This window comes from Mesotoga sp. Brook.08.105.5.1 (assembly GCF_002752635.1).
GTDB lineage: Bacteria > Thermotogota > Thermotogae > Petrotogales > Kosmotogaceae > Mesotoga.
The window spans coordinates 13,892-71,562 of the sequence record NZ_AYTW01000027.1 but is presented as its reverse complement, the minus strand read 5'-3'; the positions used below and the strand labels follow the sequence as shown (position 1 = coordinate 71,562).

The 57,671-nt window shown below is 46.2% G+C and carries 47 protein-coding genes, 1 other RNA gene, 3 pseudogenes and 1 riboswitch; of the genes and pseudogenes, 19 read left to right on the top strand and 32 right to left on the bottom strand.

The features are described 5' to 3' along the window. Positions 1-67 precede the first annotated feature (67 nt). The gene (locus V512_RS09645; RefSeq protein ID WP_099830263.1) at positions 68-1,537 is read left to right on the top strand and encodes a catalase; all 1,470 of its coding nucleotides are present in this window, start codon (positions 68-70) and stop codon (positions 1,535-1,537) included. A 30-nt stretch (positions 1,538-1,567) separates the two neighbouring features. Then, positions 1,568-2,017: pseudogene (locus tag V512_RS09635) on the top strand (YbaN family protein). A gap of 120 nt (positions 2,018-2,137) precedes the next feature. On the opposite strand, the gene V512_RS09630 reads toward V512_RS09635, so the two are convergent. The 6 genes from V512_RS09630 to V512_RS09600 form a co-directional block, all read right to left on the bottom strand. Continuing rightward, positions 2,138-2,740 (bottom strand): DNA polymerase ligase N-terminal domain-containing protein, encoded by a 603-nt coding sequence (locus V512_RS09630; protein ID WP_099830260.1) that lies wholly within the window; start codon positions 2,738-2,740, stop codon positions 2,138-2,140. 163 nt (positions 2,741-2,903) lie between these two features. Continuing rightward, the gene (locus V512_RS09625; protein WP_099830259.1) at positions 2,904-3,599 is read right to left on the bottom strand and encodes a queuosine precursor transporter; all 696 of its coding nucleotides are present in this window, start codon (positions 3,597-3,599) and stop codon (positions 2,904-2,906) included. Positions 3,600-4,297: 698 nt separating this feature from the next. After that, complete coding sequence (rmuC, locus tag V512_RS09615) at positions 4,298-5,542, bottom strand: DNA recombination protein RmuC (RefSeq protein WP_099830257.1); 1,245 nt, start codon at positions 5,540-5,542, stop codon at positions 4,298-4,300. Positions 5,543-5,778: 236 nt separating this feature from the next. Beyond that, the gene (locus tag V512_RS09610) at positions 5,779-6,414 is read right to left on the bottom strand and encodes a corrinoid protein (protein WP_099830256.1); all 636 of its coding nucleotides are present in this window, start codon (positions 6,412-6,414) and stop codon (positions 5,779-5,781) included. 68 nt (positions 6,415-6,482) lie between these two features. After that, complete coding sequence (locus tag V512_RS09605; protein ID WP_258001712.1) at positions 6,483-7,529, bottom strand: nitronate monooxygenase family protein; 1,047 nt, start codon at positions 7,527-7,529, stop codon at positions 6,483-6,485. A gap of 147 nt (positions 7,530-7,676) precedes the next feature. After that, positions 7,677-9,158, bottom strand: a complete 1,482-nt coding sequence (locus V512_RS09600; RefSeq protein WP_099830254.1) for a DUF2779 domain-containing protein — start codon at positions 9,156-9,158, stop codon at positions 7,677-7,679. Positions 9,159-9,419: 261 nt separating this feature from the next. On the opposite strand from V512_RS09600, the gene V512_RS09595 reads away from it, so the two are divergent. The 4 genes from V512_RS09595 (at position 9,420) to V512_RS09580 (ending at position 14,150) form a co-directional block, all read left to right on the top strand. After that, positions 9,420-10,478, top strand: a complete 1,059-nt coding sequence (locus V512_RS09595) for a uroporphyrinogen decarboxylase family protein (RefSeq protein ID WP_099830253.1) — start codon at positions 9,420-9,422, stop codon at positions 10,476-10,478. 33 nt (positions 10,479-10,511) lie between these two features. After that, the gene (locus V512_RS09590) at positions 10,512-11,210 is read left to right on the top strand and encodes a vitamin B12 dependent-methionine synthase activation domain-containing protein (RefSeq protein ID WP_099830252.1); all 699 of its coding nucleotides are present in this window, start codon (positions 10,512-10,514) and stop codon (positions 11,208-11,210) included. Between the two features lie 201 nt (positions 11,211-11,411). Continuing rightward, positions 11,412-13,190 carry an ASKHA domain-containing protein gene (locus V512_RS09585; RefSeq protein WP_099830251.1) on the top strand — a complete coding sequence of 593 codons (1,779 nt, stop codon included), beginning with the start codon at positions 11,412-11,414 and terminating at the stop codon, positions 13,188-13,190. Between the two features lie 3 nt (positions 13,191-13,193). After that, the gene (locus V512_RS09580; RefSeq protein ID WP_099830250.1) at positions 13,194-14,150 is read left to right on the top strand and encodes a uroporphyrinogen decarboxylase family protein; all 957 of its coding nucleotides are present in this window, start codon (positions 13,194-13,196) and stop codon (positions 14,148-14,150) included. Positions 14,151-14,195: 45 nt separating this feature from the next. Here V512_RS09580 and V512_RS09575 read toward each other — a convergent pair whose 3' ends face one another. Next, the gene (locus V512_RS09575; RefSeq protein WP_099830249.1) at positions 14,196-15,407 is read right to left on the bottom strand and encodes a uroporphyrinogen decarboxylase family protein; all 1,212 of its coding nucleotides are present in this window, start codon (positions 15,405-15,407) and stop codon (positions 14,196-14,198) included. Positions 15,408-16,505: 1,098 nt separating this feature from the next. Here V512_RS09575 and V512_RS09570 point away from each other — a divergent pair. Next, the gene (locus tag V512_RS09570) at positions 16,506-18,323 is read left to right on the top strand and encodes an Ig-like domain-containing protein (RefSeq protein WP_099830248.1); all 1,818 of its coding nucleotides are present in this window, start codon (positions 16,506-16,508) and stop codon (positions 18,321-18,323) included. Between the two features lie 49 nt (positions 18,324-18,372). Here the strand turns inward: V512_RS09570 and V512_RS09565 are convergent, their stop codons facing one another. The 6 genes from V512_RS09565 to V512_RS09545 form a co-directional block, all read right to left on the bottom strand. Further along, positions 18,373-19,086, bottom strand: a complete 714-nt coding sequence (locus V512_RS09565; protein WP_099830247.1) for a hypothetical protein — start codon at positions 19,084-19,086, stop codon at positions 18,373-18,375. Between the two features lie 66 nt (positions 19,087-19,152). Then, positions 19,153-19,932 (bottom strand): amidohydrolase family protein, encoded by a 780-nt coding sequence (locus V512_RS15110; protein WP_243392366.1) that lies wholly within the window; start codon positions 19,930-19,932, stop codon positions 19,153-19,155. A 45-nt stretch (positions 19,933-19,977) separates the two neighbouring features. Further along, positions 19,978-20,442 (bottom strand): hypothetical protein, encoded by a 465-nt coding sequence (locus V512_RS15105; protein WP_243392365.1) that lies wholly within the window; start codon positions 20,440-20,442, stop codon positions 19,978-19,980. Beyond that, the gene (locus V512_RS09555; protein ID WP_099830246.1) at positions 20,426-21,358 is read right to left on the bottom strand and encodes an ATP-grasp domain-containing protein; all 933 of its coding nucleotides are present in this window, start codon (positions 21,356-21,358) and stop codon (positions 20,426-20,428) included. Before V512_RS09555 ends, V512_RS15105 begins: the two co-directional genes overlap by 17 nt. Before the next feature lie 154 nt (positions 21,359-21,512). Next, a complete protein-coding gene (locus V512_RS09550; protein ID WP_099830245.1) occupies positions 21,513-22,412 on the bottom strand; it encodes a carbon-nitrogen hydrolase family protein in 900 nt (299 codons plus the stop codon). After that, on the bottom strand, positions 22,409-22,609 hold the full coding sequence (locus tag V512_RS09545) for a hypothetical protein (protein ID WP_099830244.1): 201 nt from the start codon (positions 22,607-22,609) through the stop codon (positions 22,409-22,411). The genes V512_RS09550 and V512_RS09545 overlap by 4 nt, the downstream gene beginning before the upstream one ends. A gap of 50 nt (positions 22,610-22,659) precedes the next feature. After that, positions 22,660-22,737, top strand: a riboswitch (Fluoride riboswitch). Between V512_RS09545 and V512_RS15100 the strand changes: the two genes are divergently transcribed. From V512_RS15100 to V512_RS15085, 4 genes are all read left to right on the top strand, one after another. Then, positions 22,718-23,005, top strand: a complete 288-nt coding sequence (locus V512_RS15100; RefSeq protein WP_308410404.1) for a cation:proton antiporter — start codon at positions 22,718-22,720, stop codon at positions 23,003-23,005. Its footprint overlaps the riboswitch before it by 20 nt. A 99-nt stretch (positions 23,006-23,104) precedes the next feature. Then, a complete protein-coding gene (locus V512_RS15095; RefSeq protein WP_243392363.1) occupies positions 23,105-23,359 on the top strand; it encodes a hypothetical protein in 255 nt (84 codons plus the stop codon). Next, positions 23,314-23,661, top strand: coding sequence for a cation:proton antiporter (locus tag V512_RS15090; RefSeq protein ID WP_243392362.1), 348 nt, complete (start codon positions 23,314-23,316; stop codon positions 23,659-23,661). The genes V512_RS15095 and V512_RS15090 overlap by 46 nt, the downstream gene beginning before the upstream one ends. 85 nt (positions 23,662-23,746) lie before the next feature. After that, a complete protein-coding gene (locus V512_RS15085; RefSeq protein ID WP_243392361.1) occupies positions 23,747-23,926 on the top strand; it encodes a hypothetical protein in 180 nt (59 codons plus the stop codon). A 290-nt stretch (positions 23,927-24,216) separates the two neighbouring features. On the opposite strand, the gene V512_RS09535 is transcribed toward V512_RS15085, so the two are convergent. From V512_RS09535 to V512_RS09515, 4 genes and pseudogenes are all read right to left on the bottom strand, one after another. Next, a complete protein-coding gene (locus V512_RS09535) occupies positions 24,217-25,158 on the bottom strand; it encodes a DMT family transporter (RefSeq protein ID WP_099830243.1) in 942 nt (313 codons plus the stop codon). Between the two features lie 772 nt (positions 25,159-25,930). After that, positions 25,931-26,929, bottom strand: a pseudogene (locus tag V512_RS15385) (glycerophosphodiester phosphodiesterase family protein). A gap of 332 nt (positions 26,930-27,261) precedes the next feature. Then, entirely contained in the window at positions 27,262-27,564 is a 303-nt protein-coding gene (locus V512_RS09520) for a hypothetical protein (RefSeq protein WP_099830240.1), read from the bottom strand. Beyond that, entirely contained in the window at positions 27,561-27,866 is a 306-nt protein-coding gene (locus V512_RS09515) for a hypothetical protein (protein WP_099830239.1), read from the bottom strand. The genes V512_RS09520 and V512_RS09515 overlap by 4 nt, the downstream gene beginning before the upstream one ends. Before the next feature lie 196 nt (positions 27,867-28,062). Between V512_RS09515 and V512_RS09510 the strand changes: the two genes are divergently transcribed. Further along, positions 28,063-29,049: a coenzyme F420-0:L-glutamate ligase gene (locus tag V512_RS09510; protein ID WP_099830238.1), complete on the top strand. Its 987-nt coding sequence runs from the start codon at positions 28,063-28,065 to the stop codon at positions 29,047-29,049. 257 nt (positions 29,050-29,306) lie between these two features. Then, complete coding sequence (locus tag V512_RS09505) at positions 29,307-29,780, top strand: hypothetical protein (RefSeq protein ID WP_099830237.1); 474 nt, start codon at positions 29,307-29,309, stop codon at positions 29,778-29,780. On the opposite strand, the gene V512_RS09500 is transcribed toward V512_RS09505, so the two are convergent. From V512_RS09500 to V512_RS09485, 4 genes are all read right to left on the bottom strand, one after another. Then, on the bottom strand, positions 29,763-30,266 hold the full coding sequence (locus tag V512_RS09500) for a flavin reductase family protein (protein WP_099830236.1): 504 nt from the start codon (positions 30,264-30,266) through the stop codon (positions 29,763-29,765). The genes V512_RS09505 and V512_RS09500 overlap by 18 nt on opposite strands. A gap of 43 nt (positions 30,267-30,309) precedes the next feature. Beyond that, positions 30,310-30,777, bottom strand: a complete 468-nt coding sequence (locus V512_RS09495) for a peroxiredoxin (protein WP_099830235.1) — start codon at positions 30,775-30,777, stop codon at positions 30,310-30,312. 78 nt (positions 30,778-30,855) lie between these two features. Next, an RNA gene (ffs, locus tag V512_RS09490) (signal recognition particle sRNA large type) lies at positions 30,856-31,117 on the bottom strand. Positions 31,118-31,162: 45 nt separating this feature from the next. After that, positions 31,163-32,587 (bottom strand): phosphoribosylaminoimidazolecarboxamide formyltransferase, encoded by a 1,425-nt coding sequence (locus V512_RS09485; RefSeq protein ID WP_099830234.1) that lies wholly within the window; start codon positions 32,585-32,587, stop codon positions 31,163-31,165. A 135-nt stretch (positions 32,588-32,722) separates the two neighbouring features. On the opposite strand from V512_RS09485, the pseudogene glnA reads away from it, so the two are divergent. Continuing rightward, positions 32,723-34,046, top strand: a pseudogene (gene glnA, locus V512_RS09480) (type I glutamate--ammonia ligase). Between the two features lie 542 nt (positions 34,047-34,588). Here the strand turns inward: glnA and V512_RS09470 are convergent. The 4 genes from V512_RS09470 to V512_RS15075 all read right to left on the bottom strand — a co-directional run bounded on the left by V512_RS09470 (position 34,589) and on the right by V512_RS15075 (position 38,193). Beyond that, entirely contained in the window at positions 34,589-35,932 is a 1,344-nt protein-coding gene (locus V512_RS09470; RefSeq protein WP_099830232.1) for a TldD/PmbA family protein, read from the bottom strand. Then, a complete protein-coding gene (locus V512_RS09465; protein WP_099830231.1) occupies positions 35,932-37,317 on the bottom strand; it encodes a TldD/PmbA family protein in 1,386 nt (461 codons plus the stop codon). The genes V512_RS09470 and V512_RS09465 overlap by 1 nt, the downstream gene beginning before the upstream one ends. A gap of 88 nt (positions 37,318-37,405) precedes the next feature. After that, the gene (locus V512_RS15080; RefSeq protein ID WP_243392360.1) at positions 37,406-37,789 is read right to left on the bottom strand and encodes an EamA family transporter; all 384 of its coding nucleotides are present in this window, start codon (positions 37,787-37,789) and stop codon (positions 37,406-37,408) included. Positions 37,790-37,812: 23 nt separating this feature from the next. Continuing rightward, positions 37,813-38,193, bottom strand: coding sequence for an EamA family transporter (locus V512_RS15075; RefSeq protein WP_243392359.1), 381 nt, complete (start codon positions 38,191-38,193; stop codon positions 37,813-37,815). A gap of 1,509 nt (positions 38,194-39,702) precedes the next feature. On the opposite strand from V512_RS15075, the gene V512_RS09445 reads away from it, so the two are divergent. Next, positions 39,703-41,082 carry an MATE family efflux transporter gene (locus V512_RS09445; protein ID WP_099830228.1) on the top strand — a complete coding sequence of 460 codons (1,380 nt, stop codon included), beginning with the start codon at positions 39,703-39,705 and terminating at the stop codon, positions 41,080-41,082. A gap of 93 nt (positions 41,083-41,175) precedes the next feature. Next, positions 41,176-41,520: a MarR family winged helix-turn-helix transcriptional regulator gene (locus tag V512_RS09440; RefSeq protein ID WP_243392358.1), complete on the top strand. Its 345-nt coding sequence runs from the start codon at positions 41,176-41,178 to the stop codon at positions 41,518-41,520. 105 nt (positions 41,521-41,625) lie between these two features. On the opposite strand, the gene V512_RS09435 is transcribed toward V512_RS09440, so the two are convergent. The 3 genes from V512_RS09435 to V512_RS09425 all read right to left on the bottom strand — a co-directional run bounded on the left by V512_RS09435 (position 41,626) and on the right by V512_RS09425 (position 45,335). Further along, positions 41,626-43,173, bottom strand: coding sequence for an ankyrin repeat domain-containing protein (locus V512_RS09435; protein ID WP_099830227.1), 1,548 nt, complete (start codon positions 43,171-43,173; stop codon positions 41,626-41,628). A gap of 246 nt (positions 43,174-43,419) precedes the next feature. Continuing rightward, a complete protein-coding gene (locus tag V512_RS09430) occupies positions 43,420-44,109 on the bottom strand; it encodes an aspartate/glutamate racemase family protein (RefSeq protein WP_099830226.1) in 690 nt (229 codons plus the stop codon). Next, entirely contained in the window at positions 44,106-45,335 is a 1,230-nt protein-coding gene (locus V512_RS09425) for an alpha/beta fold hydrolase (protein ID WP_099830225.1), read from the bottom strand. Before V512_RS09425 ends, V512_RS09430 begins: the two co-directional genes overlap by 4 nt. A gap of 128 nt (positions 45,336-45,463) precedes the next feature. Here V512_RS09425 and V512_RS09420 point away from each other — a divergent pair, with 128 nt between their 5' ends. Then, positions 45,464-46,474 (top strand): phospholipase, encoded by a 1,011-nt coding sequence (locus tag V512_RS09420; protein WP_099830224.1) that lies wholly within the window; start codon positions 45,464-45,466, stop codon positions 46,472-46,474. Positions 46,475-46,583: 109 nt separating this feature from the next. Here the strand turns inward: V512_RS09420 and V512_RS09415 are convergent, their stop codons facing one another. From V512_RS09415 to V512_RS09405, 3 genes are all read right to left on the bottom strand, one after another. Continuing rightward, positions 46,584-48,932: an ATP-binding protein gene (locus V512_RS09415; protein ID WP_099830223.1), complete on the bottom strand. Its 2,349-nt coding sequence runs from the start codon at positions 48,930-48,932 to the stop codon at positions 46,584-46,586. 109 nt (positions 48,933-49,041) lie between these two features. Then, positions 49,042-49,551, bottom strand: coding sequence for a 2'-5' RNA ligase family protein (locus V512_RS09410; RefSeq protein WP_099830222.1), 510 nt, complete (start codon positions 49,549-49,551; stop codon positions 49,042-49,044). 68 nt (positions 49,552-49,619) lie between these two features. Continuing rightward, positions 49,620-51,743 (bottom strand): MMPL family transporter, encoded by a 2,124-nt coding sequence (locus tag V512_RS09405; protein ID WP_099830221.1) that lies wholly within the window; start codon positions 51,741-51,743, stop codon positions 49,620-49,622. 187 nt (positions 51,744-51,930) lie between these two features. Between V512_RS09405 and V512_RS09400 the strand changes: the two genes are divergently transcribed. Continuing rightward, a complete protein-coding gene (locus V512_RS09400) occupies positions 51,931-52,686 on the top strand; it encodes an ABC transporter ATP-binding protein (RefSeq protein WP_099830220.1) in 756 nt (251 codons plus the stop codon). Positions 52,687-52,695: 9 nt separating this feature from the next. Further along, positions 52,696-54,198 (top strand): hypothetical protein, encoded by a 1,503-nt coding sequence (locus V512_RS09395; RefSeq protein WP_099830219.1) that lies wholly within the window; start codon positions 52,696-52,698, stop codon positions 54,196-54,198. On the opposite strand, the gene V512_RS09390 is transcribed toward V512_RS09395, so the two are convergent. Then, positions 54,195-57,134, bottom strand: a complete 2,940-nt coding sequence (locus V512_RS09390) for an HD domain-containing phosphohydrolase (RefSeq protein WP_243392356.1) — start codon at positions 57,132-57,134, stop codon at positions 54,195-54,197. The genes V512_RS09395 and V512_RS09390 overlap by 4 nt on opposite strands. Positions 57,135-57,671: the final 537 nt, after the last annotated feature.

The window sequence follows — 57,671 nt, the reverse complement described above, 5'->3', positions numbered from 1 at the left end:
GAACCCCAACCCCTTAAATAAACCCTACGATGTCCGCTTTTGCCGGACGATAAGATTGGAGGAGAATATGGAAAAAGATCCAAAAAAAGAGAAAATGACCACGGCAGCTGGAGCGCCCGTAGTCGACAATCAGAACTCAATGACTGCCGGTCCGAGAGGCCCGATGTTGCTGCAAGATGTCTGGTATCTTGAGAAGTTGGCCCATTTCGACAGAGAGGTTATTCCGGAAAGAAGAATGCATGCGAAAGGCTCTGGAGGCTTTGGAACGTTTACCGTGACCCACGACATTACAAAGTATACCAAAGCCAAGCTCTTCTCAGAGATGGGCAAGAAGACTGATATGTTTGTCAGGTTCTCCACGGTAGCCGGAGAGAGAGGCGCTGCCGATGCCGAAAGGGATATAAGAGGTTTCGCAATGAAGTTTTATACAGAGGAAGGCAACTGGGATTTAGTCGGCAATAACACGCCAGTCTTCTTCTTGAGGGACCCTCTCAAGTTCCCCGATCTGAATCATGCTATTAAACGTGATCCGAAGACCAACATGAGGAGCGCGAAGAATAACTGGGATTTCTGGTCTTCACTTCCCGAGGCTCTTCATCAGGTAACAATAACAATGAGCGATCGCGGGATTCCCTTTTCGTATAGACACATGAACGGTTACGGAAGCCATACTTACAGCATGATAAACGCCAACAATGAAAGGATATGGGTGAAGTTCCACTTAAAGACGCAACAAGGAATAAAGAATCTCACCGATGCCGAAGCTGAAGTCATAGTCGCAAAAGATCGGGAGAGCCACCAGCGCGATCTCTTCGAGAGCATAGAGAGAGGCGACTTTCCAAGATGGACCATGTATATTCAGGTTATGACGCTGGAACAGGCCGATAAAATGCCCTACAATCCCTTCGACTTGACAAAGGTCTGGTACAAAGGAGAGTTCCCGCTCACCGAGGTTGGGTACTTCGAGCTGAACAAGAACCCTGAAAACTACTATCTTGATGTTGAACAGGCTGCCTTTAATCCGGCAAGTATTGTTCCCGGAATAGGTTTCTCTCCAGACAAGATGCTTCAGGGAAGGCTCTTCTCCTACGGTGACGCCCAGCGTTACAGGCTCGGGGTTAACCATCATCAGATTCCAGTTAACAGACCACGGTTCCCATTCAATAGTTATCATCGTGACGGACAGATGAGAGTAGATGATAATGCAGGAAGCACGATAGGCTATGAACCCAATAGTTATGGAGCATGGGCTGAACAACCTGAATTCAAAGAACCCCCTCTAGAGCTAAAGGGTGCCGCCGATAACTGGAACTTCAGAGAAGATGACGATGATTACTACACCCAGCCTGGAAAGCTTTTCAATCTTATGACTCCAGAGCAGCAGCAAGTTCTATTTGAGAACACAGCAAGGAACATGGGAGACTCGACAAAGGAAATCAAGATCAGACATATTGGAAACTGCCTGAAAGCCGATCCCGCTTATGGAGCGGGGGTTGCGAAGGCTCTGGGGATTTCGCTGGACGAAGTTTGGAAGTAGCCAAATATTGAGCGATAAGAAAGGTAACTTGTGAGGCTTAAACAAGTTTTGCTGGTAATCGCAGGATCGGGTTCCCTTTTTCTTGGCGTAACCGGAATAGTTCTTCCATTGCTGCCAACAACTCCTTTTCTGTTGTTGGCGGCATTTTGATACCTAAGAAGCTCAGAGAAGCTGTGCCGATGGTTGATCGGCCATAAGCTATTCGGTGCGTATATCTACAGTTATCTACATTTCCGAGCAGTAAGGAGGAGAGCAAGAAATCTTGCACTTGCTTTGCTGTGGTCCACTCTTACCTTGACAATGATACTGATATCGAATGCTGTTGTCACGGCAATTCTTGTCGGAGTTGGCACTGCCGTTTCTATTCATCTATTGAAGTTGAAAACATTGACAAGTGAAATGCTTGAAGAAGTCAGGAAGGGTCTGAAGAATCCTGATAGGATCAATAAAGACACTACCTCGAATAGCGGCAATACTTAATCACGATCACAATAGTCCCGATCTCTCGCCATCAAGATGAACTCTCGCAGCTCCAAAAAGCGAAAAGATAATATCCGGCTTACTCATCTCCTGATCTTGAAGGCTCGCTGTATAAGTTGTCTAATCTCTGGAGTCGCGAATTTCTTCAAGGCTTCTTCCTGTCTTGACTGAATTGGGCTCGGTCGACGTTGGGTTTCTTCTTGCATCGGCTTCTTTATCGTTCATCTTGATCAGAAGCCACCGCGCATTCTCCGCTTTTCCCGTTCGGACGAGCGCGTAGCCACCCTTAAGCTTCTCTCCTTCGAGCCAAATTGTGATATGACCATCTTCGATTTGTTTTGTGAGTGGGTTCGATTCAGGGTCTTCCTTCAGATTTCTGTAGCTTCCCCGGTCCCAAAGAAGAACCGTGCCTCTGCCGTACTCTCCTTCGGGGATATTTCCCTCGAAATCGCCATACTCGAGGGGATGGTCTTCCGTGGGAACGGCCAGCCTTTTTTCAGAGGGGTCGGTTGACGGACCTTTGGGAACGGCCCACGACTTCAGAACTCCGTCTACTTCGATTCGAAAGTCATAATGAAGAGTCGATGCGGCGTGTTTCTGAACAACAAACACCGGTCTATCTTTTGCCCATTCAAGAGAGGCCTCTTTACCGTCGGGCTCCGGCGTTTTGTTGAAGTCTCTCTTCATTTCGTACTTATTCAGTTTCCTTTCACTCTCGTCCACAGTTTACCTCCTGATCTGTTTGTCAGCCGGGGAGTTGAACAATCCATTCCTTCATAAATATTTCTCTTTCATATGAATTATATCAACCGACGGCCGAGAGCTTTCGGAAGCACAAGAGAACACAGCATGAAGCTATCTCGAGGAGGATTTCTCATAAAGAATCTCAGGGAACAAGATCCTTGATTTTACCCTCGTCTTTCAGTTTTCGGGCTAGATAGATGAATGGAGTGTCTAGAACTGCAACGACCCACTTTAGAATGTAAGTGGACCAGAATATCTGCCACCACACATCGGTCGAAAAAACTCCTAGAAAGGCTAACGAAGTAAAAACCGCCGTATCGATCAGCTGCGATACCATCGTGCTTGCGTTATTTCTGAGCCAGATGTGCTTCCTGTCAGGAAACCTCTTCTTCCAGAAATCATATGCCCAGACGTCATGTAACTGAGAACACCAGTAGGCTGCCAGACTAGCCAGAGCAATTCTGGGGAGAAGGCCGAATATTGCTGAGAGATGCTCCTGAGAGAAATCAGAGTGATGAGGCTCGAAGGCAAGAGCGATTTGCATTATCACGGTAGTCGATATCAGAGAGAAAAAGCCGATGTAGACTGCTCTCTTGGCCTCCTTCTTTCCATGATTCTCAGAAAGAATATCCGTAGCCAAGAACGACGTCGCATAAACGATATTTCCCAAAGTCGCGGCCATCCAGAAAAGTGAAACCGTCTTTATTACCTGAACATTGGCAATTATCGTAGCTATGGCTACCCAGACGTACAATCCTGTCTTTCCCCACAACCTGTAAGCAACTATGATCAAACTGAAGTTCACTACAAGCATCAAAAACCATAATAGTTCGTTCATCTATACCTCCATTCCGAATCCTTCACAATCAGCATCAAGAGACCGGCAAATTTCTGTCATCGGAAGACCGGACATTGCATCCCCTCTCGCATTTTATCGCATAAAGACTTTCAGAACCACTCTCGCGTATCATAATATTGTCTTACTGATGGAACAGGCAGCCGGGAGCGAAATCACATGGATTTTACCTTAAAGGGAAGAAGAGATTGTTATTTTCTATAAAGCGGTGAGATAGTCGAAAAAACTGCAAGAACGACGAAAATATCTTCGGTTACGACATCCGGGCACATCAAATACTGACGGTGGTCTAACTCAACTCGCTTATCCTTGCCGAAAAACTTAATGCAGATCGCTCTGTAGTAGAAATTACAGCGTTACTTCACGACTACGCAAGTATCAAAGACAGCAACCTTTACAGGGACCAGCATATACACGGTGCAGTCGAAGCGGATTGAGTTGCAAGTGCCGATGCGAGTGCCCATATTGTTGGTCTGCCCTCTTTATTCCGTCTAGCATATGTCAGCTACTTTCGATTAGGCTGGCGGATGGATTTCGGGAAAGACCGAAAGAAGCTGGCAGAAGCTCTGCTCCGAAGCAAAAAGACTGATCTTTGATGACCACATCGCGGCGAAAAAAGTTCTCAACCGCCTCTGAAGCGATCTTTCCCAAGTCCAGTCTCTGTATTTTGGCGCAGGAGATCAATCATAGTTCATATTTTCCGAAGATCTCGGTTCCTCGGCAATCCCTTCAATTTCGGGAAGCCTTTCGCGTGTCTCGGTAAGAGTTTCGATCTCCCTGACTTTCGGAAGCAGCCTGCTTTCAAAGGAACCCACTCCATCATTGTAGGCACTGACGGCGTTCTTTAGGTGGCCCTGCAGTCTGTTGTAATGAGCGAAGAAAACACCGAATCTATTATAGAGTTCTTTCGAGGCTTGAACAAGCCTCTCAGCGTTTTCGGTAAGGCTGTACTGCTGCCACCCATAGGCTACAGACTTCAACAGCGCAACGAGATTCACCGGAGAAGCAATAAGGACCTTCTTCGCAATAGCATATTCAAAGAGGTCCGGGTCTGTTAGAAAAGCCGCATTTATTGCAGACTCCACCGGGACAAACATTACCACAAAATCGGCATTTCTGCTGAACGATTCAGAGTAGTTCTTGCTGGCGAGTCTATTCACTGTCTCTCGAACATTCCTTGCGTAGACGTTCATGAACTGGCTTCTCGACGACTCGTCATCTTCTTCCAATGCGGCCAGATAACTGTCGAGCGGAACTTTGGCATCTACCGGTATGTAAGCTTCATTAGGTAGTTTTACAATAAGATCTGGCCTGCCACTGTCAATCGATTCCTGTTCCACAAAATCAACATGTTCGGTCATGCCGCTGAGCTCAACTATTCTACGAAGCTCAATCTCACCCCATCTTCCACGAGTTGATCTATTTCTCAAGGCGCCCTTCAAATCCGTAACGCCCTGCCTAAGATCGGTGTTTGCTGTCGCAAGAGTCCTCAGTTGTTCTTCAAGAGCTTTGTATGCTCCTTCTCTCTTAGATTCCAATTCCCTCACATTTCTTTCCAGCTTTTCCAGGTTGTCTTTCACCGGACTCACGAGACTCTCGAAATCCCTTTTCTGACTGCCCCAATCTTCTTTCTGCAGCTTGAGCAATCCCGAGAACTTGTCATTTGCCTGTCGAATGAAGTTTTCGGTACTGGAATTGAGAACATCAGAAGATATCGCTTTGAAGGTCTCTTCAAGCTCCTCTTTGGCAGAAGTTAGCCAGTCCAGTTTTTCATCCCTCTCTGCGACATCTCTCTCCAGGTCCTTTTCTTTGAGCTGGAGTTCCTGATTCCTCCTGATACTCTGAGAAAGTCTTCTGACAGATGCAATTGCGAAGAGAAAGGAAATCAGAGTGACGACCGACATTATTATTAACGCTGTCAACATCTTGAACCCTCCATCCGTAAATAGACAGCTTTACAGCCGTCAAAATGAAAAACCGGAATAAATGAATACCATCGGTATTATATCAACTTGTCTTTGAAATTGCACTTTGTAAAGGTTCCCTGAGCACATTTAGTCGTGTATTGAGTACCTATTCTATTCTTTGATTTTCGCGTTGAGCAAACGGTCTTCTCGACGATTCCGGATCGCCACCGGACACTCTTCAAAAATCAATGAGCTTACCCAGATACGAACATCCTTGCCAGTTCGACGGCTCCGGCACTGTCGGGAGAATAACCGTCCGCTCCAATTTCCTCAGCATAAGTTTGACTCACGGGCGCCCCACCTATGAGCACCTTTACTTCTTCTCGAATGCCGGCCTTTTTCAGTTCTTCTATCACTCTGGGCATATTAAGCATTGTGGTCGTTAACAGGGCGGAAATAACAAGAATATCCGGCTTCGCACCTTCGGCTGCCTCAACGAACTCTTCGGGCTTCACATCGACGCCAAGGTCGATTATTTCGAAGCCCGCTCCCTTAAGCATCATACACACCAGGTTTTTTCCAATGTCATGGAGGTCACCCTCGATAGTCCCGGCAATCACTTTGCCGATCTTCTTGACCCCTCCGCTGACAAGAAGAGGTTCAATAAGGTCCATACATTGGTTCATCGCCTTTGCAGCAACAAGAACTTCGGGAACGAAATACTCGCCCTCTCTGAATAACCTGCCAACTTCATCCATCCCCGGGATAAGTGCGCTATCCAGAATTTCCTTTGCGCTGAGGCCTTCCGCTAGAGCCTCTTCAGTGGCAGCTTTTGCCTGAGCAGGCATTGTTTCGATGATCGCGTTCGTTATCTTCTCCAGGGTTCCCATCTTCAACCTCCCCCACATTTATTTGCGGTGCAGACAGACCACTGACTTCTTAAGATACATCAAGAGAGCTAGCGCCTGTTTTCACCGAATAGTCTATCTATAACCTTCTTCACTGTTGTAATGCCTTCTATCCTGTATCCTTCGCTTCCCGTAAAGGCAAAGCCATTTTCCAGATCTCCCTTGCAGGCATTCATGAGCGCCTCTGCAATGCAGTATGGCGCCTCTCTGTAATTGCATGTCTTTATGCACTGAAATGAGCATTTAAACGGCTTTTTCTTTCCCTGCTCAACATCGTCCAGAAACTTGTTTTTTATTGCTCTGCCCGGCATTCCCACAGGACTCTTGATAATGGTTATATCCTCCCGACAAGCATTCACGAATGCCTGCTTGAACCTGTAGTCTGCATCGCATTCTTCCGTGGCCACAAAGGCCGTCCCTACTTGAACTGCTGAGGCCCCGAGCTTGAAGGCTTTTTCGACATCATCTCTATCGAATATCCCTCCGGCCGCTATCAACGGAATATTTTTTCCAGTATCACGTTTCACCTGATCTACAAACCTTCTGATCTCAGGTACGGTCTTTTCGAGAGAACTCTCTTCAGAAAAGATCTCCTCGACTCTGTATCCGAGGTGGCCGCCCGCCTTAGGTCCCTCCACAACGAAGCCGTCGGGGACGTAGCTGTACCTGCGAAACCATCTCTTGAATATTACGGTCGCAGACTTCAGAGATGAGACCACTGGAATTATAGCCGTTTCCGATCCATCATCGAGATAAGAGGGGAGATCAAGAGGCAGTCCCGCGCCGGAGATGATCACGTCTATCTTCTCCTTCACGGCCGTTTCCACCATCTCTGCGTAGTTTGTGAGGGCTACCATAATGTTTACTCCCAAAACCCCTTTTGTCTTCTCCCTTGCCCTTCTTATGGTATTCTTGAGGCCATCTATGCTTGCCTGCCTGAAGTTCTTTCTGTAACCGTCAACCGTCATACCAATACCTGCCGTTCCAATAACCCCTATTCCACCTTCAGAAGCGACGGTAGCGGCCAGATTGTCCAGAGAAATCCCTACGGCCATTCCTCCTTGAATAAGGGGAAGCGATGTCTCATGATTCTTTATCTTGAAGATTTCTATGTCGTCACATCCTCTCGATGCCTAAAGTATGCATGATTCATAATAACCTAATTTGATGACCAGATTATTCTACTTCGAAAATAATTCGATTAAGTCGTATGCTGACGATTCACATTTGTATCAACAGTATCCTCATTCCGATAATAGATCGCAGAGAAATTTGTGAATCTCTACCATCGCCAGTGTATCCATCTTGCAGTACTCCAGCATATCTCTTCTTATTCTCTCTACCTCGGGCTCTCTGTAATTTCCCAGAGCCATATTCACGAAAACATACCTGGCATCGTCACCGTTATGGATGAACAGTCCCTCATAACCAACCCCTTCTACAAGTGCAGGAAGAAGCCTTTTGATTGAGAAGCTTCCCCCGAAGTCGGGATGATATATGTGGTCTTTCACAAGCAGTTCCGAATCTACAAATATCTCCGAGAAGGATATGAGCTGTTCTGAAAGTTCTGGATAGTCTTTGTATCTGTTAGACAGCCATCTCAGAATATTCCTCTCAACGGAAGCATGGTGCGCCATAAGTGTTCTGCAGTCCTTGAGGTCCTCAACCAGCCTTTCGGCGAGCAGGAGGCTTTCATCTCTCGAAGGATTGCCGAAGAGAAACTCCCTGTGTTCAAGGACTTCCGGGTCTTTTCTTCGAATGTGCAGTGAATACTGATACGGGATCCCCTCGTAGGGAGCCAGACCATCATACAGGGGAATAACTGAAGCTGCAGTCTCGAAATCGAGATAACCTATCGGATACTCCATACTATTCAGCTTTTCTCGAAGTTCTTCGGGCTTGTCAATCACTATCCCTCCTGTTTTTGCTCCACGAAAGACTCTTTGCAGAAGAGGTTTGTCACCAAGTATCTCTCGCGGAAGCTCTTCCAGATAGAAGTATCCCTTTTCGATCAAAGCATCTGTCTTATCGGCACCCAATCTGGGAAGCTCAAAGATACTGAGTCTCCTGTCCAGACCGAAGCATCTTCGAAGATGCTCGCAGTCTCTGCATTTGTACCCCAATGAGCCGGAAGGAATCAATGTTGAAGTCAAGATAACTGATGCAAGTTCGAGTTTGGCCGTTATCTCTGTTTTCTGCTTCGAAACCTCGTCCGTTACGTCTATGATCTCAAAGAGCTTCCGGTCATCGTCACCCTTGCGATACATTCTTGAGACCATAATTAAACATGCTTTCTTGACTCTGTAACCCGAGCTTTCTATAACTGAGATTGTGTAAGAGAGATCTCTTATGTAGTCCTTTGTGTTCGATGAACCTGCTAGGCTCGCTTTGACCTCGAAGACATCCAGTCCATCTGCCCCTTTTCTCAAAACGTCCGCCCTTGAGACGAAATCGCCGCTAATGAAAGCGGGTTCAAACAGTGTTACGGACTGCCTGTCTCCGATAATCCGCTCGGTTACGAAGGAGGCCTCAAAGGGATCCAGTTCCTCTATCAGAATACCTTCAGGAAAGAGACTCCTCGCCCTTCTGCCGACATCTAGACCCTCTTTCATCCTGAAATCTTCTGCGATTGTCGGCGTGAAATCCCGAGGTTCATTCCTCTCGATCCATCCCCTGACAGGGCAGTAATCGTACTCGAGAAACATCTTATTAGTAATAAGTCTCAACTAGCTTCACCTCGAGTCTTGAAGAGTGTTGAATGCCTGAACTCAGATAACGTCTCATGATGATTATAACAGTACCGACAGGTCCGATTTTCAGGCCTTGTTTCGAGCCTTTATTTCTTCCGCAACTGCAGGTACGCATTCGTCGAGCTTTATTTGAGATATGGATTGATGCTAGAATGCTTTTGATGAGTACCCGATATACTTAAACACGATCGGAGTCTCCGGAGACTTGACTCTTTGGAAAAAATGGGGGGGATTCAGTTGAAACCGGCACCCGATTTCTCAGTGATTCTGGACGTCTTCAGGCGCAATGAAGAACCTTGCAGAGTTCCGTTCTTTGAGCTCTTTGCGGACGATAAAATAATGGAAGAAGTGATGGGCTACAAACTTGCCGTATTAGAAGAAGATCCCGACAGGTACTTCGACCAGCTGGTCGGTTTTTATGAGGAACTGGGATATGACTACGTTCCCTTCTATCAGGCTCCCCGCTTTCCCACTCCCGATTACATTCATGGTGAAGACACGGCAACATACCGCAGAGAAAGCAGGAAGTGGATGAATGAAAAGGGCGGCCCCATTAAGACCCTAAAAGACATCCAGGAAGCGGACTGGCCGAAGGCAGATGAAGCTGTCGATTTCGACCTTTTCCGTAAGCTGGGTGAGCACCTTCCCGAAGGAATGAAAGTAGTTGGAGGGGCTTCCGGCGGGCCATTTGAGCACTCCAGCTTCCTGATGGGTGTTGAGAATCTCTCCATGGCCGTTTACGAGGATCCCGAGCTGGTCAACACTCTTAACGAAAAGATCGGCCATGTTCTCGTTGGAGCCGCAAAGATCATCTCTTCAATGGATTGCGTAGGCGCCTACTGCTTTGGAGACGATCTCGGATACAAGACATCGACCATCTTCTCTCCGAGACATCTCAGAAGACTGGTCTTCCCGTGGTACAAAGAGATAGCCAGCGTGGTACATGCAAACGGTAAACCCTTTGTCCTTCACAGTTGCGGCAACTTAACCACTGTAATGGACGATATAATAGAAGCCGGAGTCGATGCAAAACACTCCTTTGAAGACCAGATAATGCCTGTTCCAGAAGTGAAAAGAAGATGGGGCAAGAGAATCTCGATCCTCGGAGGAATAGATGTTGATTTTCTATGTCACGCCTCCGTCGAGCAAGTTAGGAATCGAACACTCGAGACTCTCGAACAATGCGCTCCGGGAGGCGGGTATGCTTTAGGCACGGGCAACACCGTCGCCAACTACATCCCGGTGAGAAACTACCTTGCAATGCTGGAGGCTGGAAATGAATTCAACTCTCGCTAGATACGTCGAATCGGCTTTCGATTCGGTCGGTTCATGGTAGAGCGCGAGAAAAACATCTCAGTCCTGAAAGGCATACCTTTCAAGATAGAGGCGGCTTCGCTTGTAGAAAGCCTGCGGATCAGAGCCGGTTCTGAGGAAGAGACGACTTTCAGAGAGCTCGTAGAGAATGCCCGTGAGACTGCAAACCCAAAAGCGATCTACAGGACCTGCTTTGTCGACTGCGTTAACAACGACGAAGTTACAATAGAAGGTGTTCGCTTCGAGAGCCGTCTCCTGTCGAAAAAACTCCATTCGGTCGGCAGAGTCTTCCCGTTCGTCATAACTTCCGGACGAGAACTTTACGAGTTCCCGCTCGATCGTACAGACTTTCTCAAGATCTTTCTCTGGGATAGTGTGCTGGAGCACATACTACATGAGGCAGCCGGGTTCCTAAGAAGCGAGATTTCCAGGAATAACCTGATCGAAAACCTCGTATGGATGTCTCCAGGCTCGGGAGATGCGGAGATCTGGGCTCTGCAGCAGCAGAAGGAATTGTTTTCCTTGATTGGAAATGTGAAGGAAGAGATTGGGGTCGAACTGAATGAATCTCTACTCATGATTCCGACGAAGTCAATTTCGGGAATTGCATTTCAGTCCGAGAAGGATTACAGGAGCTGCATGGTTTGCAGAAGGGTTAACTGTCATTACAGAAGCGCACCGTATGATCGGAAGCTGAGGAACTCCCTTGAATAGAGTGGCTCAGTCTTCAAAATCAGTCTGGTTGGCGAGGTTAGGAGTTGCTGGCAAGAGGTTGGAGCAGAAAAAATTAGTTCTTAGTTTGCCATTGTCCATTCGGAAAGACCGTTGCCCAAAAGGAGCCGCTGCGGTGTCGCTCTCGAGTGAATGCATAGGTTAAATGAGATCGGGGATACCGATGAGGAGAGAGGTTAAGTAATGAAAGAAGCTGTGTATAAGGTCACATTCCTGCCTTCGCAAAGAACAGTAACGGCAAAGAGAGGCGATTTGCTGCTCGATGTTTTAAGAAGGGAATCGCAGCAGGTGAATGCCGTATGCGGAGGGAGGGGAAACTGTGGAAAGTGCAAAGCGCTCGTGGCTGAAGGAAGCAAGGCCTTCCCGCTCACCCTTACCGAGTCAAGACTCCTGACACGAGACGAAATTGCGGCCGGATACAGGCTGAGCTGCCAGTACAAAGTCATGACCGATGTCAGAGTCAAAACAGAGGACCCGGCTCTGAATTCCGCAGTTTCCAAACCGCCTCTTCCGAAGGCCTCGATAAGAGAGATATCTCCACAGGTTAGAGTCGAAGAGTTTTCTCTTTGTAGGCCGGATATTGATGACCAGACTTCAGACTATTCAAGACTGATGAGTGCTCTCGTTACCGAAAGACCGGGGATTGACAGACTTAGTCTTCTGAGAAGGCTTCCCCATGTCATAAGGGAGCTGGATTACAGAGGCAGGGCCGTCTTGTACGGAAGCGAAGTAATCGACATACTACCTTTCTCGGACGAAAGCGGTATCTTCGGCGTCGCAATCGATATAGGCACGACAACCCTCGCAGTTTACCTGGCAGATCTTAAGTCGGGAGAGATCGTTGCGGTTCGATCTGCTTCCAATCCCCAGTCTGCATATGGCCAGGATGTCATTTCCAGGATTGACTACGCAATCAAGAGAGACGAAGGAATCGATGAGCTGAGAACTGCAGTTTTGACAACACTGAATAGGCTGATTGACGATCTTTGCAAAGGAGGAGCAGTATCGAAGGAAAGGATCTACGATACTTCGATAGTGGGAAACACGACGATGATCCACATCCTTCTCGGAATAAGCCCGGAGAGAATCGCCTCCTCACCTTTCATACCGGCATTCACTGGAGGAAAGGTCTTCGAGTCGCGGGAACTGGATTTAGAAGGGTCCATTCCAAATTCGAAAATCTACATAATGCCCGGAATCTCAGCTTATGTAGGCTCGGATATCACGGCCGGTATTCTCTCGTCTGGATTTGTCGAAGATTCCGGCAACGTTCTCCTTGTGGATATCGGAACCAACGGGGAGATGGCCCTCAAGAGCGGCGGCAGAATCTTCACTTGCTCCACCGCGGCAGGTCCGGCATTCGAAGGAGGCAACATAAGCCAGGGAACTATTGCCAGACCGGGAGCGGTCGATCATGTGTGGTTCAATGGAGAAGGTATCGGATTCAGTACAGTGGATGGTTCTGATGTTTCTGGAATATGTGGTTCGGGATTGATAGACGCGATTGCCGTAATGATAGATGCAGGAGTAGTCAACGAATCGGGAAGAATCAAGGGAGAACACTTCGAACTTGATGGCCGGTCGGGAAAAGTGCGGATAAACAAGAGAGACATTCGTGAAGTGCAGCTTGCAAAAGCTGCCATTCGAGCAGGAGTATCCGTTTTGATGGACCGGGCCGGCATCGATACGCGAGATATAGACCGGATTCTGCTTGCCGGAGCCTTCGGAAACTACATCGATCCCGAAAATGCCCTGCGAATAGGCATGCTTCCCAAAGTACCGGTCGAAAGAGTTTCACCAGTCGGCAATGCGGCCGGTCTGGGTGCAGTTCTGGCAGTTCTCGATAGCGGGATTCGAGAGAGAGCGGAAAGTCTCAGCAGTGAGGTACATTATGTAGAACTATCTGGGAGAAAGGATTTCAACGAGATCTTCGTTGAGAATCTTGCCTTGAGGGAGGGATAAAGAATGGCTTTCACTAGATCAATCATACCTTTGCTCGGCGCGCCGGGAGCAAGACTGACGGGAACAAAGCTTAAAGAGAATCTCACAAACGTGGAAATCCAGTTCAAGTCTTTGTCGAAGCTTATGGAAGAGTTTCAGCCCGACGGGATCTTCTTCATGATGGACCTGACAGTCGAAGCCGAGGCGTTGGGAATGGAGATCGGTTTCCCTGAGGATGACAATCCCTTCGTTAAGGAACATCCAATAAAGGGACGCGACGAGCTGGCCTCTGTCGAAAACTCCTGGAGCGGAGTATCCGGCAGAATGAGGATCTTCACAGAAGTTGCAGATAAGATGGCGAGAGAACTGCCGGGAATGAAGGGCAGCTACGTTATCGGTCCACTTAGCCTTGCAGGAGAACTGGTTGGGGTTACAGATCTCTGTATGAAGCTGATAGAAGAGCCGGATTTTGCAGAGAGCGTAGTAGACTTTTGCGCAAGGGTTGTAGGTGAATACTCCAGAGCGCTAATCGACCACGGTACGGACACGATAGCCGTGCTTGAACCGACTGCGGTGCTCTTATCCAAGAGACAGTTCAAACGTTTCGCGCTTCCATATTTTGAAAAGCTCAGATCGGAACTTTCAAAACCTTTAATTTATCACATCTGCGGAGACACGGAACACATAGTAGAACCTATGGGTGCAAGCGGCGCCTACGGACTGAGCCTTGACAGCATGGTGGACCTGAAGGATACGGCGGAGAGAATTCCCGAAGATGTTTTTCTTATAGGCAACATAGATCCGGTTAAGGTCTTCCTTCAGTCAAACGGAGAGGAGGTCGAGAGAGAAACTACAGAACTTCTCGAGAAAATGAAGGACGTTCCCAACTTCATTTTGAGTTCCGGCTGTGATATTCCACTGGAGACTCCTCATGAGAACATCGCCGCCTTCTTCAGGGCCGGCAGGAATTTTCGGTCATAATACAATACATCAGGTTCAGAAGAAGAGCAGCTTCTTCAGCGAGTATTATCGAGAACCATATTCGTAAGCGCATTCAAAAAGTCTGAAGATCTTCTCGGGTGATACTTCGGCCTGAATGTTGTGGATAGGAGCAAAGACAAAGCCTCCGCCCGGAGAGAAAATGTCGATGCGCCAGCGAATATCGTCCTCCAATTCCTTGAGCGTTCCGAAAGGCAGGACGTGCTGTGTGTCACATCCTCCTCCCCAGAAGACGATATCTCTTCCAAATTCCTTCTTCAGCCTTTCCGGCTCCATATTCTTCGCGTTAGTCTGAACCGGGTTCAGGATCTGAACCCCGGCTTCTATGAAATCTGGTATGAAGGGATAGACGGACCCGCAGGAGTGAAGAAAGATGAACAGATCGGGTTTCTTAATGTGAATGAAGTCGCACAGGTTTTTCAGTCTGGGTTTGAAGACAGATCTGAAAATCCGGGGCGATATCGCCGTATTTTCCTGGGTGCCGTAATCGTCGCCAATCTGAATAATATCTATATCGTCTCCCACGTTAGAGAGATACTTTTCCAGATCTACAATATAGGTTTCGAGGAGCCGGTCGAGAAAGAACTCCATAAGAGACCGGTCGGTAATCAGCCTCTCCATGAACTCCTGGTACCCGAACATTGAATGGCCCGCCTCGAGGAAGTTTCCCCCGAAAGCCCCGATTACGGCGCAGTCTGTTGACTCACGTATTCCCGAGAGCTGTCCTTTCAGGAACTCTATTTCCTCGTCAGTCAGTTTTGGCAGAACAAGAGCCGAGATCTCCTCTTTGCTCTCGGCCTGGGCAAGGGGAAAGTAACTCCTGTCGAAGTAATGGCCGCCTCGGGGCATTCTCGCGACTTCGACACCGTTCCTCTCGACTGCTAGCGAACCGTCCTCTTTCACTTTGAAGTCGAAACCATCTGGAAAGAGGTATCTCGACCCATCTCCAAAGATGTCTCTCCTTATCCAGGAATCGATTCTAGTTTCAAAGCCTCCGTTCAGTCTCTTGAGTTCGATCACATCGGAATGTACTTCTCTCCTGATCTCCTCATCGATAAAGGCAAGCATCTGATGAATATCGAAAACCCTTACTGAAAGATCACAATAACCGAGATAATCTACAAGCTTCTTGTAAGCTTTAGCATGAATGCCGGTCGACCTCATTCCTCCCAGATCGATAGGAATACGGTCAGGTTCGCGGTGTTTCAACGTTTTCAACACTCTATCTCGCGAAGTCATGCAGTTTCTCTCCTTTCAGATCCTTCTCTCCTGAGATTCTACGAAACAATTATGCCTGAGACAGATTCTATTGCTTCGCTACTGTAAGATTTAGAAATAGGATCAACCTCTCTTTAAGCTCTTAATTACCCATAAGTTACGGAGCTAAATAGAAATCATATTGTGCTTCTTCTCCCTTGACAGTATATGCTGTATTTGGCTCCTGATGATCCTGATCTTAAGTCCTCCCTTGAGGGAGGAGGACCACGAATTGGCGGAGGGTGTGCACGCTCGTCTTTGAGAACTGCAAAGGCCGCTGCCTTGAAATAATCCCAAGAGAGCGGATGTTGGTTCCTGGTAAGAACATATTGCACAGACCTACTAAAGACGTGAAGAGCGAATACATCCAATAAAGCTCGGCCAGGCTGATCGATGCGGGACGCGCTTCAAAGACGTGCACACACCCCACCGCAAGCGGTCCCCCCGCTCGAGCGGGGATTTAAGATCAAGAGCAGAAGAGCGGTTCATCGTTGACACTCCGCGTCCGGGGTCGGTCTTAGTTAAAAACCACGAGATGATGAGATGGGTTCCAGAGAACATCATGTGGGTAATGATGAGCTCTTTAAGGACAGCAATAAAGTGAAACGTACGCGTGCCCCAAGTTCTTTGAAGGAATGACCGCTGTAACTTTCAAAACTATCTTCTGAAAGTGTTTAGCAACTTTTCAATTATTGCAGATTTACACTTTCTCTTCAAACCAAAATCAAAACGCAATATCATAATTCTGAGTGATTTGTCTAGACTTATTTATCATTCCTGGTAAGGGCTTCAGGTAACCGCTTGAACCGTTAAGCCAGATGAGTCTGTATCTGTCGAATCTTAGTCTCCCTTAGATGATGTCTTTATGATTAGTCTTTAGTTTCGCACTTAGCAAGTTAACCATATTGGCGTAATTAAGGAAACTTACATGCTCTTTTCGAAACAAATCCGATTGGCATTCTTATTATTTGGAATCTTCGTATCGAAAGATAATGTCGAGCAGCCGTGAAATATACTGAAACTACAGGAACAGTTGACTTCAAAAACCGCTGAAATTGTTAAGTATGGGGGGTGTTTAGAATGCTTCTGAAAAAGAACCGTCTTGTCTTGCTACCTGTAGTTTTCCTTATCCTTTTGCTGTCTGCATGTCCATTCAACCCGCCAAACAAGATTCCGGTCTGGTTTCTTCCAATAGGAGATCAGACTGTGGAAGAAACCAAAACCCTAGAAATCCTTCTGAGCGATCACGTCTCAGATGAAGACGGCGATGCCTTGAGCTTCTCGGTAACAGGAAAGGGAAGCGTAGTTAGCGGTCTATATTCCTACACTCCGGGCATCGGTGAATCTGCAATTGAATTCGAGGAAGAAGCGGTATATGCAGTTACGATAACCGCAGACGACGGAAAGGGCGGAACGGCAAGCGAAAGTTTCAACGTCACGGTTATGCCCACGAACAGGCCTCCAGTCTGGATAACGATTCCAAATAAAACTGTTCTGGAGGGTTCCACTCTTACAGTTCTTCTTACAACCTACGCTAGCGACCCGGATGGAGATGCTCTTACATTCGATATTCTTGAAGGTCCCGGTGAGATTGACGGAAACAACTATGAGTACTCTCCCTCCTATGAGGATGCAGCAATTTACTTTGAAGAATCGGCAGTCTACAGTGTTGTTTTGAGAGCTATTGACACAAAAGGGGCCGAGGCGACGACAAGTTTCTCAGTGACCGTTACTAATAAGAACAGAGTTCCCGAATTGTCGATACCTTCCCCGCAATATGTTACAGCCGGAACGACATTAACACTGGACATCGCCACATTCGCGAATGATCCCGATGGGGATTCTCTTACATTCTCAAGAGTAGCCGGGGTTGGAGCAGTCGCAGGTAGCACCTTCACTTATTCTCCGTTATTGAGTGACTCAGGAACAAGAAACGCAACGATCAGAGCAAACGATGGAAATGGAGGCCAAACCGACCAGACATTCGATATAACAATCAATCCAAGTGGAATAAACAACCCACCGAATACCCCTTCGAATCCTACTCCTGTCAGTGGGGCACTTACACAGCCAGCCAATCTTACACTCTCTTGGATCGGGGGAGATCCAGACGGCGATGTAGTTACATATGATGTGTATTTAGGTACCTCTCCAACGGCTCTTGTGTTCAAAACAAACAGGAGTACGACTACTTACCCTACCGGCACTTTGAGTAGTTCGACTAATTACTACTGGCGGATTGTCGCGATAGACAGTAAAGGAGCCACTAAGACCGGCCCCATCTGGAGTTTCCGCACTGCGCCAACAAAAGCCTTTGGAGAGAATTTTGAGACATATTCTACAGGCACCATCACAGGTTCATTCGGGAAGTGGTACTACACTGAGTCTGGCAGTGTGCCTAATCCAGTCATTACAACGATCACCGGTCACGGTAAAGTCATCGCCTTCTACGGTGGAACTGGAGGTTACTCCACGGTCTACACTTCATCGGTGAAACCTATAAAGCTTGGCTATCTAGAGTACGACGTTAGGCTGAGCTCCTCCACAACAAACAAATGGGGCTGGATTGGGCCGAACAACACTAATGCATACACAGGAATAGGATACCTAGGAGGAAGTCAGGCGATAATCTGCTGGACAAATTCCGGTGGTTCCTACCATTCCGAGAAAGTGATGGATATCTCACCTGGAGTCTGGTACAAAGTGAAGGTGATCTTTAATCACACAACGGGAAACGCGGCAGTATACGTAAACGATTTATTCAAGAAGAGTTTTACCTATAGTCCTGTGTCAGCGGGCACAAATGGAGTTAGGATGACTACGAGCAATGGCGTTTTGTCTTACGTCATGTTCGACAACATAAGCTTGTGGGCCACGGATGTCAATTACGTGCCATAAAAAGTGGGGGGGTCAGAGAATCTAGCGTCAAGTTCGTAGATAGACTCCGTCATGTTTGAAGAATTTGCTCTTCTCTCAAAAGAGAGAGATAGTTCTTGAAGAGATCTCTGGAGTCATTTGCAATGCTGAACGGACTTCTGCCCTTCCACAATCTCGTTGCCAGAACGGGGTACCGTTCTGGCAGCTTCTTGAACTTGAAACTCTCTTGAATGCCGTCGAAGTAGTCATAATTCACGTGCGTACAGTTCAGAAGACAGAGAGCGGTTCTCATTTCTAGCAGGGTCTCTATTGAGGCGCAGTAGATGTCCTCGTATCTCTTCCTTGCAATGCAGGAGAAGATTCTCCCGCAAGACTCGAATACGAGCTCCGAAAGATTGTCCTTCAAAGCCCTCCTGAACTTCTCTTCAGGAACACGGCAAGCGAGAGCGTAATACTGCCCCGGCTTCGACGCATCGCCTTCCAGTACGACAAGGTTTTTCACCAATCCAGCGTAAAATGGCCATTCAACTCCCGGTTCCTCGAGTAATCTGCAGAGTCTGTTTTCGGTTATCGAATTTATAGTGACCGGGACTAAGCCATCGAGAAAGGCTTTCTTGGGAACCTCTTCTCTGGTTATCATAAGCATTTCTAGATCGGACCAGTGAGTATCGGTCCCTCTCGATGTAGAACCATACAGGCAGAAGCAAATCAGATTGTCCTTCACCTCTCTCGAAACCTTTCGAGAAATCTCCAGAGCCAAGTTGTACCTCTCCTCATGTGTCAATTGATCTCCACCTTCTCGTTTTCCAAAACCGCCTTTGCTGAGATTGCTTTGCAGATCATAGATTGTTCAGGAGGATTTTTTCGGATTGTTATGGAGAATTCGTTCGGCAATCATCATCGCCTGTAAGAGCTTTACAGTCTTCTCACTAATCTTCTCCTCCAGAACTCTCGCGATATTTTCTCTTGCCATCTTAAGGTGCCCGTAGATCGCTTCGACGATTGCATAGTCCCCGCCAAAGCCGGATATCTTGTTGAACGGCACTGCATCCAGGAATTCGCTCAAGGCGTTCCGCGAAGAAATTGGCGAGATGATGTGAGACCAGCACATGTCGATGAAGACGTTTGGATAGGTCCTGGCAAGGGCCGCAGTCACTCCCCAGTAAGGATATCCAATGTGAAAGAGATCGAATTTCACTCCCGGATACTTGAGAAACAGGTTCTCGAGAAGCTCGGGGTTCAAGTTGCTTAACATTCCACGATTTCCTTCCAGCAAACCGGTGTGAAACTGAACGAAAACTCCACGTTCATTCGCTGCAGACATTATAAGATGCATCACATAATCCTGCACTACTTTGGGTAGAACTAGACTCTTGTCTCCATACACACACTTCTCGGTTCTCTCTTTCAGAGCCTTTTGAAACACGATTGCAGCGTCTTTAAAACTCACTTCTTCAAATCTAATCGGCCTCTGATAAGCAATAACACTCTTCAGACCAATGATGCCATTTGCCAGATTCTCATCCAGCTCCCTTTCGAAAACCTCTAGCCAGTCGCTGAGCGATCTTATTTCTACGGCGTAGGTCTCCTCCAGCCATCCTACTATATCGAATTCAGGTGGCATTGGCATTATGTAGTTTTGTGGCTGCCAGACCCTCCTGAAATGGCTCCTGTCTCATTCGAATCGGCTGGTCCAGGGATCTATTATCGCAAGTTCTATGTTACAGAGATCCTTCAGGATTTCTTTCAAGTGTCCCGGTCTGTTTGCCTCCCTGAACTTCTCTCCGAGCTCCTCTATGGTCGAACCTTTTATTCCGTCGATCCCGTATATCTCTCTAACCGAATCATCGAGAACCCTGCCGTAACCGGTATGTCGGCAAAACTCCCAGTGTGGTTCTATCAGTTCCCAGCGTCCAAGTATATCTCTCTTCTTATCTCTGGCAGTTCCTAGAGTCTCGGCTTTAAGTCCAGTAGAAATCATATCAGAGCTCATAAAGTGAAGAAGGAACTCCTGAAGAACGTCGTCTCTCCCCAGGAGCAAATCTTCAGAGTGGACCAGGTGTTCATGTGTGTCGATCACAGGGATCTGTCTTATGTAATCAAGTATCTCTTCATAGACTTCCTTATTCTCCGATTCCATATCTACTTATTGCTGAAGCGACAATCCTGTTAATGAGATCACCGTAGCTCCACCCTCTCGCCTCGGCCATTTTGACGATATCTGAGTAATCAGGTACGAGAAGAGGAAGGGAATTGACCTCTAGGAAGTAGATCTTTCCTTCGTCGTCAATCTTCAAATCGATACGGCAATAGTCCTTCAAGTCGAGCACCTGGACGACTCTCATCGAAAGCTCGCTTATAGCTGTTTCCTCTCTCTGTGAGATCTTCGCAGGACAAATGTAATTCGTCTCGTCACCGTGGAACTGTTTCACCCTGTAGGAATAGAAAGTTTCAAGGTGATCTGGCAGCGACGAGAAATCTATTTCCATGATCGGGAGTACTTCACTTCCAACAATCCCAACGGTGAACTCCCTTCCTTCAATGAACCTCTCAACCAGAGCGGGCTGTTCAAATCTCTCGTGAATACGTGAAACAGCTTTCTGCATGTCATCAACTCTCTCTACGACCGAGTCCTCCCAGATACCCTTTGCTCCGCCTTCCTTAACGGGTTTGACGATTGCCGGACTGAACGGCAGGTTGTCGGCGGTATCTCCGGGACGTACCGAAAAGAATTCGGGAGTGGATATTCCATAGGCTTTCATGATCAACTTTGTGAGCGCCTTGTTTATACAGAGAGCGTTCGCCGTAGCACCGGAGCCGGTAAAGGGTACTCCCAGAAGATCCAGCACGGCCGGAAGATGGACCTGCCTCTCTGCACTGCCCCTGCCGGTAGTGAGATTGAACACGAGATCAGTGCCTCTAAGTCCGCTAACAGCATCGATCTCGAATGGTCTGGAATCGACTTCAAAACTATTCTCGAGTGAACTAACAACACTCCTGACCATCTCTTCATGATGAAAATCGATTGTCGTGTCGTGAACGACAGTGATTCTCATAACATTCCTCCCTTGGGCATCTTCAAAGTATCACTACAAAGAAATTATACATATTCCTCGTTTTCGATTTTCCGATTTAGTATCAATGAAGGAGAACCCCGGTCTCAAAAGATAGAGTGGACTTCGACTAGTGCTGCTGATGAAGCTCACCGCTTTATGTCGTGACGTTGAGAATCTCTTCCCCATCGAATTTTCTGGCAACGGCAAGCGCTCTTCCTCTGGACCAGATGGAAGATCTTCCCTGCGCTTTGTCTCTGCCAACAATCCCAGTCGCCATCGGATTTACGAGATAGCGAATCTTCTCTCTACACGATGATGCCCTGATCGGTCCATCGCGAAACCAGACCCTCTCCTGCGTCGAACCGCGCATCGATCCTTTCCACTCAGCAAAATTGCAGGAGGGAACCAGTATCAATTCGCAACCGGCTGCATCCAGTCTCTCGATTTCGCTTTGAAAGAACATATCGTAACAAATCGCTATACCTATTATGCCAATCTTCGTATGAACCACATTATCGACCGGCTCTCCTCTGGAAAACAACACGGAGCTCTCGGCTTTGGTAAGATTGTGCTTCAAGGCTCTTGTCAACAACTTTCCCTCAGGATTGAATAAGTAGGCCATGTTATAGAGCCTTCCATCCCTAATGAATCTCCCTCTCTCAGATTCTTCATCGATTATGGGAAGCAATATCGACGGGGCAAGAAGATAAGTTTCGAACTCCCTGGCAATGGTACTGAAAACTCCGTGATAGTAGGCTTCTATCCCAAGGGCATCTCTTAGAAAAGCCTTCTTCAAAGGATTAAGAGAGAACCCCATATTCTTAATTGCATACTTTGCAAGAGTCTTTGTTGTCGTCTCCTCGAAGCTGAGTTTCCTGAAGGAAGGGTATAGAAATGTTGCAAAAAACTCCGGGAAGGCAATGATATGGTTACTCCCCTTCCACAGAAGTGAAGTCTCACTCGCATAGTCTCTCATCTTTCTGCGAAATGTCTCTTCGCCATAAGACTCCTGATCGAACCAGACCTGTATTGCAGTAAGATCGGTGTCTTTCATGACGCAAGCTTAACAATAATCAATATTAGACCGACAACCAATAAGATCGGCAGGAAGACAACAAAAAGACCTGCTATGGCAAATATCACTATCATTATCACTCCTACGCCGGCTACTACAATAATCAACGCAGGGAAGAACCTAATTGCAAGATATAGCAGGAACAATGCACCGACAATGGCTAGAAAAGTGCTCAATAGATCACCTCCGTTCACTGGTCATTGACAGTATAACGCATGGACTATATAATTCTCTAGGCAATGAAGCTTGCCTTGGAGAACAGTCTTCCAGAACCGCTTTTTTGGCTGATAGTTTCTGCGATTATCATCCTCTCTATCGTTATCCTGTCACTATTCGACAGAATCAATCTACCCGGTTTGATCGGCCTTGTTATGCTTGGAGTGATTCTTGGTCTTAGCCTTCTCAATACTATCGATTCGACTCTTCTGTCTATCTCGGCAGAGGTCAGACTTCTGGCACTGATAGTTATTCTCATGCGAGCCGGACTTGGATTGAATCGAAGAGTCATTAAGAAGACCTGCCCTGTGTTCTTCGTCTTGATCCTTTCAGTCTGTCTCTCTTATATCTGTTGACATAGTAGAAGCCTGAGTTTCATTCCGGGTCTTTTTGAGAGCTTTTCAATAATGATCTTGTCTCACTTTCTGCTGAATTTGAGTCTACTTCAGGGCGGGATGCTTAGATTCATAATAGCAGCGGTTTCACCTGCGGTAGTTGTTCCTGAGATGTTCAAACTTAAGGAGAAGAACTTCGGAAAGAGAAACGAGATACCTTCGACAATTCTTGCCGCCGCTTCTATAGACGATGTTGTGGCCATCACTCTCTTTAAGTCTTTCTGGGGGTCGAGAGCGGTCAGGACATCAGTACAGGATGGTCCCTGCTTATGGTACCGGTGGAGATCATTCTCGGTATCTTTCTGGGAGCGTTAATCGGGTTTCTTTTCAGCCTCCTTTTCAGGAAGTTCCACACTAGAGATACAATGAAGGTTCTTCTGATGCTTTCGGTTGCATTCATTTTCCACAAAGTGGAAAACTTCTTGCCGGTGGCGACTTTGCTGGAAGTGATGGCAATCGGCTTTATCCTCCGAGAGAAGCTCCCAGACGCCGCCGATCGAATATCTGGAAAGATGGAGAGAATATGGGTGGTCGCCGAGCTCTTCCTCTTCGTGCTTGTGGGTGCCAGTGTGAACATAAACGCGGTAAGGGACTCGTGGTTAATGAACTTGCTATAATAGTCTTGGAGCACACATTTAGAAGAGCAGGTGTCTTGGCGGCAACCATCGGTCAAGACTAGATCTACGTGAAAGACTATTCTGTATGATTTCATATTTACCCAAAACAACTGTTCAGGCAGCAGTAGGGGCAATATCCCTGGCAATGGGGGTTGCTTACGGAGATGTGATACTCTCGGTTTCGTTTCTATCAATCCTTACAACGGCCCCTCTTGGCGCCATTGGCATAAGACTCGCTGCAAGAAGATTCTCGAAGAACACCTGAGAGAGTCGACTACGTCTTTCTTCGAGTCTCTTCATCAAGTTATGAAAATGTGAAGTCTGTTTTCGATCCGGAGAAATCGTCGATTACTTTTAACCCCGTTTCATTTCAAACCAAAAAGCAAATTGAAGCGGGGTACTCCAGTTTTCTTTTTTTGTGCCGCGTCTTTCTGCCGGAGTGATTCTTGATTGAAGAAAAGATTTACCCGCAATTCTTTTCGGTAATAGGGAGTGCTCAAAGCTCACAGTGGGCCTTAAGTTTCCCTATGTGAATTTCCAAAGGTATATTCAGATTTACCGAGCGGAACTATCTTCTGAAACTACCCTGTTCTTCCAGTTGACAACAACAATACCGGCCGAAACCAATATGAGGGCAAACGCCATGTACGAATTGAGGGCCTCTCCCGGAATGAAGGCTGCGGATAAAAATACTCCGGCAACCGGAATCACAAATCGGAACATAGTTATCTCGCCGGCTTTATGGAGGCTGAGAACCGCGTACCACAAGGAAAAAGCCACTGCTGAAAGAAGCATCGAGTAAAGGAGCAGAAGATTTCCTTTGAAAGTAAAACGGAGTGAATCCCCTCTTAACCCAGGAAGGCCAGCGACCAGAAGAAGAAAGCCGCCTATCGAAAGCTGCCATCCAGATACCAGAAAGGGAGAGCGATTCGCCGACATCCATTTGGCGTACATAGTGCCAAGAGCGCCGATGGTTGCGGCAATCAACATAAATCCATCGCCTTTGAAAACGAAGCTCAGAGTGAATCCCGCCTCGAAATTCGCGAGAAAGACCCCGGCAAAACCCAAAAACATGCCCAGTGTCTTTCTCCAGCTAAGGCGGTCATTCTTGTATATGTAGTGAGCAAGAAGGATCACGAGGAAGTTCTCCCCCGCCATTATTATCGAAGACTTCATTCCCGTTGTATGACTGAGCCCATTATAGAAGAAGAAGTACAGAAGAAAAGTCTGCAATACTCCAAGTGCAAACAAATGCATGTAGTCCTTCTTAACGAACTTCACTCTTCCCTTTCTACCCAAAGGTATCGAAAGTAGAAGCACCATAATACCGGCTCCCAAAAACCTGATTCCGGCAAAGACAAGCTTAGCTGAAACATCATCCGGGGAAATTGCCATCTCCTCGTAACCGAGTTTAAGAACGGGAAAAGCGCTTCCCCAGAGAACCGAACAAAATACCGCGACCAAAGCCGCGATCCATTTCTTCTTCAAAATATCCATGAAATAAGTCTACACTAAAACCGGCAGACAAGTAGTTCTTTCCATTTGACGGCATTTTACTTTTACCGGAGCGCATAGACAAGCAAACTTGTTCTTTTTTTGTGGTCGAAGGGGGCCCCACCTACTTGTAAGCTTGATAATGGGGGATATTCTGTGCGGCTTCACGCTTAAGAACGAAGGCCCGTTTCCCGAGAAGATGAATCGAGAAAGGGCATTGTTGAGATGCTCGCTTCGCTCACGAGAAGACTCCAATTGACACGTCAACCGTTGAATGTACGCCGTTCTCCGACCGGAAAAAGGCCGAGACAGATTGATGAATTATTTGTTGAAAGAACATGCTGCCGCACAACCATCTAGATTGGTCGATATCTTCACCGAATACCTTAATGAATTTGAAAAGCTTTTTACCTAAAATATCAGTTCATTAGGAGGGCGAACAGCCGTTTGCCCCTACAAAAGAATTGTCTAATCGTTTGACATTGCCATCTCGTAGAGCCTGCCCATAAATCCTCTCACTTTGTTATCCCATGATGTGCCTGCACGAGATCTGGTTTTTTACCCTCCTGCCGAAGGCAGCAATGCGTCCGCCGATGTTCTTTCGGCGCCTTGCGTCTTATTTCAACAGGGACCGGCTCTTCTCACGTCCTCTCGTGAGCGCAACGAACTCTCGAAAATGCTCTTTCTCGTCAGATAAAATAAACAAAAGATACCCTGGAGAAGCATTTCATTTTCTTTGAGCTCTGTAACCTATGGTATTGTCAGGAGTTTCCTGTTAAGTCATCAAAATACTGAGAACTCTAAGCTGGAAGATAGACATCTCGGCCTTCCTGAGAAGAAGTTGAGATAGGGCATCCGGTCTGTCGGTTATTATCGAAGCAACTCCCATTGATGAGTATCGACTCATTGCATCCGTGTTGTTCACTGTCCAAACATGGACATCTCTCCCCATTGATCTTGCTCTCTGTATGAATCTATCATTCAAGATTGTAGTGGACACACTGTAGAAGTCCACATCTACCGACCAAACGAGGCTGGTCAGATACCCTACAACAAGTCCAATAGGTATCTCTGGAGCAAGCTCTCTGACAGCGGTCAATCTTTCATTACTTGTTTACGTGATCACCACCCTGCTCTCAAAGCCCATCTCCTTGACTAACTCTATCGCTGCTCTGGAGATCTCTGGAGAGTAACCATAATCCATAAGTTCAATGTTCAATTTCACACTTGGAGGAATCCCGGTCATGCATTGAATAACTTCTGCCAGTGTTGGAATTCTCTCTCCGGCAAACTCGATTGAAAAGCGACTGCCTATGTCAAATTCGGCTATCTCAGCGTAGGTAAGGTTATGGAATCGTTCTCCGACACTTGCCACCTTTGATAGCGACCTATCATGATTTAGAACAAGCACTCCGTCACGTGTCATCTGTACATCGATTTCGATTGTGTCTGCACCATCCTCAATTGCGATTCTAACCGCGCTAAGCGAATTCTCAGGCGCTTTGAATGAACTTCCTCTGTGAGCGGTGACCAAAGGCAGTTCAATCTCGGAAACAACTAGAAAACGACCCAAGTATCCGAAGAAGACTCCCTGAATGACTAGAATGATTAGTAGAGGGAGTAGCCAGGGCCTTCGAGTCACAACAGGTCTATCAGTAACAGCATCCTTTCCTAGCAATGTTTGAGAATCAAGGGCTTCTCCTTCTTTTATCGCATAGAAGAGCCTGGTTGTCAAAATAGAATAAAAGATAGATATCCCTATAGAGACAGCCATAGTAGTCATTGTCTCAGCTGAAGCGAAAATGGAAAGCTTCAGGATATTCATCGATGTGGGATCATAGCTCGATCGGATAACGAAATCTCTCGTGATCCTAAAGACGAAGGAATTACCGATTATCAGCAGCAGAGAGGGAGTCCAGAATGCCAACGTGCTTAGCAACACCTTCTTTCTGTTGCCGTTTACCAGACTTGTGCTTGCCCTGAGAGCACCGGCAAATGTCTTTCGATCCAGAGCGGCGTAGTGAATCGCGAAAATCCAGGAGACAAAAAGTCTGATCATTATCATCAGTGATATTATCGCTGCAATCCAACCAAACGGTCTAGTAACTACAGATGGGTACATTCGACAGGGAGCTCTCTCGAAAACGCTCTCTGCAATACGGGAAGAATCCTCAATGCAGGCAAAATGCACAACAGGAAGATCCCCGCTTTAAATGAAGCTAATCCAAGAAGTCTGGGAAGAATCCTTAGAATCCTCGCAAGCACAGATCTTACTCTATCCTCTCGTTCTTTGAGTGTGGCAGCCGAAAACTTCACTAATCCGCTCTGTTCAAATGAAAAACCAAGCAGCCAGAAGAAAGCCACCGTTAAGACGATGACTATTCCAGGAAAACTCTCTGCAAGACTCAAAAAACTCCAGTCAAAAACCATTTTCCGCCGGTGAAAGAGAACAGAGAGCCAAGCAAAAGGGCAATTAGAGGTACTGTCAATGAAGAGAAGGCAACCTTCATAAGAACCATGAAAGTCACAGACTTCGAAGGCATTTTCAGAAAAACATGATACATCATCTTTGCCCCTATCTTCGCAATGAGAACAACCTCCCACAAACGCATCTCTCTTATAATATCAAAATCACCAAACGTCAGGACTGTCAGGACCGACCAATTTGCCAAACGTTGTATTTTGATATGCGTAACTATGAAGAAGTTCAATGTATAATCCTTCAAATGTTTGCTTTGGATGACAGCTAAAATAAGAGTACAATGTCATTGATGTCGATTACGATAATTTCAAGTCAGTTTGGCTATTGATTCGAATAGGGGTTTTTCAGTACGATAGATTGAATAACTGTTCTTAATTGATTCTTGATGGGGAAGTCATGCCTTATTAAAGAGTGGTGATGCTGAAGTGGATAGCACTGTTCTCAAAACCGTTGTAACAAAAGTGAAAGACGGCATGTCAGCAATAACCGTTACTCCAGTGAGACTTATTTCAAGACTCGAGCCCGGTAAGGAGTATCCTTCACCTGGATCTTTTATTCTTCGATCAGTAGAGAGTGCCGGGGAGGTAATTGAAAGTGGGGATGTAATAGTCATCACTTCAAAGATCGTTTCAATTCTGGAAGGAAGATGTTATGAGCTAAGTCAAATAAGGCCCTCGCTACGTGCGAGACTGCTTGGGAAGCTCTTTGGAAAGCAATCCTCGAAAGTAGAATTGATTCTCAGAGAAGGGAGAATATCAGCTGTGTTCCCTTACAAGTCTGTGTTAAAGAACAAGGTAATCAGAAAGAGAATGCAGGAGGTATCAGTTGATCAAAGCAAGAGTGAGAAGGTTATTGACAGCTTTAGAAACGTGTTCATGATAAGGAAATATGGTGTCTATCTTGATGAAGCCGGAATAGATGCGTCCAATCTTCCGAAAGGATGGGTATCTCTCCTCCCAAAAGATCCGTGTGAGAGTGCAGAGAAGATCCGTCAAGAAATCGAACTGCTTACAGGTAAGAAAGCAGCAGTAATCATTACGGACACCATAGCATCGGTTGGGAAGACCGGTTCACTTGATGTCTCTATTGGTTTCTCTGGAATTGATCCTTTATCTAGAGAACATGCAAGAACTGATCTGTTCGGGAAGCCAAAGTCCGGTGGTATGGACATTGTTGTCGACTCCATTGCTGCTTTTGCAGGTACAGCTATGGGTGGCTTTGATGAGTGTTCGCCCATATGCATTGTTCGAGGTCTTAATTATAGATACACTGAAATCAAGTATGACTTTGATTCAATCACATATCCTGCAAGTGTCACAATCAAGTCCTTTATCAAAATGATCATTCCGAACTTGATACTATTGTTAGCGCTGCTAATATCTGTCCCGTTTGCAAGAAACAATCAAACCTAGTCATATGTAGAATGACAGACTTTTCGAGAGAGCGGTCCGGCAGACAAAATGTTATTTGTCGCTTATTCATCGATTTGCTCCATTCAAATGACCTAAGATAGACGGCTCCAGTGAAAGATCTAGTTAGCTTTCGATAATTAGTATTACTTGCAGTATAATAATAATAATGCGCACGCAAATGATTCAATATACGTACTACTTTGGAAGCTTTGCCAACTTATTGTAAGAGACCGTAAGTTTGGAATATTGTTGTCTGGGTGAATGATTTGAAGAAGAGAGAACATGGAGCGATAAGCGTTGTGCAGGCCAGAAGAAGAGAAAAGGCCTACATGCATTTGACTTCAATAGCTACGGTAGTCGGTTTGCTTTCGGTCAGTCTTATTATTATAGCAAATCAAATGTCGGATAATGTTCTTCAGAACCCTGAGTCCGTAAGACTAGTCTTCGTCATGGGAGTTGCATTGGCTCCAGTTTCATTCGTAATTTACATCTTTGCTCATATCGCTGCAATAGTTGCCCAAAGAAGGGGATGGAATTTCGTCGTTGGGTTTCTTTCTTCACTCCAAACCATTATCTCTCTTATCTTTGCCAGAGACATTCTTCTCATTGACTCTTCCTCAAGACTAAGCCATCAGACGCCTAATTGGTCGTCGTATGTACTGTGGTCTATTCTTATAGCGTCTCTTCTGCTAACTTTGACTCTCGGCATTTACTCAAGGAAGAGTGTATGAGTCGGTAATCTCTCCAAATATGAGTGAATGGTATGAGTTATCACCATAGAAAGTACTGGCAATACTTCCATTAAGGGCTAGCGGTGTTAGTGCTTCTTTCGATATGACACGACATTCCAGCACCTTGTCTGCCTCACCTACCACTACAATCGATGGTGAAATTCCCTCTTGAGGGGTTAAGCCTGTCTCTTTGAATTTGTCGAAGTATTTTCCACTTCTTGTTCCGCAGAAATTAAGTGCCTCTTGCCACTTCGCCGACATGAAGTTAACCGAAAAGCCGTCACTGCTCCTGAAGAAATTATGAGTGAATCTGCTTGGCCTGATCATGGTAATAAATACAGGACGATTCCACGTGTATCCCAAGAAGCCCCAGGCAACTGTCATCAAGTTAGTTTCTACTCCGTCTGTCACACCTATTAGCACCCTTCCTGATTTAAGATACTCCAGTAGCTCGGTCGAGTATTCCGGAAAACTGAATTCAGTCATGCTGACCTCCTATTACAAAAACGACGTGGGGATCCCCCTGTCGTTAAATCCTCTTCAGTTGATTCGCGATCTCTGTGTAGTCAGGCTCAACTCTAGGATCATCTGAGACCCACGTGTAAGCGATCTTGCCATCTCTGTTCACAATGAATACAGCTCTCTTAGAGACAACTAGTCCCTTCACGCCCGAAAAGTCCTGGTGTACTCCTCCGTATTTCCTAGATACCTCCCCTGCGACGTCAGACAGAAGTTGGAAGGAAAGGGAATTCTGCTCCTTAAAGGCTTTGTTGGCAAAGGGACTATCCATACTTATTCCAAGAATCACAGCATTCATACTCTCGAAGTTGGCCAGCGAGTCTCTGAATGTGCAAAGCTCTTTCTGACATACACTTGTAAATGCTCCCGGATAGAAAACAAGAACTACTTTCTTGCCTAGATATTCATTGAGTTTATACTCCTTAAGATCCGAACCGAAAAGCGAGAAGTCTTCTGCCTTTTCTCCCTTAAGCAACATTCTATATACCTCCTAATAACCGTCTATAATTGTCATATTAATTCTAGCAGATGATAAGCATGATACATAGAAGAAACACCATGCATCCTCCGTCGACATTGACAACCTGGCCGTATTTGCCATCCGGCTCAGACTGAGCGGCCCCGCGGCACACGGGAGTGCTTGCTTATGGCTGCTTCCTCCCGGACCTGACCAGGTTCGCAAGTTCCCATTGCGCAGGACTCAATCCTCAACACCTTCAAACAAACCGACACCAAACCGGCAAAGCCTCGGAAGGCATTCGGCCCCGCGTATGGCGGATTTCGGGTACAGGGAACCGCCAGCTCCCCGCCTAGCATGGTGTAACTACATTATATATTCTGACTCTACAGCTTTCAAGTGCTCCTTAGTTGTTTAGTCTAGTAAAGTCGATTCCCAGAACGAGTACACTCTTATGAGAATAGGTTCTTCTTGTGCCTGGCAAAATCATTCTTCTAACTCCGGCGGCCTTGAGTCTTGCGAGCACTTCATCGGTAAGATCATTATCTGATGCCATCACCGAATCCTGAAGGTCGTGATCCTCAAAGTCATAATTCATGAGCTCTGTGTAGCTCAATCCACTCTTCAGAAGGGCGCTCTCACCCTCTCTGAAGATGGATAAGTTGTTCGCTCTATTCACTCTAGAACAGAAAAGAGCAAGCTTATCGTCATTCTCAAGATCGTAGTCCTTCATTTTATATGATAGTTCTCTCACGAAGTAATTTCCGAAGCCTGAGTAAGTCTCTTCTGAGAGAGACACCGCTTCGTGCGCAGGAGCAGTGAGTATCATAATATCTCTTTCGCGTGCAGCAAGAATTGCATCACGGTCGAAAACTCCGCCAAAAGCTTCAACCCCGCCCTCGTGAAGCTTCTTGATGGTATCTCCATCAATAGCAAAAGTAGATGCAAACATCGTGTCTGGGCCACCTTCCGAATAACCGTCACGTAGCTTGCCGGCAAAGACCTTCGTTATCTTTCCCTTGTCTAGAAAGACAGAGATATTATCACTGTAGTAATAGAGCTCCATGAATACATTCATGTTCCTCAACTGAGACTTCTTCAGCCCCACAGCAGGATTACCGATCTGAACCTCGTCCAACAGGCCGGGTTCTTTTGAGAGCTTCAGGAGGTATGCCTTCTGAGAGGGATTGTCCCCGTAGAGAAGCTGCATAACGTGCTCCATGACTGTGTAATCATATTTTTCAGAAGCGAAAATCTGAGAGAGCGCCTTATGAATAGACGAATTATAAAGCATCGCCGCATAGATCGCTTTCAGAGCATACCTTCTCCTCTTCAGAAGAAGAACATCGCCACATTCTTCCAGACTCTCTATCACTTCATCATAGTCTGTCGGATCGGAAATGACGACTATATCCCTGTGATTCTTGGCACCTGCCATAAGAAGTGCAGGTCCACTCACATCGATCTCCTTAGAAAGGTTCAACTCATCGGGTGATTTCTTCACTGCAGACTCAAAGGGCTTGAGGTTCAGGATTATTATGTCAAAGGGAAGAATCGAATGTTCCTTCATCTCCGTCATGTGTGAGGGAAGATCCTGGATCGCAAGTATTCCTCCGATTATCCTCGGATGAATCGCCTTAAGCCTTCCGTCAAGTATTGATGGAAACCCTGTGTAGTCTGCAACCTTTATTGCATTGATTCCATGATCTATAAGATATTCCGCGGTGTGATCTGTAGCAACTATCTCCACCCCATTAGAGGCAAGATAGCCCGCGATCTTCTCCACTCCCGACTTGTTGTGAACACTTATAAAGGCACGCTTAATATTCATCAGGCACCTCCCTATGATTAGTTTATCATCAATTTGTACTCCAAAACTTTTCGATTGGTTCGAAGAATCTTATTGAACAAGGCATATACTTTAGTATCACATGCCCTTGGGTCGTGCAAGGATCGCGGGGGTAACGTGACCGAAAAAGAGCAGGTTCAGAAGAGTGGATCTGGGGAAATTGGTTTCGCAAGGCTTCAGATAACAAACAATACGGGATGCTGAAGAATGTAGAAGTGCCCGCAAGGATGCTGCCAACTATTCTTGAGAAAGGCGCTATGTTTGATGGTTCTTCAATTGACGGGTTCGTGAGAATCGAAGAGTCCGACATGTATCTAAGGCCTGATCTATCGACTTTCGCTTTACTTCCATGGGACAACGGCAACTCTAATACGATAAGGCTGATCTGCGACGTGTACAAACCAGATGAAGTTCCATTTGATGGAGATCCAAGGTATATACTGAAAAGGTCATCGAAAGAGCGAGAAAGATGGGATTCGAAGCTTTCGCAGGGCCAGAACCGGAGTTTTTCATTGTTAGAAGGGATAGTTTTTGTGGAAAACCCGTTGGCAAAATGCTTGATATAGGGAGTTATTTCGACTTACTTCCCGTCGATGGAGGCGAAGAAGTTCGAAAACAGATTGTAATGTCGCTACAAGAAATGGAGTTTGAAGTTGAGGCTGCACATCATGAGGTTGCTCCTTCACAACACGAGATTGACTTCAGATACACGGACGTATTGAAGACCGCAGATAATATCCAGACTTTCAAATGGGTGCTAAAGACAATAGCAATAGCCGACGGATTTCATGACACATTAATGCCCAAACCCTTTTCAGGAGTGAACGAATCTGGAATGCACATTCATATGAGACTCCTTTCTGAAGGCAAGAATGCCTTCTTCAGTCCAAGCAGTCCACACGGTCTGAGTACCTTTGCACTGAACTTTGTTGGAGGTCTTATCTTTCATGCAAGAGAAATCACCTCAATAACGAACCCCACAATTAACAGTTATAAGAGGTTGGTGCCTAGTTACGAAGCTCCTGTAAACATTTCCTGGGCTCTGTGCAACAGAAGTGCGATGATCAGAATTCCCAAGACTAGAAAAGAAGGTACCAGGCTGGAATTCAGGAGCCTTGATCCCACATGTAATCACTATCTTGCACTTGCTCTTACACTCGCAGCCGGGCTGGACGGGATTGAAAAAGGTATTGAACCACCAGTCCCAATAGATGAAAACATCTTCAACATGAAGGGATCAAGAAGGAAGGAGCTTATGATAGAAAGCCTTCCGGGCACTCTCTGGCAATTTCTTGAGTTCACAAAAAACAGCGAATTTGTTAGAGACACTCTAGGCAAGCATGTCTTTCATACTTTCATGAGATCTAAAGAAAGCGAATGGAGCGAGTTTTGTGCTTCGGTAACAGACTGGGAAACTAGCAAGTATCTTGAGCTCTACTAGGTGAAGTCTAGCCTCGAACATTGTCGATATCTAAGAAGGAACTCGACAGCTGAATCGGTGAGAAGATGCCTAGAATGCCTGGGTGTCTCGTAAACGCTTGGTCACACTGCTTGCAGGCCAAAGGCTAGACAATTTCTTCGGTTGTCTTTCCGGGTCAGAATGAACCGAAATATATATGAATCAAAGCGATCGGCCAGAGATTTTGAATGCAGAACGGAAGCTACAAAAACGAATAACTGAAAAGAGCTTTAAAGGTAAACAAAACTGGAAACCGGATAACAAAAAAGCCCGGGGATCCCCGGGCTTGTGTTCATAAAGAGTTCAATTGCCACAAGTAGAGCAGCTTCCACCAGAGCAGGATCCGCAGCTTTCGGAACCTGAAGAACAGCCAAAGCTTGAGATGTTGGTTATCTGCTTGGAGAGGCTGCCACCACATTTCTCGCAAGGGGGCACCTGAGAGTCAATCTTCAGAAGAAGGCTCTCTTCATTACCGCAATCTTCACAGACAAACCTGTATAATGGCAAATAACGCACCTCCCTTATCACTCAGATGCAACATCGATTTCGTCCACCAGCACTGAAGGAGAAGTAACACGATAAATTGAGGAGATTGGATCGCACCCAACTTCAGCAATTCCATTATAGACCTTCAATATGTTTGAGGATATTGTGAACTGCTCAATTGGATTACTGATCTTACCGTTTCTGACATAGAACCCGCTGGCGCCAAGAGAAAACTCCCCTGAGACCTGATTTGTTCCTGAATGCAGACCCGTTAAGTCGGTCACAAATATCCCTTCTCCCATAGTCTCGAGAAGTTCGTCAAAACTCTTCTCTCCTCTCTCAATGACAGTATTGACGGGAGCAATGGAAGGCTTTGCTCTGTGAGTTCCTCTCACTGAATTGCCTGTTGACTTCTTCCCATCCTTTTTCGCAGTTCTCAGATCATATAAGAAGGTCATAAGTTTTCCATTCTCCACGATCGCTTTCTTGGAAGTCGGAAAGCCTTCGTCATCAAAAGGCTTGCTATAGGGACTTTCGGGCAGTAAAGGATCGTCATAGACAGTCAGCCTGCTTGATCCAATTGCTGTTCCCTCTTTTCCCTTCAAAATCGAAAGTCCTCTCTGAACATTATCTGCTGAATACATTGACATGAAGGTCCCAAATAACTGTCCAAATACGTCGTTCCTGAAGATTACTCTGTACCTTCCGCTCTTGACTTTTCCAGCACCCAGCTGTTCCACCGCTCTCCTGGAGGCCTCATGACCGATTCTCTCGACATCAAGCTCCTCAGGTCTTCTAACAAGTGAAAAGGAAAAGCCCGTCTTCTTCGATTTCTCATCTCCCGCAAGGCTCACAACGACAGCAAATCCGTAATCGCTCTTATACGTTTTGTTAAGACCTAGGGTGTTTACGATAACAAGTTCCGACCAGCTGTCTGCATTTATGCAAGTCGGAATCATAACGATTCTCTTGTCGTAGTCCAGCGCCGATTTCTCCAACGCGATCACCGTATCGATCTTTTCCTTGACTGATTTCTTCTGAAAGTCTCCTGAATAACCATCGAACTGCGCATAATCGCCTGATCCATCGTGAAACACATATACATCTTCTCCACTTGCTACAGAATAGTTCTGAAAAGCCTCATCGACCAGCAGTTCTGCAGCTTCTTCGCTAAGAACCTCGGAAAAAGCAGCTCCGATCTTTCCGCTCTTAAGTCCTCTGAAGTACACTTCTGTCGAACTGGCATCCTTATACGAATCTATTTCGCCGTTCAGAGAGCTCAGCTGGAATTCTCCACCGCTTGAGTAATATATTTCGGATTCCTCGAACCCTATCTTTCTGGAGATTTCGAAGGCTTTGTCAGCGAAAGTCTTGATATCCATCAGTTTCGCCCCCCAACTATCAGTTCAGACACTTTCACAGTGGGCTGACCTACATCGGCGGGAATCGAGCCAGAGATAGATCCGCACATTCCCTGACCTCTCGCCAGATCATTACCGACCATGTCTATCTTCGTGAGAACCTCATCGCCCTTCCCAATTAGAGTCGCACCGCGTACCGGCCTGGTTATCCTGCCGTTCTCTATCATGTAACCTTCCATTACTGCAAAGTTGAATTCACCCGTGGATGGCATCACGGAACCGCCTCCAAGGGATTTTGCGTACAAACCGTAGTCTGTTGCTGCGATTATTTCCTCCGGATAGTACTCTCCCGGAAGGAGGAAGGTGTTGCTCATTCGAGATGTCGGAGCGTATGTGTAATCCTGCCTCCTGGCGCTTCCAGTGACCTCCATTCTCATCTTTATCGCTCCGAGGCGGTCAATCATGTAGTTTTTGAGGATTCCCTTGTCTATTAGAAGATTTCTTCTTGTCGGAGTCCCTTCGTCATCTACATTTGCCGATCCCCAAGCATTAGGTATCGTCGGGTCGTCTACGGCAGAGACACATTCATTTGCTATCTTCTGTCCCAGTTTCCCTGCAAAGACCGACGCCCCTTTTGCTACTCCGGTTGCTTCCAGGGCATGACCACATGCCTCATGGAAGATAACCCCGCCAAATTCATTGGAGATTATGACAGGCATCTTTCCCGCAGGCGCATACTCAGCCTTAACCATCCTGTCGGCGATTCGAGCAGCTCTTTCACCAGCGGCCCTTGGGTCCTTGATATTGAAGAACTCAAACCCCATTGCACCTCCCGGACCATAGAAACCCGTCTCCATATTGCCGTTTTTGGTAGCAACAGCGGATATCGTCAATCTTGTCCTTGAACGATGATCCTGCGCTTTAACTCCTTCGGAGTTATAGATCCAGACATTTTGATCATACTCGATGTAATTCACGACAACTTGAGATATTGTGCTTGAGAAAGTCGAAGCTCCTTCATGAGCAAGCTTCATAACACCGACTTTTTCCTTTTTCGGAATGCTTTCGGGTGCATGAAGAACCGGACAAAGATCAACGTACTCTCTCTCTCTGAAATCAATTACGGTATCCACATCTCTTTCTTGATCAATGACCGCCTTAAGCCTATCCGCAACTTTCATAAGACCATCAAGTGAAAGGTCGTTTGTGTAAGCATAGATACTTCTTGTCCCCTTAAAGGCTCTCAATCCTGCTCCAAACAATTTCCCCGAAACGCTTCCTTCCACCTCACCTTGAACCATGCTTATACTTCCAGTGTATCTATCTTCCAGGAAGATTTCTGCAAAATCCGCTCCGCCAGACAATATCTTAGTGATAACCGCGGAGTATGCTTCATCTGAATACATGATGCACCTCCATTCTTGTTAGGTATTCTTACTATTTTACAACATTATGAGTTGTGAGGTACGTGTAATTAGAAACTCGATTAAGAATCTATAGTCTATTACGCTTGAAAAGGCTTCTGGCGGCAGCATATTTCAGCGCTATCGGCTTTCCGGAAAGCCCCCTCGCAATGAATCTGATAGTTATCGCTCCAATTACTATGGCTCCTCCGATCATTGGCAGTTTTCCCGGGACCTCTCCAATGAAGAGAAAGACCCATACTGGGCTGAGAATCGGTTCTATCATGAGTATCAGGACTGCTTCCAGTGCAGTAGAATGCTTAATCGCTTCTGAATAGAAAACATATGACAAACCAAGCTGTGCAACACCCAGTATAATAAGGTTTACCCAGCCGGAAAGACTCGGAAGAGAACCGATAAGAAAGGGAATTCCAACAACGGCAGTAAGAATATTTCCTAGCAGCACAGACTCCATCGGAGACCCATCCTTTTGGAGTCTCATAAATACATTGAACAGAGCGAAAGTAACTCCGCTTCCTTCAAAATCCAGGCGCTTAAAAGCGCAACATATATGGGAGCAGTCGACTGCAGCAAAATCGCGTTTGCAGCTGTAGTCATTTTATTCGCTGAAACGAACAGGATCACTGTGATTGTGTAGGCTAGAGCCGAGGCTATCTGCGAAAAAGACCAGGTGAACTTTGGTTTTCCGAGAGCTACAAGTATTACTAAAGAGGCAATAATACTTCTCATTCCGGAAATCGCAAGTGGATTTGAGTCTACATTTTTGATCAACAGACCTCCCGTACTCCAAAGAAGACCCGTAATAACTAGGAAGAATGCCGACTTGGCCTTAATAGACTTCTTGTTGCCCCGGATCATAAATTCACCTCAAATATTGAGCGTAAAGTCCCATGGAAGAAGAATACAACAGACACTCTTGGTTGACAAGCTGCCAATCATTGAGACTTCGACCCTACCGATGCCGTCGTCGACGTGACCGGGGTCGGGGATTGCAGGTTGAGGTGTGCCAAGCGAGATCACTTGGCCGTTGAATGGTTCTCCGAAAAGAGAATGGGAAAGAGCGGAATAAGACGCAAGGCGCCGAAAGAACATCGGCGGACGCAGGGCTGCCTTCGGCAGGAAGCGATCTGAAAGCCAGTCACCTTCGGTGGCCAGTCAGGCTTTGCCTGGCCAGTCTCGCCTTCGGCGAGGCCAGTTCCGCTTCGCGGGCTAAGAAACGCTATGAAGATCCGTTCTCCGTTGACCGTCCAAGAGCAAAGACCCGTCCACCAAGAAGAGCAATCGAGAAAAAGCTGGTAGAGACGGTCGCTTCGCTCACGAGAGAACCGAGATCCAGGCTGGTATCATGTCAGAATCACATAAAAAACGGCTGTCATCCCGTAGAGCCTGCCCTGAGAAGCCTGCCCCAAAATGCTCCTGTTTGGGGATCCTGTTCAGGGTAACTGATCGGGATCTCCGCGCTATTCATCGAGATTCTGACAAGAAGCGTGTCAGAATGACGCGATACGATGCTTTTCGAATAACCTAAGGCCGGCATCCCGAATTACTCTAGTATCAATCCCTTTCTTTGTCATCCCGTGATGGGTCTGCACGGGATCTCGTCCTGAGAGCCGCTATTCGCTTAAGAACAAGGACCCGCTGGTCACTGACGGAGACAACGTTGTCCGTCAACGGTCCGCCGTCCACCGAGAAGAGCGTTTCAAGATACTTAGAGAGTTTATTAGCTTTTGCTCTTACAACTCGCAACTTGTCACTGGCAACTGTTTCAAAGATCGAGATCCTTGCCAGAAGCGTGCCAGGATGACCTGAAGTAAGAAAAGACTGTCATTCCGCAGTGCTACAAGAAAGAGCGATAATAAATTGTTCGTTATTGGTTGTTGGTAAGAGCAAACAAGAAAAGAAGCATTAAAACTCGTTTCGCTCTGAAATGCTTCCACGTCATGTCATCTCGTGATGCTTCTGTACGGGATCTGGTCTTGAAGTACCGAGGTTGCAGTGTGCAGGTTCGAAAAACCTTGAGAGCAGTATTTTGAAACAAGTTCAGCATGACGCGATGTGGTGTCTTTTGAATAACATAAGGCAATCATTTCAGACTCGGATCCTGAATCTTGTTTTCAATCTTCTTCGTGGCTTTTACGGAGAACGGAGAAGCGATGACGGTCAACGTGGTTTTTCATCAGCGTTCAGCGGGTTCTCCGCCTTTAAGCATACAACGGCGGCTCCGGAGAACGGTGGACCGCTTACGGACAACGATTGCCAACTCGCTTCTAATCGAATCAGAACTACCGGCACGAAAGCGAGAGAGAAAGCATTCGGTACTACTATGAATTATAATAGTTGAATATGCAACTGTCTTAGAGGTGAGTTATGGCAAAAGACATACATAAGATGCTTGGGGAGGAGAGGATTGGAAAGCTTCTTCTCAGTCTTTCTTTACCTGCAACTATCGGCATGCTTGTTCAGGCAATGTACAACTTCGTTGATACAATTTACGTCGGAAGAGGCGTCGGGTCGATGGGCATCGCGGGCATATCTATTTCTTTCCCCGTTCAAATATTCGTTATGGCATTTGCTCAGTTGTTCGGAATCGGCGGCGCTTCAGTTATATCGAGGGCGCTGGGTGAAAAGAATCACGAAAAGGCAAGACGCGCCGCTGGAAACGTAATGGCTTTCTCGATCGCCTTCGGATTGGCGATGACCCTGCTGGGATACTTTTTTATAGATCAGTTGCTCATACTGCTCGGAGCGAGTGAAGCCATCATTCCGTATGCGAGAGAATACCTGAGCATAATACTTCTCGGAAGCGCTTTCTTTTCTTTTGGAATGGCTATGAGCCATGTTATTAGGGCAGAAGGAAAACCAAAGATAGCAATGGCTGCAATGTTGATCTCTGCTGTTCTTAACATAATTCTTGATCCCATTTTCATTTTCACTCTCAACATGGGCATAAGAGGCGCGGCGCTGGCAACCGTTTTGTCTCAGGCGATTACCTCGATCTATATTCTCTTTTACTTCATTAGCGGAAAGAGTCTGCTGAGAATCTCTCTGGCTTCTTTGCTTCCAGAGTGGACAATCCTGAAGGGAACCGTCTCCGTGGGTCTTTCTGCATTTTCAAGACAGGTGGCAGGCAGCCTTCTCGCTGTGGTTCTCAACAATTCGCTTGTATTTTACGGCGGGGATATTGCCGTTGCGGTGTATGGAGTAATCAACAGACTTCTAATGGTTTTCATAATGCCTATGTTCGGCGTCAATCAGGGATTTCTTCCAATTGTCGGATACAACTACGGCGCCAAAAAAATGAGGCGAGCAAGAGAGTCTGTCAAACTGGCCTCCGCAGTTACCACGTTGATCGCCCTTTTCTCGGCAATCATAATGTTCTTCTTTGCAAGACAACTCATATCGATTTTCACTGATGAAATCGAGCTTATTGAACCCACAATTTCTGCTCTCAGGATTGTTATCCTTGCCATCCCGACCATTGGCATCCAGGTTATTGCTTCTGGAATGTTCCAGGCTCTTGGCAAGGCCATACCCGCACTTTTCTTATCCCTCCTTAGACAGATAATAATTCTGATACCACTGATTCTAGTGATTCCGCGCTTTCTAGGGATTAATGGCATCTGGATATCCTTTCCACTTGCCGATTTGATCGCTTTCGCAATATCGCTGGTTTTCTACCTTAGAGAACTGAAGATATTCCGTTCAAGTGAGCTCAGTGCTGAGGCAGGCACAACGGACGTCGCGTGATCCAGCCTTCGATAGAGAAGAGTACATTGGCCGCTGGATATATCGCATTTCGCGCAGTGCAAATGTCTATTTCAGCAGGGAAATGCAGAAATTTTGACTGGGAAATGGTCATTTCTTCTTTGTGAGAGTGCTGATGTCCAGGACGGAATAAGCCAGAATGAGCTCAGCGAAATCCTCGGTGTCGATAAGGGAATTACTCCTGTAGCCATGAAGAAACTTACCGAAGCAGGCTATATAAAGAGGAAAACCGACCCATCAGACAGCCGGAGTTACAGGCTGTTTCTCACAGAAAGCGGCATAAGAATTGGTCAAGAGCTAGGAAGGCTTGGAAGAGATCATGAAACAATGCTAACAGAAGGTTTCTCCAACGGCGAAAGAGATTGCCTGTTTTCTCTTCTTCAGAAAGCCGCTCAAAATGCCAGAAGAGTCAATGATTGACAATGACGTTTCTTGGTTAACATCTTATGGCCCATTACAAACAACCGGTCCCTGCGCAAGGCAGACACCGGTTTAGTAGTTTGGATCGCGGACTTATCCGAGACTTCAATAAAGCGTTTTCAAGAATCCAACTATCTCTTCTGATGCAGCATAATCCTCCGGAGTCATTCCTGCGTTGTCCTTTGTATCCGGCACCAAACCGAATCCGCTCAGGATCGTAAGCATTTCGATCGCGTCCCATTTGTCCTCGACAGCGTAGTGTGAGGGCGTTTTCCCGCTGTGATCCTGATGATTGACATTCGCTCCTCTCTCACCGAGGTAAGAAATCGCTTCCATGTTGTAGTCTTTAACAGCATAGAAGATAGGCGTTCTGCCTTCGTTATCTTCGGCCTCAATGTCAGCTCCGCTTTCGAGCAAGTAATCGACGACTTCCGTCTTTCCCCTGCGGCCGACAGCGGAATGAATTGGAAGGATTCCCTCATCTGTCTCGATCGAAACATCCGCGCCTCTTTCTAAGAGGTACTTGACAATATCTAGCTTTCCATAAGCGGCTGCGATATGAAGCGGTGAGATACCGCTTTCTACTTCATTGTTATTGATACTGACACCCGCAGAAAGCAAGCTCTCAATAGTTTCTTTGTCTTCTTGGTAGACAGCGAGATGCAAGTGTAGGGGCAGGTGATTATTGTTATCTCTTGCCAGGACGTCGGCTCCAAGCGAAATAAGGAGCTTGACATTTCTCAAGGACTCGTTCTCTGAAGCGATATGCAGAGGAGTTTTCCCTTCATAGTTCCTTGAATCAACTTCGATTCCAAGCTCAACAAACATCTCGATGTTCTTGGTAGATCCCTTACCTGCAGCGCGATGAAGTAGGGTATTACCTGAATCATCTACTCCAGAATAGTCGGCGCCAAATTCGATCAGCATTTTCGAAATATCATTATTGGACTTCGATACGGCCAGTTGAAGCGGCGTATAGTATTCATTGCCGATAGACACATCTGCCCCATGTTCTAGAAGCGCTTCTATGCCCTCAATTGGGAGGCCTTCCGATATAGCTAGATAGAGAGGAGTTCTTCCGTCCTTGGCCGGTCGATTTGGATCGGCTCCGTTTTCAAGCAGGAAGACTACGGTATTTGTCCCCTTCGAAAATATCGCAGCAATCAAAGGTGAGCGGAAAGCATATTCAACTCTCTCCAGATCGGCTCCCTTCTCCACAAGATACTTAACGACTTCCAGAGTAGCATCGTTCTTGGAGTTGTCACAGGCAAGGATCAAAGGTGTATAGCCTTCATAAAACATCGAACTGGCCGGATGAGCGTTTATGTCCGCCCCTCTTTCAAGGAGCATCTTCACGACATCGAGGAGACCCTTTCTCGCAGCGTAATGAAGAGCTGTATAGCCATTGTCGTCAACAGTTGAAATGTCTGCCCCAGATTCAATAAGGTAGGTTGCTATTTCCGAGTGGCCGTAATCCGCTGCGACCATCAAGGGTGTTTTGTTTGCATAGCCACGCTCGTTAATATTACCACCGCTGTTGACAGCTTCCTTTACCCCTTGCAGGTCACCGTTGGACGCACTATTGTAAACGCTAGAAAAAGAGACTACCGATAACAGCAGTACTGATAGAAGCACTAACAAGAGTCTTTTCATACTTAGATCCTCCTTCCGCGAAGTGAACGATCACTAGTAATTTGAAATAGCTGCTAATCATGTGAATAGCAGTATCTACCTGAGAAAATAGCCTTCCCTGTCGAGATTCACACAAGAGTGATTTGGAATCTCGGATCCGGTCGAACTTACCGATTCAGAAGCAAAACGCTTTTGTCTTGTGAGTCAATCTCATGCGTCATGCATTCTCTAGAGAACTGTGGACTATTCAGTATTCTTGATTCCGAATCACGCAAGAGCATGATCGACGGCCGCCCGGGCGTGAATGGCCGTAGTATCGAAAACGGCAATGTCAGCGTCTGATTCTTTGATCAGCAGAGGTATCTCAGTGCAACCAAGGATAACTCCCTCGGCTCCATTGAACTGAAGACCCTTAATCACTGCCTTATAGACTGACTTTGATTCCTCCCTGAAGATTCCTTTGCAGAGCTCCTCGAAGATAATCATATCTACTACTACCATTTCTTCAGCTGAAGGAACGATAACATTTATGCCAAATCCCGCCAAAGTATCCTTGTAGTAAGCCCTCTCCATAGTGAATCTTGTGCCGAGGAGTCCAACGGTTTCAAGTCCCCTTCTCTCGATCTCCTCTCCGACTGCCTTACCGATTTCTAGGACTTCAAGCCCTGATGCTCCTTCGATTTCTCTGGCCAAAAGATGCATTGTGTTGGTACATATGATAAGAAAGTCTGCACCCGCTCTCTTCAGATCAATGGCTGCGGCAGTCAAGACCCTCTCTATACCCTTCCAGTCATTACTCTTTAGCATCTCCGAAACGGGGCCGAAATCAACTGAAGCCAAGGTGCATTCTGCGGAATGCAATCCCCCAAGCCTGTTCTTGACCATTTCATTTAGCAATCTGTAGTACTCCAGTGATGATTCCCAGCTCATCCCACCCAAAAGGCCAATACGCTTCATGTCGTTGCTCCAAAAACATCGTCCAGCCAATCAAGAAGCACTGAATTGGACAAAGGAAGATTAGTAACTTGACAATGGGAATCTGCGCCTTCCTGCTTCTTGAATATTCTCATTGTTGACTTTCCCGAAACGTTATCTGAGGCTTCCCTTGCCTGGATGAGCGCCTCTTCTCCTTCTCCCTCTCCCACCATGGCAAGGAATGGAACCTGAATACTCTTTATAGCGTTGCCTACAACGAAATCCCTCATTCTTTTGAAAGCCTTGGACATGGAGACCTCGCCGAACCTGAGCATTATGTTGACGAGCTGGAGCTTTTGAGCCTTAGACAAATACTCCGAGGGCACAAGGTCGACCGTTTCCAGTGTAATATCTTCAGGAGAATTGATAGCTTCTCCGGCAAATGCAGATAGGTACTTGTAGATATCGGTAACAGGTGAATTGGAAATCAGGGCTTTTATTCTGGAATCGTGAGCAGCGGCCCTAAGTGAGAAATAACCTCCGAGACTAATGCCATACAGCGCGAGTCTTGATGGATCGACATCCTCCTTCGACAAAGCATAGTCGACAACTTTGGAAATCGGAACTTCGTAGTCAGGACGCAACGGAGTCTCGGGCGAAAACCTTCTCATTCCTACCTGACCGGGGCCATCGAAGAGAACAACCGCGTAACCCCTCTGCAAAGCGGCCGAGCCTGCCTGGAAATACATCTCTTCCGATGTCCCGTCAAAACCACTCATCATAATTATCGTCTTCTTCGTGCCGCCGGTCGTTGGAGCAATCCAGTACGCCGGAATGAAATCCTCACCGTAGGGTATTCTCTCAGCTTCGAACTGAATATCAGTGGTTCTGAAAGCATATACAAAGCAATCTCTGCTTTCCATACCGATGTACCTTGTCTTAGAGTCTCGAGGATCTCCGAAGTACTCTGCTGCTCTGAAGTAACTTGCTGCTCTCAGAAACTCCTGTCTAGCAGTCTCGCTATTGCCCTTCTGCAAAACCTTCAGAGCGTGGTTCTTCAACCTTGTTGCCAGGTCCTTGAATGACTTCACCCAAGTTGATGGGTCTTCACAATCTATATGCGGTACAAGCGAAAGAATCTCTCCTACGGTGCCTCCTTCGTACGATACTGCACCAAGAGACCTGTAGAGCTGGAAATCAAATTCAATATCTTGAAGAATCCGCACGTCTAATGAGCCTCTTGAAACTCCTCTAGAAGCGTCGGCCATATTGCACCTCCCTAAACTGCTTTTCTTAGACAATACTATCAGAAAGCTTGCCTATCACGAAGCTAATCGGTATCAAGAAGACAATAATGCAGTTTGAATCTGTTATTATAAGAATTGGAGGTGGTTACGTGAAAAAGGTGATGATGATTCTAATACTGCTATTAGCCGTGTTCGGATTTTCATGGTCGGGGCACGATGCTCTAACGTATTTGATTGTATCCCAGTATGAGGAGGTTTTTGACAAGTACGTTGAGATAACCCCGTACACATACGCCGATGTTGACACTCGTGAATACAATCCGGCCATAGAGGGTTTCTACGATTATCTCGGCGAGAGCTATCTGCCGGAAGAAGATCTCGACCTATACAGCGCAGTCTTCCCAAACCCCAGACCTGTTGACAATTTGGCACCCCTGTGGCAGATCCTTTCGGTCTATTCTTACGAGCCCGATCTAGGCATGGATAAGGGGCTCGAACTAAAGGGAATAGAGACGCTCCTCGGAGACAGCCAGGGATTAAGACACATGGAATACAGAATGCTCTTCTTCGTTAGAGTCGGAGAAGTGACTGACGTCGTTCAGTACTTCAGCGATCTGGCCGAGATCGCTTATTCCAGAGGAGACCATTATTGGGCATACCGCTTCATGGGTAGAGCAATGCACTATCTTGAAGATGTCGGCCAGCCTTTTCATACATTCCCCGCGCCGTTTTTCGAACTGCTGAAGCTTCCTTTCAACATGGACAAGTGGCTCGCCATCTTTGCGAATTATCACTTCGCATACGACTTCTACGGTGGTTATTTGATTTGGGGACAATACGAGCCCCTGCTAATGGCGCTCGAAGAGGTTCCTGCCAGAATCGTCAAGAATCCGAAGCAGGCCGCGGTAGATTTGCGGAAGTACTCCAGAGAGAAACTCAATCCAGTATACTATGAACTCAAACATGTTATGGGAAATGAACTTGAGAAACCTCAGGCAGTCTGGCTAGGCAAAGAGTATTTCGATGATCTTCACGAAGCAGGCAAGACATCGAAATTAGACAACCTCTCCGTTGAGATTCTCAGAGAGACTGCTTCTTATGTAAAGGGATACATAAACTATATGCTGAACAGATTCGCGGCAATAGACTCCGAATCATGATCAGGTAGCTGCCTTACGAAAAATGGCGATGGACATGCCAGATATGTCTGTCGCCATTTTTCTTATTGGCCATTTGAACAACCACCATTGATTTACGTATCTTGCTTAGTCATTTCTTCGATTGAGAAGCTATCTCATAGTACTTCATCAACTTCTCTATTACCCTCTGGTTGAAGCTGCCAGGCGAGTACTCTCCGCTCTTCCCGAGCTTTCCCGACTTCATGCCCGTCAGTACCTCAATGGCCTCGTCCACGGTCTCAACGGTCCATATGTTGAATCTCCCTTCCTTAATGGCATTAATTATTTCGTCAGGGAGAACAACATTGTCAGAGTTCGCCTGAGGCACGACCACTCCCTGTTGACCGGTAAACCCCTTTATCTTGCAGAGATCATAGAAGCCCTGAATCTTGTACTGAACTCCGCCTACGGGTTGGACTCTTCCGCTTTGATTGATCGAGCCCGTAACTGCTATTGACTGCTTAATCGGTACATCGGCAATTGCAGACAGGAAAGCGACTGTCTCCGCCACGGAAGCGCTATCCCCTTCAACTGTCGAATAGACCTGCTCAAAACTTATCGAACCGTTCAGACTCAGCGGGAATTGCTGCGCATATCTCGAACTCATGTATCCCTGAATAGTCAGGCTGGCTTTGTTGTGGATGCTTCCACTTAGTTCCGATTCTTTCTGTATGTCAACTATACCGCTGTTGCCCGGACCGGCTTTGGCAGTTATTTTCACCGGTATTCCAAAAGAGAGATCCTCTGTCTGGACTACTGTCAAACCGTTTATCTCACCAACAAGCTCACCATCTGTCTGAACCATCAATGTCGAGTTCTTGAACATTTCCTTTATCTTGTCCTGATAGAGGGAGACCCTTGTATGCATCTCTTCCCAAGCGGTCGATACATCCTCAGCCTCTATCATATCGTGCTTCTTCATATCCGCCATGGCCGAGCTCTCCAGGAGGAGCTGTTCAAGGGTACCAAACTGAGTCGAGACTTTCTTCCTGCTTCCCGAAAGGAATATCGCTCTCTTTATCACTTCTTTGATTCCGTCCCTTTCAAGCGGCTTCAAAGTATTCTCCCTCACAATATTGCAGGTTAGCCCACAGAGCTTGCCAATCGTGTCCTTCTCCAACGCCATTTCCCAATCAAACTCGGCTTTAATCTTGAAGAGCTTCTTGAAATCCGTATCGAGCGTACTTAACATGCTGTATATCCACGGCTCGCCTATCATGATTATCTTTATATCCAGCGGAATTGGCTCAGGCTTCAGACTAACAGTCGATAAGAGACCGATCTTGTGTTCTAGATTCTCAATTCCTTCGAGACCGGAAAAGAGTACCTGCTTCAGAGTCTGCCAGACGTAGGGTTCGCTCAGTACGCTCTTGGCATCAAGGACAAGATACCCGCCGTTCGAGTTATGTATTGCGCCTGGCCTTATCATGGTGTGGTCGGTATCAAGCATTCCCATCTTTGCTACATACTCTATTCTTCCGAAAAGGGAGGAGTAATTGGGGTTTGTTACCTCCACAACGGGTTTCCCCTCTATTCCCGAGTTGTCGACAAACAGATTGACCGCATATCTCTTGCCGAAGAAAGCTTTGGAGTCGATCTCCTGGCTGAAGAATACTCCCAGATTGTCAAGCAAGTCTTCCTTCATGCTCTCTATAAAATCAACGACCTCTTTGTTCTTGCTAAACTTGTCTTTCATCTCCTTTATGTGACCTTCAACTGCGAAAGAAGCCACGTTTCGATTCAATTCCTTGTACTTCTCACCATACTCCTTTTCCATCTTGCTCAATCTAAGAAGATACGAGTTGACTAATTCACGGACTTCCTCGCCTTTCTTGGTAAGCTGCTTCTGGTATTCCTCCGGTAAGGCTTCGTACACTTCCTGGGTAAGCGGTTTACCGTTCCAGAGAGGAATCGTTGCAACTCCTGTCTGGTTTATTTGAACAGTGAAATCCTTTTCTTTCGCCTTTTCTAACAATTCCTTCAGCATACTTGAACGCTTTTCCGATTGCTCATTCTGGATCGAAGTTACCTTCTGCTGGTAGTCCTCACTCTGAAAGCTCTCGCTGATCGAGTTGATAGCTATCTCAACAAACTCGTTCATCTCTTTCTGAAATACCTTCCCAGCGCCCGCTTCAAGTGGAATTGAATTTGGCGACCTTTGTTCATCAAAGTTGTAGACATATATCCAGTCGCCCGGAGTCTTTGTTCCTTCGACCTTCTTCTTCAGATAACGACTGACAAATGTCCTTCTTCCGGTGTTGTTACTGCCGGAAACAAAAACATTGTATCCCTTTGCGTTTATATGAAGCCCTGTCTCCAAAGCTCTTATGGCTCTCTCCTGTCCGATGAACTCCTCTAGTTCACTTAAACATTCAGTTGACTTTACATTCTTCGGCAGTGGAATTTTCAAATCTATCTCCTTCCAGCCAATTCTTTTCATTCATCTACCTCCTTCTTCTGATCGATTATAACAAATTGGACTCTTTGAGAGCCCATCTGAGACACTGAAAGTCACGAAAAATGATTCATAAAGATAGACCAGCTTGTCTTCAGGAACAGGTGAGTCTGAAGCTCTTACTGACAACAATTCCCTTCTCTGGAATCTCTTCAAGAACTGCCAGATTGTCAATTACAAACTCATGATGGAAGTCCCTGAATGCAAGTCTCTCCATCACAGGACCTATGTTGCTTCGATTAATATCATCTCCATAGGCAAGTGTTATATGAGGAATCCAGCGAGTCTCGCTGTAAACGGCTGCTTTGCTGTCTACCGCTTCACAAAGGACTTTACATAGCGATTTATGAAGAGAAGCCAAACTAGGACTTTTAGCTACTCCAATGAAAATAACCGGTCTCTCACCAGTGAAAATACCAAGATATTCTGTCTTTGCCGGGAAGGCACCCATAACGGCCGCAATCTCTTCAAGCATGGAATCTGAAGTGACAGTCGTCTCTTCGAAAATGCAATAGCTAATGTGTGGAAATGGATTGAGCATAACCGAACGTAATCCGAAGTCTGTTTTCAATTCATCCCACAGCTCTCTGACAAACCGATTCAGATCGTCTGGAAGAAGAGAAACGAGAGCTTTCAGAACGCCACCTCCAATCTGAATATAAGTGAATTATATCAGTCAGAGGCTTTTGCCCTATCAGAAAACTTCTTACTTCTAGATGCGATCTCTGGCAGAAGTATTAGAGTAAGAACCATTCCCACAACAAGTCCGCTAACCATCAACTTCGCCACATCAACGTACAACAAGAGAGGTGAAAGCAGAAGAACTGAAAAGCCAGCAACAAGACTGAGCCCGTTTGCAAGAATTGCATTTGCGGTCTGTTGATATGCCCTACGTGAATCGCCGAACCTCCTGAACCAGATAGTGAAGTGAATCGAATAATCGATTACCAGTCCCATCAACATTCCCGAAATGAGCGCTGTAGAAATGCTCAACGGGATCCTGAAAAGCGCCATAAAAGCGAAGTTGAAAAGAGTTGTAAGGAGAATAGGTATCGTGGCGATGATTGTCGACTTCAAACTTTTGAATATCGTGAATAGGAGGAGCATGATAAGCCCAAACGATACTATCAAGCTCTGAATCTGATTGTTAACAACAGAGGAGTTCACGCTCTTCCATATAAGCGTAGTTCCAGCCAGATTGAACCTGAAATTGTCATCCAGTTCCGGATAGCTCATTATTAGTTCTTCGACGGCCAACTTCAGTTTTTCGGCGCTTCGACTGTCGCTCTCCGGAGAGAACAGATTGAATCGTATAGCATTGTCGCTCACAAGAAGTGTTGTAGAGTCACCGAAAACATCACTTGAGTTCAGTGCTCTCACCATAAGCGTCAACGGAACACCCGTCTCTCTTGACAGATCGAGTAGACTCATGACCTTCGAAACTCCATCAAGTCTCTTTAGCTCCGCTTCGAACGCTTCCAAACTCTCTACATGATCTGTCGTTAATGCAATGCTATCCCCTTCTTTTGGTGTAACCATCAGCGAATAATTTGTCAGCCAACCGAAAGCCTCTTTCATGGTGTTTGCGCTTCTTCTAATCTCCGAATTCTCTTTGAAGAAATTATACTGGTCAATAGTCATTGGAATTGTCATGATCAGAAAAGGAGAGGCGATACTGCCCACTATAACGGCCCAGACAACTACCTTTTTCGCAAGACGATTTACGTCTCTTGGAGGTGATGCACGTTGCGGATTCACAGTTTCTCTTGAAGGCACAAGTCCCGGGAGCACGACAATTGTGAAAACCGCAGAGAGGAAGATTCCTGAACAGACGAATATACCCATCTCCTGAAAGGCCTTCAAGTCGAGCAGAATGTATGAAGAAAAGCCTGCCATCGTTGTCAAAGCAGATAAAAGAACAGGAACTCTCTCCTCGTGAACTGTCCGACTGACGGCATTCTTAAGATGAATGTTTTCTTCAAACCTTGAGAGGAAATGCATCCCGTATGCACTTCCAATAATGACGATAAATGAAGGGATCATAACGGTCAAACTGTTGATCGAAAGCTTCATTATACCCATTACTCCAACTATCGCCATTACGGAGGCTAGAGGAGGAACCAGTGTAAGCAAAGCAAGCGAGACCTTTCTGAACTTGATTACGTAGACCATGAGAATTGCAAGTAGAATGAAAGGTGGATACTTGAAGGTAAGATCGATTATTGATCTGAATGTCTCTGTGTTGGCAACGCTCTCTCCAATTAGTCTATAGCCCTTTACATCGAGAGAATCGAGTTTCGATCGAAGTTCAGGGACAAGTGTGTCGCTGCTCAACTCATTTCCGTCTGCGATTGTAATCAGTATGCCGTAATAGCTGCCGTCAGAAGATATCAGCAGGTTACTGTATATCGGATCTGTCAGCAGATCTTCATTCAGCACCAATTTCCCATCTTCCAAGTACACGTAGTCCTCAGTTGGAATTCTCAAAGTGAAAAGATTGAACCTTCCCAGCTTCATCGCTTCAGTGGCTGACAACACCGAGTTGACCCAGTCAAGAGACTTTATCTCATCTGATATTCTTTTCAGAAGCTCGAGTGGAGTTTCCGATGCATTAAGAATCACCATGATCGATCCAGTGTCTCCAAAAACCTCCGCGATTCGGTTGAACGCTGCCAGTTCAGGATCATCATGGCTCAGAAATGCTGCGGGCGAGGGATCGAAGCTGAGACCGTTGATTCCCGACAATAGAATTATTACTACGGCAGCTAATAATGCGAAGGAGACAGCTTTTCTCATATGCCCACCTCATAAACTTAGCCAATTATATCATCCGGCAACAGGATTGCCTGCGCTGTATAGGAATCATCTGCCAGATCAACAGAATTTCTTGACATTTTGTGAAATGTATCGGGTCTTGTCGTAGAATAGGTTCGGGTCATACACGAAGATCGTCCTGAAGCAATACCGTCTGGAGGGATGCTAGATGATTGACTGTAAAAAACTTACGAAAGCATTCGATAAGAGCCCCGTAGTAGACGAGATAGATCTGCTGGTGAACTCTGGCGAGATATATGGCTTTCTGGGACCAAACGGAGCTGGAAAGACAACAACGATTAGAATGCTTACCGGTACGCTTAGACCTACTTCTGGAGAGATAAAAATCCTCGGCATGAACTACTCGAATAATGAGCTTCAGATAAAGAGCAAGATCGGTGTTGTCCCTGAAGAACCAAGAATCTATTCCTACTTTACAGGAGCGGAGTTCCTTGAGTTCATTATGGATGTCTTTCCCGATAAGAGACAAGAAGCGAAGAAGAGAGTCGGCGAACTATGTGAAGCGTTTGGAATAGATTATCTGGGGAAGATGATATCTGAGATGTCTCACGGTATGAAACAGAAGATAATGGTTATCTCTGTTCTGATGAGGAGACCAGAAGTCATCTTTTTGGATGAGCCGACCGTAGGTCTCGATGCAAGAAGCGCGAAGATACTTAAGATGCTTCTTGAGAAGTATAAGGGCGAAGGCTCTACCATTTTCATGACCACACACGTGCTGGAGATAGCGGAAAAGATGTGCGACCGTATAGGCATAATCAACAAGGGGAAGCTTATTTCCGAGGGCACGATGGATGAGCTAAGAAAGAGAGCAGGAGCCGACAACAAAGAGACTCTAGAGAACCTCTTCCTGCAGCTTACTGGCGAGAACGAAGACATCCAGGAAATTGTAGGCGCATTGTGAGGTGTCTATTTGAACGACCTTAAGCTGTTCCTTAAGTACAAGCTCTTCATGTTTCCGGGCAAGAAAGGCACAAGAGGAGGCCTTTCGGGCCAGCTATTCGTCTTTGCAGTATTCACAATCATGATCGGAATGTTTCTCTGGAACGTGTATGGTGCGACTTCTGGAGTAGCCGTTGAAGGCGTCTCCCTTGGCAAGGTCATGGCCGGATTCTTTCTGACAATCTCAGGGCTGTTCTTTCTAATCTCGTTTTCGGCCACATCGTCTTATCTCTTCATGAGAAACGATGAGATAGACATGCTTCTCGTTCTTCCGGTAAAGAGAGTGAGTATCATAGTCTATCAGATTATTATCTCGACCCTATATCAGGGGCTCACTCTGTCCGTCTTTCTGGGAATCGCTCTTCCATACCATCTCAGGATCGATCCCAATCCATGGATCGGAATCCCTTCACTTGTTCTCGTGGTAATAAACACCGTACTTCTGGCTTCCATCGTTTCTGTAGCTCTTGGGAAATTCATGTCCAGGGCAGTCGCAAGAAAAGTAATGTTCATCGTTCAAATTGCGGCAGCTTTCATGTTCTTCATAATAGTTCAGTTAGTTCCACAGAGCACGGATAACATACCGCTTTATCTGCAGAAGCTGGCAAGCGCTTGGGAGGTTTTTTCAAACCCTATGAATATCTTCACCTGGAGTGTTAAGTCTTCGGAAAGCCCTCTGTACCTCCTAGTTGGAGTAGCAGCAATTCCTTTGCTGGGATATGTTTTTTTCAGGGTTGCCTCATCTATCAAATTCGAACCGGTATCATATTCCAAGAACAAGCAGAAGACCGTGACCTTCAATGACAGGCGGGGATGGGTTTTGCTCAGAAGAGAACTAAAGATATATAGACGCTATGAACAGCTAATATACTATCTTTTCTATCCCGTTGTCTTTGGACTTGTTTTTGGACTTATATCAGAAGAAGTAGTAACATCGATCTTCACTATGGTACTTATTAGTACCATCTTCACCACTATACAATCCGCCTTTTTGATGGGCAGAGAGTATCCCTTTATTGAGACTACAAAGATATTGCCTCTTTCTCTGGGAAGGATGATAGCCATAAAAACCACTCTACCTGTTCTGTTGGGGACAGTTCTCTTTGTGGGCGTTCTAGGCGTAAGCATCTTGATCAAGAGAGGTTCTTTCGGTTATCTTATGGTTGTTCCGGCTGTCTTTGTGCTTTATGTGACATCCTCTCTGCTCGGTATAAGAGGTGTTCTTTCGTCACCTCCCGATCAAATGGATAATCCGAATGCATTCATGAGAACGAAATTCGTTCTTCTGAACCAATTGATCTGCATGGGATTGAGTTTTGGGGCAATAATGCCTATCACGTTGATTCTGAAAGGCGCAGTTGACGGCACCGGCACAGCTTGGCTCCTTCTAATATCACTATCATCGTTGGCAGTAGCGCTTCTTATATCTCTTCTGAGCTACAAAAAAATCTCACAAATAATCAAGAGCATCTAGAAAGACTCTATCTCTATCATTTCCCTAAACTTAATCACCAGTTCGGGGTCAAATTGAGTACCGGAACATCTCTTTATTTCGTCAATTGCTTCCTGCCTGTTCCTGGCTTTGCTGTATGGTCTGTCATTTGTCATTGCATCAAAGGCATCTACAATAGAAAGAATTCTGCATTCAACGGGGATCTTATCGCCCTTGATACCCAGAGGATAGCCCTCACCATCCCATCTTTCATGATGCCTGAGAATTAGATCTGCGACTGAAGAGAGGTCTGGAGATGACACGGCGATCCTGTATCCCTTTTCTGGGTGAAGTCTCATCACTTTCCATTCATCATCATCTAGTGGGCCTGGTTTGAATAGTATTCTATCTGGAATTCCAACCTTTCCTAGATCGTGAACCTGAGCAAAAAGCGCTAGGTCGCTGAGTTGCCGAGAACTCAGTCCTGCTCTTCTTCCCAGTTCTAGGCACATCCTCTGCAGTCTCTTCGCATGACCGCCAGAGATTTGATCCTTTTCGGCAAGAGTAACTAGCAGCGTGTTCACCATCTGGCTTCTGACGCTGGAGCTCCTGTAAAGTTTGTCACGATACATCAGGTCATCTGCATGCCTCAGAGTCTCGACAAGAGATTGTTCCTGTCCCTTACTGGTAGCGATTCCCATGGAAACACTCAGAGGAGGTCCGATGTGATCTCTGTTGAATTTACCGACAATCTCCCTGACTCTCGACGCGATCTTCTCGGTAGTAGCTTCATCCGTTCGTATGAGAATAACTGCAAATTCGTCTCCACCAAACCTTGCAATAACATCATTCTTTCTGAAACAGGATCTCAGAATTCTCGAAAACTCCAAAAGTATCTGATCTCCTCTTGCATGGCCCATCGTATCGTTAATTAGCTTCAGACCGTCGACATCGGCCGAAACGATTGAAATAGGATAGAATCTCGATCCTTCCAACCTGATGAGTTCTTCCTCGAAATAGAACCTGTTGTACAAATCAGTAAGCCCGTCATGAAGAGACATGTAATTCATACGCTTCTCGGTCTCGATTCTCACGATCGCTTCGCGGACGTGAGACATAAGAAGTTCAGTCAGTCTTAGCTCCTGTTGGCCAAACTTCGACCTATTCGCGGACATCGCCTGAAAGACTCCAACATCTCCAATCGGAACGCTTAGGCCAGCACGGTAGATGTCGTTTGATTTGAGAGTGCCGGGGAACTCCTGGATATCATCGATTATGTAAGGCTTCTTCTCTCTGAAAGTCTTCCCGACAATTCCAACATCTTTCGGCATTACAATTGGGTCTCGCGGATTTAGGTTGGAAGATGCCTTGATTACTAGATTATCCTCTTCGTTGACACAGATGAAGCATATATCAAATTCAAGGATCTCATTAGCTGCTTCAATCACAGAGTCATATACATCCTGGAGGGTTCCGCATCTTTCCAGATTGAGAGCTGCATCGTGAAGCCGTTCTATTCTGAACCTATCTCTCTCAAGAATCTCCAGATTTCTCATGCGTTCAGATATATCTCGGGCAAAAGTAAATTCGTATTCGCTTTCATCGTACCTGAAATAATTCCTGTTAATCTCGACGGGAAAGACAGAGCCGTCCTTTCTCACATGATAGGCTTCAAATGTATCCCTTCCTTTCGACTTAAGCCTTTCCCAGCTTACTCTTCTATCCATTGCCTCCATCGATTTATCGAGATCATTTACCTTCAGTCCGGAAATCTCATCCTTTGTGTATCCAAGATTCTTACAGGCTGCGCTGTTTGCATACAGTATCGTGCCGTCAGGTGCAATCCAGTAGGCCTCATCGTTCGAGTTATCCAGCCCAAATTGGATGAGCTTGATCTTGCTAAGAGCCTTTCTTTCCTCTGTGACATCGTTTGCAGAACAAACCACGGATTTAATATTTCCGAACTCGTCGATATCCGGCGTCTTCGTAATCTCCAGGATTCTTAGCTCTCCAATCGAGTTCTCTGAATTCTGCTCAAAAGCAAGTTTCTCTTTTCGAGCGAAAACTTCCTTGTTGCTCTCAACACATTCTATTGCCTCATGTTCCGTGAGAATCTCAAAGACATTCTTCCCATCAATTTCCTCCGGGTGCCTGCCAAAAAACTTTGCAAACGACTCATTGACGATTCCGAAAGTCTCCTGATCTCTGAAGCACCAGATCAGTGTCGGAATCTTTTCCAGAAGCAGAGACATTTCTCTGTTCCTTCTGAAAAGAAACTTCTTGCCAGCCATTCGCTGTATAGTAGCGGTGAAGGCGAATGTCAGAAGAAAGACGAAAGCGATTGCGGCATAGTTAGCCGGTAGCCATCTGCGCTCAAGAGAAACTGAGACTCCTGCTAATAGCAGACTCCCCTTCTCGCTGTTCAAGCTGTATCCTTCTGTTGTAAGCAGACTCAGAATTCCCTCGAGATCTAGCTTCAGAATGACATACCCATCCTTTGAGCTCTCTGAACCAGCGTTGTTGGTGAAGGCAGAAATTGCAAAAAGATCGTTGCCCACTGAGAAGATCTCCGAGTAGTCTCCTCCTTCAACAGTAGGCGTGACGGCAATTTCAAACTTCTCACCAGCAGACGCAAAAACCTCATCATTATAAAAAACAGCAACACCTTTGATATGCATATTACTGGCCAGCATCCCCATTAGGTAGTGATTGGTGAAATCGTTGTCATTCAGCATAACAGCTTCATAAAACGAATCACGATGAAAGTGGCCGATTAATGTGGTCTTTGCAGTGTTTTCCGCGATCATTCTTGCTGAGTTGGCAATTTGACTTTCAACTTCAGAATACCTGACTTCTGTCACCGCAAAACCTATAACGGCCCAGAAAAGCGTTGCTACTGAAGCAAGAGAGACAGCTATAAGCCAATTCTTCATAAATACTCCTGTATGAGAAACGACTGGTTTTGTCAAGTCTATCATTTTTGCCTTCACGATACCCAGAAAGCACTACTCAGTGACGGGCTCTTGACCGCTAAAGGATTCTTCAAGATCAGAGTTTTGAAGACTGATCGTTTGAGCAATGCCATTTTCTTAAGAATCAATCATTTGCATTAAAATTATAGTGAAGATTGCGAGATTTATAATGTGGAATCTCCATAGTTGTTTCCACAATACTGGTTGCGGTTGGTGTGTGCCAAGAAGGCGAAGAAGGAAACTTCAAGCCATGCTTAATCGAAGATGAGGGAGGGCCCCTCGAAGCCGCCATGCAGGTGGAGGCTTCAAACCACCGTAAGCTGCTGTGGTAAAGAGCCATGGTAGTGAACGTTACGGGAAAAGGCGGGACAGTGATCCCGTCAGGTGAGTACCAGAGGAGACGAATACAAGTGAACCACCGTGAACGTGTCGTAAGGACCTTTAGTGTCATCTAAACCGGGAGGACCAACTATCCCGGGATAAGTCTGGAGGAAACCTGCTTACTGTCCAGATGGTGACCGGCATACAGGTGGCGTGACCCTG

Coding starts and splice junctions, on each gene's coding strand:
- V512_RS09645 (WP_099830263.1), top strand. CDS start 68: ATGGAAAAAGATCCAAAAAAAGAGAAAATGACCACGGCAGCTGGAGCG.
- V512_RS09625 (WP_099830259.1), bottom strand. CDS start 3,599: ATGAACGAACTATTATGGTTTTTGATGCTTGTAGTGAACTTCAGTTTG.
- rmuC (WP_099830257.1), bottom strand. CDS start 5,542: ATGTTGACAGCGTTAATAATAATGTCGGTCGTCACTCTGATTTCCTTT.
- V512_RS09610 (WP_099830256.1), bottom strand. CDS start 6,414: ATGGGAACCCTGGAGAAGATAACGAACGCGATCATCGAAACAATGCCT.
- V512_RS09590 (WP_099830252.1), top strand. CDS start 10,512: ATGGTAGAGCGCGAGAAAAACATCTCAGTCCTGAAAGGCATACCTTTC.
- V512_RS09585 (WP_099830251.1), top strand. CDS start 11,412: ATGAAAGAAGCTGTGTATAAGGTCACATTCCTGCCTTCGCAAAGAACA.
- V512_RS09580 (WP_099830250.1), top strand. CDS start 13,194: ATGGCTTTCACTAGATCAATCATACCTTTGCTCGGCGCGCCGGGAGCA.
- V512_RS09575 (WP_099830249.1), bottom strand. CDS start 15,407: ATGACTTCGCGAGATAGAGTGTTGAAAACGTTGAAACACCGCGAACCT.
- V512_RS09570 (WP_099830248.1), top strand. CDS start 16,506: ATGCTTCTGAAAAAGAACCGTCTTGTCTTGCTACCTGTAGTTTTCCTT.
- V512_RS15110 (WP_243392366.1), bottom strand. CDS start 19,932: ATGCCAATGCCACCTGAATTCGATATAGTAGGATGGCTGGAGGAGACC.
- V512_RS15105 (WP_243392365.1), bottom strand. CDS start 20,442: ATGGAATCGGAGAATAAGGAAGTCTATGAAGAGATACTTGATTACATA.
- V512_RS09555 (WP_099830246.1), bottom strand. CDS start 21,358: ATGAGAATCACTGTCGTTCACGACACGACAATCGATTTTCATCATGAA.
- V512_RS09550 (WP_099830245.1), bottom strand. CDS start 22,412: ATGAAAGACACCGATCTTACTGCAATACAGGTCTGGTTCGATCAGGAG.
- V512_RS15095 (WP_243392363.1), top strand. CDS start 23,105: ATGCTTAGATTCATAATAGCAGCGGTTTCACCTGCGGTAGTTGTTCCT.
- V512_RS15090 (WP_243392362.1), top strand. CDS start 23,314: ATGGTACCGGTGGAGATCATTCTCGGTATCTTTCTGGGAGCGTTAATC.
- V512_RS15085 (WP_243392361.1), top strand. CDS start 23,747: ATGATTTCATATTTACCCAAAACAACTGTTCAGGCAGCAGTAGGGGCA.
- V512_RS09535 (WP_099830243.1), bottom strand. CDS start 25,158: ATGGATATTTTGAAGAAGAAATGGATCGCGGCTTTGGTCGCGGTATTT.
- V512_RS09500 (WP_099830236.1), bottom strand. CDS start 30,266: ATGACTGAATTCAGTTTTCCGGAATACTCGACCGAGCTACTGGAGTAT.
- V512_RS09495 (WP_099830235.1), bottom strand. CDS start 30,777: ATGTTGCTTAAGGGAGAAAAGGCAGAAGACTTCTCGCTTTTCGGTTCG.
- V512_RS09485 (WP_099830234.1), bottom strand. CDS start 32,587: ATGAATATTAAGCGTGCCTTTATAAGTGTTCACAACAAGTCGGGAGTG.
- V512_RS09470 (WP_099830232.1), bottom strand. CDS start 35,932: ATGGATATCAAGACTTTCGCTGACAAAGCCTTCGAAATCTCCAGAAAG.
- V512_RS09465 (WP_099830231.1), bottom strand. CDS start 37,317: ATGTATTCAGATGAAGCATACTCCGCGGTTATCACTAAGATATTGTCT.
- V512_RS15080 (WP_243392360.1), bottom strand. CDS start 37,789: ATGGAGTCTGTGCTGCTAGGAAATATTCTTACTGCCGTTGTTGGAATT.
- V512_RS15075 (WP_243392359.1), bottom strand. CDS start 38,193: ATGATCCGGGGCAACAAGAAGTCTATTAAGGCCAAGTCGGCATTCTTC.
- V512_RS09445 (WP_099830228.1), top strand. CDS start 39,703: ATGGCAAAAGACATACATAAGATGCTTGGGGAGGAGAGGATTGGAAAG.
- V512_RS09435 (WP_099830227.1), bottom strand. CDS start 43,173: ATGAAAAGACTCTTGTTAGTGCTTCTATCAGTACTGCTGTTATCGGTA.
- V512_RS09430 (WP_099830226.1), bottom strand. CDS start 44,109: ATGAAGCGTATTGGCCTTTTGGGTGGGATGAGCTGGGAATCATCACTG.
- V512_RS09425 (WP_099830225.1), bottom strand. CDS start 45,335: ATGGCCGACGCTTCTAGAGGAGTTTCAAGAGGCTCATTAGACGTGCGG.
- V512_RS09415 (WP_099830223.1), bottom strand. CDS start 48,932: ATGAAAAGAATTGGCTGGAAGGAGATAGATTTGAAAATTCCACTGCCG.
- V512_RS09405 (WP_099830221.1), bottom strand. CDS start 51,743: ATGAGAAAAGCTGTCTCCTTCGCATTATTAGCTGCCGTAGTAATAATT.
- V512_RS09400 (WP_099830220.1), top strand. CDS start 51,931: ATGATTGACTGTAAAAAACTTACGAAAGCATTCGATAAGAGCCCCGTA.
- V512_RS09390 (WP_243392356.1), bottom strand. CDS start 57,134: ATGATAGACTTGACAAAACCAGTCGTTTCTCATACAGGAGTATTTATG.